The sequence below is a fragment of the Streptomyces sp. NPDC042002 genome, assembly GCF_055588305.1.
The window spans coordinates 6,321-60,802 of sequence record NZ_JBVJCT010000046.1 but is presented as its reverse complement, the minus strand read 5'-3'; the positions used below and the strand labels follow the sequence as shown (position 1 = coordinate 60,802).

At 71.0% G+C, this 54,482-nt stretch carries 50 protein-coding genes and 3 pseudogenes; 29 read left to right on the top strand and 24 right to left on the bottom strand.

All coding sequences use genetic code 11. From position 1 onward, the window contains the following. Positions 1-187: 187 nt before the first annotated feature. From ACZ6KY_RS37585 to ACZ6KY_RS37565, 5 genes and pseudogenes are all read left to right on the top strand, one after another. A complete protein-coding gene (locus ACZ6KY_RS37585) occupies positions 188-1,051 on the top strand; it encodes an oxidoreductase (protein ID WP_469314758.1) in 864 nt (287 codons plus the stop codon). Continuing rightward, on the top strand, positions 1,048-1,455 hold the full coding sequence (locus tag ACZ6KY_RS37580; protein WP_469314757.1) for an OB-fold protein: 408 nt from the start codon (positions 1,048-1,050) through the stop codon (positions 1,453-1,455). The genes ACZ6KY_RS37585 and ACZ6KY_RS37580 overlap by 4 nt, the downstream gene beginning before the upstream one ends. Positions 1,456-1,622: 167 nt before the next feature. After that, positions 1,623-1,727: pseudogene (locus ACZ6KY_RS37575) on the top strand (hypothetical protein); the annotation flags it as partial. Continuing rightward, a complete protein-coding gene (locus ACZ6KY_RS37570) occupies positions 1,694-2,698 on the top strand; it encodes an ISAs1 family transposase (RefSeq protein WP_469314756.1) in 1,005 nt (334 codons plus the stop codon). The pseudogene ACZ6KY_RS37575 and the gene ACZ6KY_RS37570, both read left to right, overlap by 34 nt. Positions 2,699-2,991: 293 nt before the next feature. After that, a complete protein-coding gene (locus ACZ6KY_RS37565) occupies positions 2,992-3,546 on the top strand; it encodes an NAD(P)H-dependent oxidoreductase (protein WP_469314755.1) in 555 nt (184 codons plus the stop codon). Positions 3,547-4,109: 563 nt separating this feature from the next. Here ACZ6KY_RS37565 and ACZ6KY_RS37560 read toward each other — a convergent pair. Beyond that, positions 4,110-4,337 carry a hypothetical protein gene (locus tag ACZ6KY_RS37560; RefSeq protein WP_469314754.1) on the bottom strand — a complete coding sequence of 76 codons (228 nt, stop codon included), beginning with the start codon at positions 4,335-4,337 and terminating at the stop codon, positions 4,110-4,112. Between the two features lie 155 nt (positions 4,338-4,492). On the opposite strand from ACZ6KY_RS37560, the gene ACZ6KY_RS37555 reads away from it, so the two are divergent. Together ACZ6KY_RS37555 and ACZ6KY_RS37550 are read left to right on the top strand one after the other, a co-directional pair. Then, entirely contained in the window at positions 4,493-6,034 is a 1,542-nt protein-coding gene (locus ACZ6KY_RS37555) for an acyl-CoA carboxylase subunit beta (protein WP_469314753.1), read from the top strand. Positions 6,035-6,054: 20 nt separating this feature from the next. Beyond that, complete coding sequence (locus ACZ6KY_RS37550; RefSeq protein WP_469314752.1) at positions 6,055-6,255, top strand: acyl-CoA carboxylase epsilon subunit; 201 nt, start codon at positions 6,055-6,057, stop codon at positions 6,253-6,255. 26 nt (positions 6,256-6,281) lie between these two features. On the opposite strand, the gene ACZ6KY_RS37545 is transcribed toward ACZ6KY_RS37550, so the two are convergent. From ACZ6KY_RS37545 to ACZ6KY_RS37535, 3 genes are all read right to left on the bottom strand, one after another. Beyond that, on the bottom strand, positions 6,282-6,473 hold the full coding sequence (locus tag ACZ6KY_RS37545) for a hypothetical protein (protein ID WP_469314751.1): 192 nt from the start codon (positions 6,471-6,473) through the stop codon (positions 6,282-6,284). Between the two features lie 98 nt (positions 6,474-6,571). After that, on the bottom strand, positions 6,572-6,835 hold the full coding sequence (locus ACZ6KY_RS37540) for an integrase core domain-containing protein (protein ID WP_469314750.1): 264 nt from the start codon (positions 6,833-6,835) through the stop codon (positions 6,572-6,574). 335 nt (positions 6,836-7,170) lie between these two features. Then, positions 7,171-7,980, bottom strand: a complete 810-nt coding sequence (locus ACZ6KY_RS37535) for a COG4705 family protein (RefSeq protein WP_469314749.1) — start codon at positions 7,978-7,980, stop codon at positions 7,171-7,173. 441 nt (positions 7,981-8,421) lie between these two features. Between ACZ6KY_RS37535 and ACZ6KY_RS37530 the strand changes: the two are divergent. Together ACZ6KY_RS37530 and ACZ6KY_RS37525 are read left to right on the top strand one after the other, a co-directional pair. After that, positions 8,422-8,514: pseudogene (locus ACZ6KY_RS37530) on the top strand (ABC transporter permease); the annotation flags it as partial. Between the two features lie 502 nt (positions 8,515-9,016). Continuing rightward, on the top strand, positions 9,017-9,715 hold the full coding sequence (locus ACZ6KY_RS37525; protein ID WP_469314748.1) for a hypothetical protein: 699 nt from the start codon (positions 9,017-9,019) through the stop codon (positions 9,713-9,715). A gap of 161 nt (positions 9,716-9,876) precedes the next feature. Here ACZ6KY_RS37525 and ACZ6KY_RS37520 read toward each other — a convergent pair whose 3' ends face one another. The 6 genes from ACZ6KY_RS37520 to rhaI all read right to left on the bottom strand — a co-directional run bounded on the left by ACZ6KY_RS37520 (position 9,877) and on the right by rhaI (position 17,790). Continuing rightward, on the bottom strand, positions 9,877-10,527 hold the full coding sequence (locus tag ACZ6KY_RS37520) for a LutC/YkgG family protein (RefSeq protein ID WP_469314747.1): 651 nt from the start codon (positions 10,525-10,527) through the stop codon (positions 9,877-9,879). Beyond that, the gene (locus ACZ6KY_RS37515) at positions 10,524-12,002 is read right to left on the bottom strand and encodes a LutB/LldF family L-lactate oxidation iron-sulfur protein (RefSeq protein WP_469314746.1); all 1,479 of its coding nucleotides are present in this window, start codon (positions 12,000-12,002) and stop codon (positions 10,524-10,526) included. Before ACZ6KY_RS37515 ends, ACZ6KY_RS37520 begins: the two co-directional genes overlap by 4 nt. Continuing rightward, positions 11,999-12,826: a (Fe-S)-binding protein gene (locus tag ACZ6KY_RS37510; protein WP_469314745.1), complete on the bottom strand. Its 828-nt coding sequence runs from the start codon at positions 12,824-12,826 to the stop codon at positions 11,999-12,001. The genes ACZ6KY_RS37515 and ACZ6KY_RS37510 overlap by 4 nt, the downstream gene beginning before the upstream one ends. Before the next feature lie 94 nt (positions 12,827-12,920). Beyond that, positions 12,921-14,396, bottom strand: a complete 1,476-nt coding sequence (locus tag ACZ6KY_RS37505; RefSeq protein ID WP_469314744.1) for a rhamnulokinase — start codon at positions 14,394-14,396, stop codon at positions 12,921-12,923. Between the two features lie 5 nt (positions 14,397-14,401). Further along, complete coding sequence (locus tag ACZ6KY_RS37500; RefSeq protein WP_469314743.1) at positions 14,402-16,441, bottom strand: bifunctional aldolase/short-chain dehydrogenase; 2,040 nt, start codon at positions 16,439-16,441, stop codon at positions 14,402-14,404. A 188-nt stretch (positions 16,442-16,629) separates the two neighbouring features. Next, positions 16,630-17,790, bottom strand: a complete 1,161-nt coding sequence (rhaI, locus tag ACZ6KY_RS37495; RefSeq protein ID WP_469314742.1) for an L-rhamnose isomerase — start codon at positions 17,788-17,790, stop codon at positions 16,630-16,632. A 414-nt stretch (positions 17,791-18,204) separates the two neighbouring features. Between rhaI and ACZ6KY_RS37490 the strand changes: the two genes are divergently transcribed. The 10 genes from ACZ6KY_RS37490 to sigJ all read left to right on the top strand — a co-directional run bounded on the left by ACZ6KY_RS37490 (position 18,205) and on the right by sigJ (position 29,213). Next, positions 18,205-19,722 carry a sugar ABC transporter ATP-binding protein gene (locus ACZ6KY_RS37490; protein ID WP_469314741.1) on the top strand — a complete coding sequence of 506 codons (1,518 nt, stop codon included), beginning with the start codon at positions 18,205-18,207 and terminating at the stop codon, positions 19,720-19,722. A gap of 55 nt (positions 19,723-19,777) precedes the next feature. Then, a complete protein-coding gene (locus tag ACZ6KY_RS37485; RefSeq protein WP_469314740.1) occupies positions 19,778-20,818 on the top strand; it encodes an ABC transporter permease in 1,041 nt (346 codons plus the stop codon). Beyond that, positions 20,811-21,803, top strand: coding sequence for an ABC transporter permease (locus tag ACZ6KY_RS37480; protein WP_469314739.1), 993 nt, complete (start codon positions 20,811-20,813; stop codon positions 21,801-21,803). The genes ACZ6KY_RS37485 and ACZ6KY_RS37480 overlap by 8 nt, the downstream gene beginning before the upstream one ends. A gap of 37 nt (positions 21,804-21,840) precedes the next feature. Continuing rightward, entirely contained in the window at positions 21,841-22,929 is a 1,089-nt protein-coding gene (rhaS, locus tag ACZ6KY_RS37475; protein WP_469314738.1) for a rhamnose ABC transporter substrate-binding protein, read from the top strand. A 54-nt stretch (positions 22,930-22,983) separates the two neighbouring features. After that, positions 22,984-23,307, top strand: a complete 324-nt coding sequence (locus ACZ6KY_RS37470; RefSeq protein WP_469314737.1) for an L-rhamnose mutarotase — start codon at positions 22,984-22,986, stop codon at positions 23,305-23,307. Positions 23,308-23,377: 70 nt separating this feature from the next. Then, positions 23,378-24,802: a BNR repeat-containing protein gene (locus tag ACZ6KY_RS37465; RefSeq protein WP_469314736.1), complete on the top strand. Its 1,425-nt coding sequence runs from the start codon at positions 23,378-23,380 to the stop codon at positions 24,800-24,802. Positions 24,803-24,878: 76 nt separating this feature from the next. Then, on the top strand, positions 24,879-25,904 hold the full coding sequence (locus ACZ6KY_RS37460; RefSeq protein ID WP_469314735.1) for a LacI family DNA-binding transcriptional regulator: 1,026 nt from the start codon (positions 24,879-24,881) through the stop codon (positions 25,902-25,904). Between the two features lie 134 nt (positions 25,905-26,038). Then, positions 26,039-27,340, top strand: a complete 1,302-nt coding sequence (locus ACZ6KY_RS37455; protein ID WP_469314759.1) for an alpha/beta fold hydrolase — start codon at positions 26,039-26,041, stop codon at positions 27,338-27,340. A gap of 83 nt (positions 27,341-27,423) precedes the next feature. After that, a complete protein-coding gene (locus tag ACZ6KY_RS37450) occupies positions 27,424-28,257 on the top strand; it encodes an enoyl-CoA hydratase/isomerase family protein (RefSeq protein ID WP_469314734.1) in 834 nt (277 codons plus the stop codon). A gap of 50 nt (positions 28,258-28,307) precedes the next feature. Beyond that, complete coding sequence (gene sigJ / locus ACZ6KY_RS37445) at positions 28,308-29,213, top strand: RNA polymerase sigma factor SigJ (protein ID WP_469314733.1); 906 nt, start codon at positions 28,308-28,310, stop codon at positions 29,211-29,213. 3 nt (positions 29,214-29,216) lie between these two features. Here the strand turns inward: sigJ and ACZ6KY_RS37440 are convergent, their stop codons facing one another. Further along, positions 29,217-30,146, bottom strand: a complete 930-nt coding sequence (locus ACZ6KY_RS37440) for an SDR family oxidoreductase (RefSeq protein ID WP_469314732.1) — start codon at positions 30,144-30,146, stop codon at positions 29,217-29,219. 129 nt (positions 30,147-30,275) lie between these two features. On the opposite strand from ACZ6KY_RS37440, the gene ACZ6KY_RS37435 reads away from it, so the two are divergent. Continuing rightward, on the top strand, positions 30,276-31,118 hold the full coding sequence (locus ACZ6KY_RS37435; RefSeq protein ID WP_469314731.1) for a pentapeptide repeat-containing protein: 843 nt from the start codon (positions 30,276-30,278) through the stop codon (positions 31,116-31,118). A gap of 169 nt (positions 31,119-31,287) precedes the next feature. Here the strand turns inward: ACZ6KY_RS37435 and ACZ6KY_RS37430 are convergent, their stop codons facing one another. After that, positions 31,288-32,769: a cytochrome P450 gene (locus ACZ6KY_RS37430; RefSeq protein WP_469314730.1), complete on the bottom strand. Its 1,482-nt coding sequence runs from the start codon at positions 32,767-32,769 to the stop codon at positions 31,288-31,290. A 108-nt stretch (positions 32,770-32,877) separates the two neighbouring features. Between ACZ6KY_RS37430 and ACZ6KY_RS37425 the strand changes: the two genes are divergently transcribed. Both ACZ6KY_RS37425 and ACZ6KY_RS37420 read left to right on the top strand, forming a co-directional pair. Beyond that, positions 32,878-33,486: a TetR/AcrR family transcriptional regulator gene (locus ACZ6KY_RS37425; RefSeq protein WP_469314729.1), complete on the top strand. Its 609-nt coding sequence runs from the start codon at positions 32,878-32,880 to the stop codon at positions 33,484-33,486. Positions 33,487-33,679: 193 nt separating this feature from the next. Then, complete coding sequence (locus tag ACZ6KY_RS37420) at positions 33,680-34,405, top strand: DUF2470 domain-containing protein (protein ID WP_469314728.1); 726 nt, start codon at positions 33,680-33,682, stop codon at positions 34,403-34,405. Here ACZ6KY_RS37420 and ACZ6KY_RS37415 read toward each other — a convergent pair. The 3 genes from ACZ6KY_RS37415 to ACZ6KY_RS37405 form a co-directional block, all read right to left on the bottom strand. Continuing rightward, positions 34,373-35,620: a lactonase family protein gene (locus ACZ6KY_RS37415; protein WP_469314727.1), complete on the bottom strand. Its 1,248-nt coding sequence runs from the start codon at positions 35,618-35,620 to the stop codon at positions 34,373-34,375. The genes ACZ6KY_RS37420 and ACZ6KY_RS37415 overlap by 33 nt on opposite strands. Before the next feature lie 110 nt (positions 35,621-35,730). Further along, positions 35,731-36,792: a hypothetical protein gene (locus ACZ6KY_RS37410; RefSeq protein ID WP_469314726.1), complete on the bottom strand. Its 1,062-nt coding sequence runs from the start codon at positions 36,790-36,792 to the stop codon at positions 35,731-35,733. A gap of 107 nt (positions 36,793-36,899) precedes the next feature. Continuing rightward, the gene (locus tag ACZ6KY_RS37405; RefSeq protein WP_469314725.1) at positions 36,900-38,168 is read right to left on the bottom strand and encodes an FUSC family protein; all 1,269 of its coding nucleotides are present in this window, start codon (positions 38,166-38,168) and stop codon (positions 36,900-36,902) included. 119 nt (positions 38,169-38,287) lie between these two features. Here ACZ6KY_RS37405 and ACZ6KY_RS37400 point away from each other — a divergent pair, with 119 nt between their 5' ends. Beyond that, positions 38,288-38,884: a TIGR03086 family metal-binding protein gene (locus ACZ6KY_RS37400; protein WP_469314724.1), complete on the top strand. Its 597-nt coding sequence runs from the start codon at positions 38,288-38,290 to the stop codon at positions 38,882-38,884. A gap of 185 nt (positions 38,885-39,069) precedes the next feature. Here ACZ6KY_RS37400 and ACZ6KY_RS37395 read toward each other — a convergent pair whose 3' ends face one another. Further along, a complete protein-coding gene (locus ACZ6KY_RS37395; protein ID WP_469314723.1) occupies positions 39,070-39,564 on the bottom strand; it encodes an FBP domain-containing protein in 495 nt (164 codons plus the stop codon). A gap of 91 nt (positions 39,565-39,655) precedes the next feature. Between ACZ6KY_RS37395 and ACZ6KY_RS37390 the strand changes: the two genes are divergently transcribed. Beyond that, the gene (locus ACZ6KY_RS37390) at positions 39,656-40,564 is read left to right on the top strand and encodes a DUF3626 domain-containing protein (protein WP_469314722.1); all 909 of its coding nucleotides are present in this window, start codon (positions 39,656-39,658) and stop codon (positions 40,562-40,564) included. Positions 40,565-40,705: 141 nt separating this feature from the next. Continuing rightward, positions 40,706-41,662 carry a phosphotransferase family protein gene (locus ACZ6KY_RS37385; RefSeq protein WP_469314721.1) on the top strand — a complete coding sequence of 319 codons (957 nt, stop codon included), beginning with the start codon at positions 40,706-40,708 and terminating at the stop codon, positions 41,660-41,662. Between the two features lie 88 nt (positions 41,663-41,750). Here ACZ6KY_RS37385 and ACZ6KY_RS37380 read toward each other — a convergent pair whose 3' ends face one another. The 4 genes from ACZ6KY_RS37380 to ACZ6KY_RS37365 are packed head-to-tail and all read right to left on the bottom strand — an operon-like array spanning position 41,751 to position 46,369. After that, a complete protein-coding gene (locus tag ACZ6KY_RS37380) occupies positions 41,751-43,109 on the bottom strand; it encodes a GH1 family beta-glucosidase (protein ID WP_469314720.1) in 1,359 nt (452 codons plus the stop codon). Between the two features lie 35 nt (positions 43,110-43,144). Then, on the bottom strand, positions 43,145-44,047 hold the full coding sequence (locus ACZ6KY_RS37375) for a carbohydrate ABC transporter permease (protein WP_469314719.1): 903 nt from the start codon (positions 44,045-44,047) through the stop codon (positions 43,145-43,147). Continuing rightward, entirely contained in the window at positions 44,040-45,041 is a 1,002-nt protein-coding gene (locus ACZ6KY_RS37370) for a carbohydrate ABC transporter permease (protein WP_469314718.1), read from the bottom strand. The genes ACZ6KY_RS37375 and ACZ6KY_RS37370 overlap by 8 nt, the downstream gene beginning before the upstream one ends. A 14-nt stretch (positions 45,042-45,055) precedes the next feature. After that, entirely contained in the window at positions 45,056-46,369 is a 1,314-nt protein-coding gene (locus ACZ6KY_RS37365) for an ABC transporter substrate-binding protein (RefSeq protein WP_469314717.1), read from the bottom strand. Positions 46,370-46,537: 168 nt separating this feature from the next. Between ACZ6KY_RS37365 and ACZ6KY_RS37360 the strand changes: the two genes are divergently transcribed. Beyond that, positions 46,538-47,860 (top strand): ROK family transcriptional regulator, encoded by a 1,323-nt coding sequence (locus tag ACZ6KY_RS37360; RefSeq protein ID WP_469314716.1) that lies wholly within the window; start codon positions 46,538-46,540, stop codon positions 47,858-47,860. Positions 47,861-48,032: 172 nt separating this feature from the next. Further along, the gene (locus ACZ6KY_RS37355; RefSeq protein ID WP_469314715.1) at positions 48,033-48,866 is read left to right on the top strand and encodes an alpha/beta fold hydrolase; all 834 of its coding nucleotides are present in this window, start codon (positions 48,033-48,035) and stop codon (positions 48,864-48,866) included. 64 nt (positions 48,867-48,930) lie between these two features. Here ACZ6KY_RS37355 and ACZ6KY_RS37350 read toward each other — a convergent pair whose 3' ends face one another. Both ACZ6KY_RS37350 and ACZ6KY_RS37345 read right to left on the bottom strand, forming a co-directional pair. Next, positions 48,931-49,890: an SDR family NAD(P)-dependent oxidoreductase gene (locus ACZ6KY_RS37350; RefSeq protein WP_469314714.1), complete on the bottom strand. Its 960-nt coding sequence runs from the start codon at positions 49,888-49,890 to the stop codon at positions 48,931-48,933. Positions 49,891-50,259: 369 nt separating this feature from the next. Continuing rightward, a pseudogene (locus ACZ6KY_RS37345) lies at positions 50,260-51,278 on the bottom strand (PHP domain-containing protein). Positions 51,279-51,523: 245 nt separating this feature from the next. On the opposite strand from ACZ6KY_RS37345, the gene ACZ6KY_RS37340 reads away from it, so the two are divergent. Beyond that, complete coding sequence (locus ACZ6KY_RS37340; protein WP_469314713.1) at positions 51,524-51,760, top strand: hypothetical protein; 237 nt, start codon at positions 51,524-51,526, stop codon at positions 51,758-51,760. 209 nt (positions 51,761-51,969) lie between these two features. Here ACZ6KY_RS37340 and ACZ6KY_RS37335 read toward each other — a convergent pair whose 3' ends face one another. Beyond that, positions 51,970-53,178: an FAD-dependent oxidoreductase gene (locus ACZ6KY_RS37335; RefSeq protein WP_469314712.1), complete on the bottom strand. Its 1,209-nt coding sequence runs from the start codon at positions 53,176-53,178 to the stop codon at positions 51,970-51,972. After that, a complete protein-coding gene (locus ACZ6KY_RS37330; protein WP_469314711.1) occupies positions 53,165-53,635 on the bottom strand; it encodes a hypothetical protein in 471 nt (156 codons plus the stop codon). The genes ACZ6KY_RS37335 and ACZ6KY_RS37330 overlap by 14 nt, the downstream gene beginning before the upstream one ends. A gap of 99 nt (positions 53,636-53,734) precedes the next feature. On the opposite strand from ACZ6KY_RS37330, the gene ACZ6KY_RS37325 reads away from it, so the two are divergent. Then, a complete protein-coding gene (locus ACZ6KY_RS37325) occupies positions 53,735-54,343 on the top strand; it encodes a PadR family transcriptional regulator (RefSeq protein ID WP_469314710.1) in 609 nt (202 codons plus the stop codon). Positions 54,344-54,482 lie beyond the last annotated feature (139 nt).

Genomic DNA, 54,482 nt, shown 5'->3' with positions numbered 1-54,482 from the left:
CCCCCCCCCCCCCCCCCCCCCCCCCCCCCCCCCCCCCCCCCCCCCCCCCCCCCCCCCCCCCCCCCCCCCCCCCCCCCCCCCCCCCCCCCCCCCGCGTCCCTGCCCCCGCCGCACATATGGAAGCTTGCCCAATGGACGCGCCGAGCGGTCCGCAACGATGCCGCGAACAGACCCGAGAGGCCTTCGGATGAGTATCCCCGCCCCGCAGACGTTAACCCTCGCCGACGACCTGAGCATCACTCGAATGGGATACGGCGCGATGCAGCTGACCGGTCCCGGTGTCTTCGGGCCGCCCAGGGATCGCACTCGGGCGATCGCCGTGCTGCGCGCAGCGGTCGAGCTCGGCATCACCCACATCGACACCAGCGACTTCTACGGGCCGACTGTCGTCAACAAACTGATCAAGGAGGCCCTGCACCCCTACCCGGCCGGTCTGCACATCGTCACCAAGGTCGGCGTCCGCCGCAGCGCCACCGGCGGCTGGATCACCTCCCTGGACCCCGCCGACCTCAAGGCCCAGGTCCACGAGAATCTCCGGCACCTCGGCCTGGAGACCCTGGACGTGGTCAACCTGCGCACGGCCGCATTCGACGGTGACGGGTCCTCCGTCGCCGAACCGTTCGGCGCCTTGGCCGGCCTGCGTGAGCAGGGCCTGATCCGTCACCTCGGCCTCAGCGGGATCACCGACGCCCAGCTCACCCAGGCCCAGGCCATCGCCCCCGTGGTCACCGTGCAGAACCAGTACAACCTGGTCGACCGCGCCGACGACGACCTCGTCGATCGCTGCGCCGCGGAGAACATCGCCTACGCCGCGTTCTTCCCCCTTGGCGGCGGATTCCACCCACTGCGGTCACGGGTCCTGCGCGAAGTCGCCCGCCGCCTCGGCGCCTCCGAGCAGCAGGTGGCGCTCGCCTGGCTGCTGCGGCGCTCGCCGTCGACGGTGCTGATCCCCGGAACCTCCTCCGTCGCTCACCTGCGGGAGAACATCGCCGCGGCTGACCTGCAACTGCCCGACGAGGCGATCGCCGAACTCAACACCATCGGGCAGTGACCCTGTGGGCACTGGTTGACGACAACTCGAATAAGACCAGCAGGATCACGCGACACCAGAGAAGGTGGCAACCAATGAAAATTCGAGACCTCCACAACGAATTCACCGCGGACCGCGCCGCAGCAGAGCGTGCCTACTATGGGAAATTCCTCACTCTTGAGGGAATCTCAATCCGAACGGGCGAAAGCCAATATGGTACGCCGGTGGTGGAAGTATCAGATTCCCCCGGAGGTCCCCACCTCGCCATCTTCGTGCTGCCGTTTGACCACCGAATCAAGGAATCATTCCGGCTTGTGCGAAGCGTCCCCCTGGGCGTTACCGTCACCATCAAGGGAGAATGCCGGGTCTTCAGCGAGGACGGGACAGTGCTGGTCATCAAGGAGTGCGAACTCCTCACCCCGTGAGGTACTGCGGGCCATTTCCCAGAGCGGCAAACGACCGGCACACGTGAGGTCGATCCAAGCCTGATCTTCAGCCTGCGCGGCATGCACTGTCTCGCCTGGCAGGGCTCCGGCGAAGTCGGCCGGCGTCCGCTTCGTGACGGTCTGTCGGGCAGGGTGGGTCGGGAAGCGTGTGGTGCCGGACCCGCGTGATCCGCGCGGGGGTGCGCCACCCGCTGGCCGTCGTCCTCGCCCTGGCCGCGTGCGCGGTCCTGGCCGGGGCCACCTCCCTGCCGGCGGTAGGCGAGTGGATCGCCGACGCGCCCGCCCACGTGCTCGCCCGGCTCGGCGTCCGCCCCGATCCGTGCTCCCCGCCCGGCAACGGCCCTCCGAGTCCGCGGTGCGGCGGCTGCCGGCCCGGATCGACGGCGACGCCCTCGACGCGGCGGTCGGGCGCCGGCTCGCGGACCGCCGCCCCCGTACGGCCGGGCCGCGCGCTGGCCGTGGACGGCAAGAGCCTGCGGGGCGCCGCGAAGGCCAGCGGCCGGAGAGCCACCTGCTCGCCGCCCTGGACCATGCCACCGGCCTGGTCCTGGCCCAGCTCGATGTCGGCGACAAGACCAGCGAGATCACCCGCTTCCAGCCGCTGCTGGACACGGTCGCCGACCTCGCCGGGGTCGTGGTGACCGCCGACGCCCTGCACACCCAGCGCGAGCACGCCGCCTACCTGCTGGGACGCCAGGCCCACTACATCGTCATCGTCAAGGGCGACATGAAGAAGCTCCGCAGGCAGCTCAAGTCCCTTCCCTGGAAGGACATCCCGCTCCAGGGCCGGGTCCGGGGCACAGGCCACGGCCGCGCGGAGATCCGCCGGATCAAGGTGGCCACCGTGAACAACCCGCTGTTCCCCGGGGCCCGGCAGGCCATCCAGATCAAGCGGTGGCGCACCGACCGCAAGACCGTCAAGACCACGATCACCACCGGCTACGCGGTCACCAGCCTGACGGCCGAACAGGCCACACCCGCCCAGCTCGCCAAACTCATCAAGGGGCACTGGCAGGTCGAAGCCCCGCACCACGTCCGCGACACCACCTTCGCCGAGGACGCCTCCCAGTTGCGGACCGGCAACGCGTCCCGCGCCATGGCCGGTTGCCGCAACCTCTCCATCGGCGGGCTCAAGCTCGCCGGGGCCGTCGACATCGCCGCCGGCCTCCGCCGCAACGCCCGCAACCCACACCGACCCCTCGCACTCCTCGGCCTCGGATGATCACGAACCGGACGCATCCCGACTACGCCGAAGCCCTGGGGCGTTGGGGTGCGCGTGAATATCCACCACCTGGACGGTCGCCGGTGGAACGAGTCCGTCAATATTGCGTGATAAACACTGCTCGGATCACCGACTGCCTTTACTTACAGAGACACAGCCGCTCGTTCCGAAACGATCGCCCTTTCGAAGCGCTCGAGAAGAACGCATGACCGCGGACACGGCCGACCCGCTCGCCAGCATTGCCAGTGAGGACGCACACGGGTTCGCGTCCTATACGAGAAATGGAACAGTCAGTGACCACCAATCGCACCCTCGTCATTGTCGCCCACCCGAACCTCGCGGAATCCCGTGGCAACGCCACCTGGCTCGCCGGGATCAAGGACTTGGACAACGTCACCGTCCACGACCTCTACGAGACCTACCCCGATTTCAAGATCGATGCCGCACGCGAGCAGCAGCTGCTGCGCGAGCACGACACCGTCGTTCTCCAGTTCCCGGTCTACTGGTACAGCGTAACCCCGCTGCTCAAGGCCTGGTTCGACGCGGTGCTGGTGCACGGTTTCGCCTTCACCTTCGACGGTTCCGCCTCCGCGCTGCAGGACAAGAAGGCCTGGCTGGCCGTCACGGTCGGCAGCACCCAGGAGACCTACGCCGCGGAAGGCCTCGCCCGACGGACCCTCGAGGAGTACCTCGCCCCGGTCGCTCAAACGCTGGAGTTCTGCCAGCTTGACTACCAGGGTTTTCACTCCGTCTACGGCATGATCTTCGACCCGCTGGACGAGGACCTCGTTCTGAACGCCAAGGAATACCGCAGGCTCATCGCGACCAGTGAGACGCCGGTCGGCTGACCTCGATTATTCGTGAATTCTTAGAGTTTTCACGATTAATCACGATGTTCACTCCGGGGCCCAGCCCCTGGCCGCGCGTTCCCGTATGTCACCGCCGCTTCCTTCGCCGAACTCCACGGGAGTTCAGCGAAGGAAGTTCGACTCAGGCTCGGTGAAGCAGTCTTGAAACCCTACGGGCGGCGGCCGAACCAACTCCCCCTGTGCTTGCCGGCATGGGCGGGTCGGGCGTTGTTCGCCGCGCTCCTGGCTCCGATACCTCGAGCCCGGCACGCGGGCCTGCGACTTCCCGCCGACCCCGCGACGATCCTCAAGTGGCACGGTATCGACCCGGCCCCACGGCGTAACGGACCGGGTTCGGCTACGTGATCGAACACGCGAGCAGGCGTATCCACGTCCTCAGTGCCACCATGCATCCGACTCACACGTGGGTGCTCCAGCAGTTCCGGAACCTGTTGATGGACCTGGACGACTCGGCCGACCGGATCGGATTCCTCATCCGGGACCGGGACATTCGTCTGCGCGGCCGGCGCCGGGGCGATGACCCTGATCGGTGGTCACACGGCCTACTCGATCGCTCTGTCCGGCCTGGTGCTGATCGGTGTCGGCTGCTCCTTCGCGGTGCCGTCCGTCGCCGCCGCCGCGCTGGAGGGCATCCCGATGACCCACGCCGGGGTGGCGTCCGGAATTCTCAACACCTGTCGGCAGACCGGCGCGGTACTGGGGGTCTCCCTGCTGGGCACGGTGGTGAGCCGGGACTTCCTGCACTGGCTGCCGCCGGCCTTCGCGATCACGGCCGGGGTGCAGCTCGCGGGTGGCCTCGCTCCCTCGCGGGACGCGGCAAGGTGTCCGCCGCCCGGGCGGAGCCTCCGGGCACGCCGTGCAGCCGGGGCCTGCCTGCGACCAGCGGTTCGGATCAGCGTTCAGATCACAGTGAGGGGGGAATGGGATGTCCGCCGTGGCCGATCTGCTCGCGATTCGTGAGCAGGTGTTGGCGGGGCCGAGTGTGGCGGCGACGGAGGCACAGCACGCGAAGGGGAAGCGGACCGCGCGTGAGCGGATCGGGCTGCTGCTGGACGAGGGTTCGTTCAACGAGGTCGAGCCGCTGCGCCGGCACCGTGCCACCGGTTTCGGCCTGGAGGCGAAGAAGCCCTACACCGACGGCGTGATCACCGGCTGGGGTACCGTCCACGGCCGCACGGTGTTCGTGTACGCGCACGACTTCCGGATCTTCGGCGGCGCGCTGGGCGAGGCCCACGCCCAGAAGATCCACAAGATCATGGACATGGCCATCGCGGCCGGTGCTCCGCTGGTGTCGTTGAACGACGGCGCGGGCGCCCGGATCCAGGAGGGCGTCACCGCGCTGGCCGGTTACGGCGGCATCTTCCAGCGCAATACCCGCGCCTCGGGTGTGATCCCGCAGATTTCCGTGATGCTCGGCCCGTGCGCGGGCGGCGCCGCCTATTCGCCGGCGCTGACCGACTTCGTGTTCATGGTCCGCGAGACCTCGCAGATGTTCATCACCGGCCCGGACGTGGTCAAGGCCGTCACCGGCGAGCAGATCTCCCAGAACGGTCTGGGCGGCGCGGACGTGCACGCCGAGGTCTCCGGTGTGGCGCACTTCGCCTGCGACGACGAGCGGACCTGCCTGGAGGAGGTCCGGTTCCTGTTGTCGATGCTGCCGCAGAACAACCGCGAGACCCCGCCGGTGGAGATGACCGAGGACCCGGCCGACCGCCGCTGCGAGGCGCTGCTGGACCTGGTCCCGGCCGACGGCAACCGCCCCTACGACATGCGTAAGGTGATCGAGGAGCTGGCCGACGAGGGCCAGTCCATGGAGATCCACGAGCGCTGGGCCACCAACGTCATCTGCGCGCTCACCCGCATGGACGGGCAGGTCGTCGGCATCGTCGCCAACCAGCCGCAGTCGCTGGCCGGTGTGCTGAACATCCACGCCTCGGAGAAGGCCGCGCGGTTCGTGCAGCTGTGCGACGCCTTCAACATCCCGCTGGTCACCCTGCTGGACGTGCCCGGCTTCCTGCCGGGCGTGGACCAGGAGCACGGCGGCATCATCCGCCACGGCGCCAAGCTGCTGTACGCGTACTGCAACGCCACCGTGCCGCGGATCTCGCTGGTGCTGCGTAAGGCGTACGGCGGCGCGTACATCGTCATGGACTCGCGCTCGGTCGGCGCGGACCTCGCGTTCGCCTGGCCGACCAACGAGATCGCGGTGATGGGCGCCGAGGGCGCCGCCAACGTCATCTTCCGCCGCGAGATCGACGCCGCGGGCGATCCGGAGGCCAAGCGCGTGGAGATGGTGCAGCAGTACAAGGACGAGCTGATGCACCCCTACTACGCCGCCGAGCGCGGCCTGGTCGATGACGTGATCGACCCCGCCGCCACCCGCGAGGTGCTCATCCGCTCCCTGCGGATGCTCCGCACCAAGCACGCGGACCTGCCCGCCCGCAAGCACGGCAACCCACCCCAGTGAGCGCACCGAAGGGGCAGCAGATGGACCAGGGGGACCTCCGCATCATCCACGGCGATCCCACTCCCGAGGAACTCGCCGCGCTGATCGCGGTTCTGGCGGCCCGCACCGCCGCGCAGCGCGCCGCCACTCCGCGGTTCGCCCATGGCAACCCCCGCCCGCAGGCCCGCTGGCGCCGCCTCGAGCGCGTGGTCGGCTACCGCAGCCCCGTCTCCTGGCGCTGATGCCGCCCGCCTCGGTTCAACGTGGTTCAACCGAACGGCGTCAGCACCATGTTGTAGGCGAAGGCGAAGGCGAAGGCGAAGGCGAAGGCGACGGTCAGGAAGCCGATCGCCCCGAGCGTCGTCACCGTGTACAGGACGCGCCCGGTGCGACCCCACCACTTCCGCCGCCAGGCGGCTGCCGTGGCGACGGCCATCGCGGCCGTCGTCAGCGTCGCCACCGACTTCAGCGCGAGCAGCGTGGTCAGTGAGGCCGAGCCGAGCAGGAACGTGTGCAGGGTCGGGGACTGTCAATCCCCGGATTTCGTAGAGACGTTGGTTATGCGGCCCTGTCTTGTTGATCGGGCCGGGCTCGCGCTTGTTGGATGATCCGTTCGAACTCGACGGGTGGTTGCCCGCCGGCCGCGCTGTGGCGTCGTTTGGTGTCGTAGAAGTCCGCGATCCAGGTGGCGGTCTTCAGTCGCGCCTCGGCGCGGGTGGCGAAACGGTGTCGGTGGACGTATCCGACCTTGAGGACCGAGTGGAACGACTCCGCGGCGGCGTTGTCCAGGGCGGAGCCGACACGGCCCATCGACTGCACCACGCCCCACCTGCCACAAAGCTGCCTGAACGCCGATCCTCGGCGAGCCGTAGGTGCGGCCCGACCGGTCGAAGAAGTACGAGATCCGCTCGGCCGGCAGTGCCCGTCCGACCTCGCGTTCCGTCGGCTCGGACGGTCGGAACTGCCCCTGCTGCCGCTGAAGCCGCGCGGCAGGGTGTGCTGACCGGAACACCCGGTGACGCGACGGAGCCCGGTCGCGCCTCGCGGTGGGTGCTCCGCGAAGTGCGCCGGGCTCGGGTGGCGGTGGAGGAGCGGGAGTGCCCGCGCTCCTGGGCTCGACGTGAACCCAGGGGCGCGGGGCCGTCCCACGCGTTCGGTCAGGCGGTTCCGGCTGTCCCGATCGAGTCGTTCTGGACGTCGCGCCGGGACAGGGCCAGGTAGGCGACGAAGCCGACGATGGCGACGGTCCAGGAAGCGGTGACCGGGCCGAGGCCGAGCGCGAGACCGCCGCGCGCGTGGCTGAGCGCCATCCAGTCGGCGACCGACGCGCCGAGCGGGCGCGTGATGACGTACGCGGTCCAGAAGGCGGCGACAGCGTTCAGGGAACCCCATCGGTGGGCGATGGCCGGGACCGCGATGGCGACGGCGTACAGGACGGCCGAGCCCAGGTAGCCGAGGCCGATGGTGGCGGAGAGGTCTCCGGCCGCGGTGCCGAGCGCGAAGGTGGCGAGCACGGTGGCCCAGTAGAAGACCTCGCGGCGGCGGGTGCGGATGCTGTGGATGGAGAGCGTGCGCTCACTGGCGTACCAGATGGCGAACACGGCGCCGAGCACGACCATGAAGAGCGGTGTGGAGATCGCGTACGGAACACCGAGACCGACATGGAGCACATCCGCGGCCATCGTGCCGAACACGCTGACCATGACGATCGCGGTCCAGTAGATCCAGGCCACATAGCGGCGCACGGCGAACTGGAGCGCAAGCGAGGCCACGAGGGCCAGGCCGCCGAGCCCCACGGCGGGGATGGGCCCGAGCCAGTGGGCCAGGAAGTCGGAGGCCGTCTCGCCCATTCCGGTGGTCAGCACCTTGATCACCCAGAAGTACAACGTGACTTCCGGGACCTTGCTCGCCAGGACGGCGGCAGGGGGGATGCTTCGAGAGTGACGGGTGAGGTGCTCGGTGCTCATGACCCGCACAATGACACGGCCGAAGGGCCCTACCACAGAGGTCTTTGCCATCGCTTGGGAGCTTCTGGAGCAGGACTTGCCGGGGGCCGCGCCGAGCCTGAACACAACCTGAACGGCCCGGCGGAATGCCTGGTCGACGCCATGATCCCGGTGATACGAAGAGAGGTCGCGTGCGGCTCGCCCGTGGCGGGCGCGACTCCGGGGACCCGGTCCGACCCGTACGTGCCGAGGGTGTCCCCCGGAACCGATCCTGGCAACCCTTCGCACCTGCCGGCGCCGGCGGGACGTGAGAGAGGGACGCCGTTCACTCGTCCGGGTAGCCGCCTGAACGGCGGACCCTGCTCCGTACGACGGCCGCCGTCGTACGGGGTGCGAGGGGCGTCCCCCCGTAGGGGCCACCACAACGAGCGGACCCGCTCGCCCGTCCGGTGCGATGGACGCGTGACCACGATCCTCTACACCGTCCCGTCGCTCGCGATGTTCTCGCTGCTCCTGCCCGTCTGCGGGCTGTCGGCGTCGGGGATCGCACGCGGGAGCTGCCCGCCCCCTTTCTGCGCCGCGGGACCTTCCGGGCCCCGCGGGACCGGTTGCCGGTCATCACGTGGTGGACGCCGCGTACGACGCCGACCGAGCCGAACTCCCGCAGTCCGAAAGGGGGTTGGTCACTCGGGTGATGTATCGGTGGCGGTTCGAGTCGGTGGCGACGGCCTGACCGGGGAGTACGAGAGCTCCCACGCCCTGCCCGGGACGTGCCCCCGCCACAACAGTACGGCGTTCCTCCAGCACGGGGAGGAAACCCTTGTCGACGAGGTTGTGGCGCAGGGAGTAGTCGGAAGGTCGGAGGACCCGATGCCGAGGGCCCCCCGACATCTCCACCCCGCACCGCGACCTCCAGTCCAGGCCCGGCATCCGTGCCGGTCCCGTGAGTGGCAGCCGCGCCGTGTGCCGTATGTCCGCGCTGGACGCCGCCAACCGTAGATTCAGCGGCCCGGTTCAACCACCCCGCGGCCTGAACGGCCGGTGAAGACCGAGAGGCATGCAGAACGCGGACTACCTGGTACCGGTCGTCAACCGCTCCCGCGCGGGCGGCCGGTGGATTGTCAGTGCCACGCAGTACGTTGCGGGCATGGGGATCTATCTGGTCAGTGTCGGTGCGCGGGAGTGGTTCGGCGAGGACGAGGACGAGGAGGACGAGGACCAGGTCGGATTCGGCGAGCTCGCGTCCGCGCTGAACGCCGAGTTGCTTCGGCGTGGCCTGCCGCCGTACGCGTCCCTGCCCGAGGAGGCGCCCTTCGTCCGGGGTTCCGGGATGGCGTTCGAGGAGAAGCTGATCCCTCCGATGGACGGCTTGACCGAGCTGTGCCGGGCACATCTGTCACGGGAGGAGACCGAGACGCTGTGCGGCTGGTCGGCGCTCGTGCCGATATCGCTGGACGAGGAGATCTGTCTGCCCGTCGAATCCGGCTACTCGGACGACATGGTGGTCGCCGGCGCTCCCCAGGTGCTCGCCATCGCGGAGCGGCTTGCGCGGATCGTCGACCTGCCGCCGCAGATACCGGCGACGTCCGACAACCTGGATCTGACCACGTGGTTCCGGGACGGGCCGGCGAAGGAGACGGCCGCCGCACGCCCGGGTCCGTGGGCCGACGACCTCGACGCGGCGTTCTACGTGGCGCTGTACCTCCGCGCGGCCCAGTTCGTGCTGCGCCGCGGTTCCCCGGTCGTGTACTCCTGACCCGGCCCGGACACCGCGGCTCCAGGGCGCGCCAGGCACCCTCCCCTGCCACGTTCGAGGTACCCGGCCCGGCGCCACTTCCGAGGCCGTAGCCGCTCAGGTGTCCGGCGCGCGCCCGCGCCCTCGCCTTCTTCCAGCCGATCAGCGTGGGAACCGTCGCGTCATTCTCCGCTCACCAGTACCACCTCCAGGGTGCGCGGACCGTGCACCCCCTCGACGCGGTCCAGCTCGATGTCGCTGGTGGCCGAGGGGCCGGAGATCCAGGTCAGCGGACGCGCCGGATCGAGGCGTTCCATGGCCTGCGGTACGGAGGCCACCACCTGGTCGGGGACCCGGACGACGCAGATGTGGTGGTCCGGGATCAGGGTGATCCGGCGGCGGCCCTGGTCCGGGCCGCCGTCGAGGACGATCGTGCCGGTCTCGGCGACGGCGACGGCGCAGCCGGTCACCACGCTCGCCACCTTGTCGAGCTCACCGGGCGTGCTCACCGCACGGTCGTGGACCCGGGTGGGATCCGCCGCGGACATCCACTCAGGCGGGAGCCCCGGCGGCACCAGCGCGTACTGGGATCCGCGTTCGGCGAGCAGCCGCATGATGACGTACGGCAGCTCCTCCTCGGTGGCGCGGTGCACGATCGCCCGGTAGTCCGCCAGGTTCTCCGCGAGCAGATCCACCGTCTCCGCGACGCTCCGCGCACCGTGCTCACGCAGATAACTCCGGCTGACGGCCTGCTCGTACGGCGTGTTGTCGTCCCGCGGCACGTCCGTGAGGGCCCGTCGCACCCGGCCGAGGATCAGATCCCTGCTGTTCACTTCGTCGTGTCCTTTCCGCCCCGTGTGCGCTGCCACCACTCGCGGAACGACTCCGCCGGAACCGTGGGCAGTTCACGGGTCGCGCTCCAGGCCCTGCCGGGACCCGGCAGGGTCCGCGGGTGGAAGCGGCGGGTCCGGGACGCGAGCCGCTGCCCGGCGCCCAGGGCGCCGGGGTGGCTGAACGCCCATCGGGCCGCCCGCATCGCCGCCCGCTCGGCCGCGTGACCCTTGGCCGGCTTCAGTACGACCGTGTTGCCGTCCCGTGTGGCCCGGCCGCCCTGCGCGATCCGTTCCCGCAGATGGACGAGGACTTCCGGGATGTCGATGGCGACCGGGCAGACCTCGTAGCAGGCGCCGCACAACGAGGAGGCGTACGGCAGGGAGGCGTCGATCTCGCTGGCGGTGCCCCGCAGTTGCGGACTGAGGATCGCGCCGATCGGGCCCGGGTAGACCGAGCCGTAGGCGTGGCCGCCCGCCCGCTCGTACACCGGGCAGACGTTGAGACACGCCGAGCAGCGGATGCAGCGCAGCGCCTGGCGGCCGACCTCGTCGGCGAGCGTGTCGGTGCGGCCGTTGTCGAGCAGGACCAGATGGAACGTCTGGGGGCCGTCCCCGTCCGTGGTGCCCGTCCACATCGAGGTGTACGGGTTCATACGCTCGGCCGTCGAGGAGCGGGGGAGCGTCTGGAGGAACACTTCCAGGTCCCGCCAGCTCGGCACGATCTTCTCGATACCGACGACCGAGATCAGCGTCTCGGGGAGCGTCAGGCACATCCGGCCGTTGCCCTCGGACTCGACGACCACGAGGGTGCCGGTCTCGGCGACCATGAAGTTGGCGCCGGAGATACCGACCTTGGCGCGCAGGAACTTCTCGCGCAGATGCAGACGCGCCGCCTCGGCCAGCTCGGCGGGCGTGTCGGTGAGTCCCTCGGGCGCCGGGCGGCCCCACTCGCCCATCTCGCGGACGAAGATGTCCCTGATCTCGCCGCGGTTGCGGTGGATCGCCGGGACGAGGATGTGCGAGGGCCGGTCCTTGCCCAACTGCACGATGAGTTCGGCGAGATCGGTCTCGTACGCGTGGATGCCCGCGGCCTCCAGGGCCTCGTTGAGCCCGATCTCCTGGGTGGCCATCGACTTGACCTTGACGACCTCGCTCTCGCCGGTCATCTTGACCAGGGCCGTGACGATCCGGTTGGCCTCCTCGGCATCGGCGGCCCAGTGCACGACACCACCGGCCGCGGTCACCGACTCCTCCAACCGCGTCAGATAGCGGTCGAGATGGCGGAGCGTGTGGTCCTTGATCCGTTTGCCCGCCTCGCGCAGCTCCGCCCAGTCGGAGACCTCGGCGACGGCCTTGGCGCGCTTGGCGCGGATGGTGTGGGTGGCGTGCCGCAGATTGCCTCGCAGGGTGGCGTTGTTCACGGCCTCGTGCGCGGCCTTCGGGAAGGCCGGCATACCGACGAACGTTCCGCTCATGCGCTCGGCTCCTTGTCCGTGCCCGCTTCGGCGCCTGCCACAAAGCTCGGTTCCGAGCCGGCCACAAAGCCTGGCTCCGCGCCCGCTTCCGTGCTCGCCAGGATCTCCGCGATGTGCACCGGCCGCATGTCCGTCCTGAGGCGGCCCATCGTGCCGCCGATGTGCATCAGGCACGAGTTGTCCGCGGCGCACAGCACCTCGGCGCCCGTCGACTCGGCGTTGCGCACCTTGTCGGCGCCCATCGCCGCGGAGACATCGGGGTTCTTGACGGCGAACGTGCCGCCGAAGCCGCAGCACTCGTCGGCGCCGGGCAGCTCGCGCAGCTCAAGTCCCTTGACCGCCTGGAGCAGTCGGCGCGGCCGGTCGCCGAGTCCCAGGCCGCGCAGGCCGTGACAGGTGGGGTGATAGGTCACCGTGTGCGGGTAGTACGCCCCGACGTCGGTCACCCCGAGGACGTCGACGAGGAACTCGGTGAGCTCGTACGTCTTCGGCACGACCGGCGCCAGCGTCCTGGCCAGGGTGTCGCCGCGCCCCTCCGCACGGGCCCGCTCACCCATCCGCGGATACAGCTCGCGCACCATCGCCCCGCACGATCCGGACGGCGTGACGATCGCCTCGTACTCCCGGAAGACATCGGAGAAATGCCGGGCGAGCGGCTCGGCCTCATGGCGGTACCCGGTGTTGTAGTGCGCCTGGCCGCAACAGGTCTGCCCCATCGGGAAATCGACGTCGACACCCAGTCTGGTCAGCAGTTTCACGACGGCGCGGCCGGTGTCCGGATACAGCGTGTCGTTGACACAGGTCAGGAACAGGGCGACACGCATCGCGGCTCCTTGGTCTCGGTCATCGGGTGGGTGCAGGGTACGGGGCGGGTGTGCGACGAGGGGGACAGCGCGCGCCCGCCGAACGGGCAGGGTCTCACCGCGTGCCGAGCCTCGCCTCGGCCGCGCGCCACGCCGCCGTGTCGCCCCGCGGCTCGTAGCGGCGGAGCGGCTGGGTGCGCGCCACCAGTGCGCGCATCTCGGCGCGGTCGCCCACCAGGCCGTGCGCCCGCGCCTGGACGAGGACGTTGCCGAGCGCGGCCGCCTCCGCCGGGCCCGCCACCACCGGCAGACCGCAGGCGTCGGAGGTGAGTTGGCACAGCAGCTCGTTGCGGGTGCCGCCGCCGACGATGTGCACGACGTCGACCGGATGGTCCGCGAGGGACTGCGCCCGCTCGATCGCCCGGCGGTGCGCGAGCGCGAGGGAGTCGAGGATGCAACGGGTGATCTCGGCGCGGGACTCGGGCACCGGCTGCCCCGAGTCCCGGCAGGCCTCCGCGATCCGCGACGGCATCCGGCCCGGCGCGAGGAACGCCGCGTCGCCCGCGTCCACGACGGAACGCAGCGGCGTCACCTCGGCGGCGGCCGTGAGGAGTTCACCCAGATCGGGGTGACCCCATTCGCGTACGCACTCCTGGAGCAGCCACAGGCCCATGATGTTGCGCAGATGGCGGACCGTGCCGTCCAGGCCCAGTTCGTTGGTGAAGTTGGCGGCCCGGCTCGCCTCGGTGAGGACGGGAGCGTCCAGTTCCAGGCCCGCAAGCGACCAGGTGCCGGTGCAGATGTACGCGAACCGCTCCCCGGTCGCGGGAACGGCGGCCACCGCCGAGGCGGTGTCGTGCGAACCGACCGTCGTCACCGGCACCGGGCCGGTCGTCCCGGTCTCCTCCAGCACCCGCGGCAGCAGCGTCCCGGCCCGGTCGCCGGGGCGGCGCAGTGGCGCGAACAGTCCGAGGTCGATGCCGAGTCGCTCCGCGAGACCGTACGACCAGTCGCGCGTCCTCGGATCGATCAGCTGGGTGGTGGAGGCGTTGGTGAGTTCGGTGCCCGCCTCGCCCGTGAGCCAGTAGGACAGCAGGTCCGGGATGAGCAACAGCCGCTGGGCGGCGGCGAGTTGGGCTGAGGAACGAGCGGCCGTCAACTGGTAGAGGGTGTTGAAGGGCGCGTACTGCAAGCCCGTCGCCGCGTACAGCTCGGCGGCGGGCACGCTCGCCCACACCTTCTCCGCGACCCCCTCGGTGCGGGCGTCGCGGTAGTGGACCGGATTGCCGAGCAGCGCTCCGTCCGCGTCCAGCAGGCCGTAGTCCACCGCCCAGCTGTCGATGCCGACGGAGTCGACCTGCCCCGCCGCGCGCAGTCCGTCGAGGACTCCCGCGTACAGCGCGAGGATGTCCCAGCGCAGCCCCTCGGGGACCCGGAGCGGCCGGTTCGGGAAGCGGTGCGCCTCGGTCAGGGCGAGTGTGTCCGGGCCGACGCGGCCCACCATGACCCGCCCGCTGGACGCGCCGAGGTCGACCGCCGCGTAGGTGCGCGCGGAGCGGGTGGGCGAGGCGTGGGCGTGCGGGGCGTTCATCGACGTCATCGCAGGAACGCGGCGGCTACGCCGGCGTCGACCGGGACGTGCAGCCCCGTGGTGTGCGTCAGGTCCCCGCCCGTCAGGGCGAACACGGCGTTCGCGACATGCTCCGGGAGCACCTCCCGCTTGAGGATGGTCCGCTGGGCGTAGAACTCGCCCAGCTTCTCCTCCTCGATGCCGTACGTCGCCGCCCGCTGCGCGCCCCAGCCGCCCGCGAAGATCCCCGAACCGCGCACCACGCCGTCGGGGTTCACGCCGTTGACCCGGATGCCGTGCCCGCCCAACTCGGCTGCCAGCAACCGTACTTGGTGCGCCTGGTCGGCCTTGGTCGCGGAGTAGGCGATGTTGTTGGGGCCGGCGAAGACCGCGTTCTTGGACGCGATGTAGACGACGTCGCCGCCCAGTCGCTGCGCGATCATCACCCGGGCCGCCTCGCGCGAGACGAGGAAGGAACCGCGGGCCATGATGTCGTGCTGGAGGTCCCAGTCCTCGGCGGTGGTCTCCAGCAGCGGCTTGGAGATGGAGATGCCCGCGTTGTTGACCACCAGGTCGACCCCGCCGAAGGCCAGCACCGCCGCCTTGAAGGCCTCGGTGATCTGCTCCTCGGAGGTGACGTCCACGCCGACGGCGACGGCCTTGTCGGGACCGCCGAGTTCGGCGGCGACCCGCTCGGCGCCCTCGGCGTTCAGGTCCGCGACCACGACGCACGCGCCCTCGGCCACCAGCCGCTCGGCGATGGCCCTGCCGATCCCGCTGCCCGCGCCGGTCACCAGGGCGACCCGGGTGGCGAGCGGTTCGGGCTTCGGCATCCGCTGGAGCTTGGCCTCCTCAAGAGCCCAGTACTCGATGCGGAACTTCTCCGACTCCTCGATCGGCGCGTACGTCGAGACGGCCTCGGCGCCCCGCATCACGTTGATCGCGTTGACGTAGAACTCGCCCGCCACCCGCGCCGTCTGCTTGTCCTTGCCGAAGGAGAACATGCCGACTCCGGGGACCAGCACGATCGCCGGGTCCGCGCCGCGCATCGCGGGGGAGTCGGGCAGCGCGTGCCGCTCGTAGTAGGCCGCGTACTCCACGCGGTACTCGGCGTGCAGCCCTTCGAGGCGGGCGACCGCTTCGTCGAGGGAGGCGGCCGGCGGCAGGTCGAGGACGAGCGGCCTGACCTTGGTGCGCAGGAAGTGGTCCGGGCACGAGGTGCCGAGCGCCGCGAGCCTTGGATGGTCGGCGCGGGCCAGGAAGTCGAGCACCTCGTCGGAGTCGGTGAAGTGACCGACCTGCGGGCGGTCCTGGGAGGCGATGGCCCGGATGTGCGGCGCGAGCGCGGCGGCCCGCTCGCGGCGGTCCGCCGGGGCGAGTGCCTCGTAGCCCTCGACGACCGGCCCGAACGGCTCCGCCTTCCCGCGGTCGGCGAGGAAGGCCTCGGCGGTGCGGATGATGTGCAGCGAGTTGCGCTCGCACTCCTCGGCGCTCGCGCCCCACGCGGTGATGCCGTGGCCGCCGAGGACACAGCCGATCGCCCCCGGGTTGGCCTCCTTGACCGCCGCGATGTCCAGACCGAGCTGGAATCCGGGCCGGCGCCACGGAACCCACACCACGCTGTCGCCGAAGCACTCGGCGGTCAGCTTCTCCCCGTCGGCCGCGCAGGCGAGCGCGATCCCGGAGTCGGGGTGCAGATGGTCGACGTGCGGGGCGTCGACGAGTCCGTGCATCGCCGTGTCGATCGACGGCGCGGCACCGCCCTTGCCGTGCAGGCAGTAGTCGAACGCGGCGACCATCTCGTCCTCGCGCTCGACGCCCGGGTACACCTCGGTCAGGGCACGGAGCCGGTCGAGCCGCAGCACCGCGAGCCCGGCCTCGGTGAGGGTGCCGAGGTCGCCACCGGACCCCTTCACCCACATCAGCTCCACGTCGCCGCCGGTCACGGGGTCGGTGTCGGTGCCCTTCGCGGAGGTGTTGCCGCCCGCGTAGTTGGTGTTGCGCGGATCGGCGCCGAGCCGGCGCGACCGGGCCAGCAGAGCGGCGGCTTCGGGATGGGGTGCCATGTTCCTGGTCCTTAAGGAGAGTGAGTGCGTGCGCTGGGGAACGAACCCGAGGAGACAGCGCCCCGCCAGGGGCGCGGGGAGCTGCGCGACCGGCCGGCCGCGGCCCGCGACGCACCGTATGGGGCAGACGCGGTACGGGGGTTACGCCCGCGGTACGGGGGGCGAGGGTTACGCCCGCGGTACGGGGGTTACGCGCCCCACCCGGCCTGCTGCCCGCCCACCCGCTCGGCCGCGATCCGGTCCGCGTAACCGGACCGGCGGTACGCGGCCACCGGGTCGGGGTCGAGCCCCAGCTCCGTGCGGACCTCGGCGAGCAACGGACGTACGTCCGTGTTGTACGCGTCCATGACGACCGCGTTGGCGGCGAGGACGTCCCCGCTCCGCTGGGCCTCGGCGAGCGCGGCGCGGTCGACGAGGAGTGCCTTGGCCGTGGCCTCCTGCACGTTCATCACCGAGCGGATGATCGCCGGGATCTTCGCCTCGATGTTGTGGCACTGGTCGAGCATGAAGGCGACGTCCGGGGTGAAGCCGCCGCCGCGGATCACCTCGTACATGATCCGGAAGAGCTGGAAGGGGTCGGCCGCGCCCACCATCAGGTCGTCGTCGGCGTAGAAGCGGGAGTTGAAGTCGAAGGCGCCGAGCTTGTCCTCGCGCAGCAGCGTGGCGACGATGAACTCGATGTTGGTGCCGGGGGCGTGGTGGCCGGTGTCGACCACGACCTGTGCCTTGGGGCCGAGCTTGAGGCAGTGCGCGTACGCCGTTCCCCAGTCGGGGACGTCCGTCGCGTAGAAGGCGGGCTCGAAGAACTTGTACTCCAGCAGCATCCGCTGGTGGTCGCCGAGCCGGGCGTAGACCTGCGCGAGGGCCTCGGCCAGCCGGTCCTGGCGCTCGCGCAGGTCGTCCTGGCCGGGATAGTTCGTCCCGTCGGCGAACCACAGCTTCAGGTCCTTCGAACCCGTCGCGTCCATGATGTCGACGCATTCGAGCAGGTGGTCGACGGCCTTGCGGCGCACCGTCGCGTCCGGGTGGCAGACGGAGCCGAGCCGGTAGTCGTCGTCCTGGAAGGTGTTGGAGTTGATGGCGCCCAGCTTCAGGCCGCGCTCCTCGGCGTGCTTCGCCAGCGCCGCGTAGTCGTCGACCTTGTCCCAGGGGATGTGCAGCGCGACGGTCGGGGCCGCGCCGGTGAACTCGTGCACCTTGGCCGCGTCGTCCAGCTTCTCCTGCGGGGTGCGGGGCACGCCCGGTTGCGCGAACACCTTGAATCGGGTTCCCGAGTTCCCGTACGCCCACGACGGCGTCTCGACGGCCTGGGTCTTGAGCGCGGCCTTCACCGCGGCGAACTCGGTCACTTCGGGACTCCTACGACTTCGAATGGGAACGGCTTCTTCGACGGCTTCCTGAACCGCTTCACGACGGCCGCGCCGGGCACCTCCCGCGGCAACCGCCCACGGGCTTCCCGAAGGACTCCCCGAAGGGCTCCCGCGATCCCGCTCACAGGGCTTCCCGCGGTCCCGTCAACAGGGTCTTCCGAACACAGGGTCTGAAACGATTCAGGAGGTGAAGCTATGAGCCCCTCGGAAGGCTGTCAACCCCTCCGGCGCCGACCGTTTGCCGTGACCCTGTTGTGACACACGGCCGTCTGAGAATTTCGACGCGAACCCATTGACGCGACCTGGGTGACCTGTCTAACGTCCCGGCAATCCAATTGAAACCTTTCACGACGCTGTGGGGGCCGTCCCACCGGCGTCGTCGAGGAGCCCCTCATGACCCACCCGTCCGACACGGGACCGACCCCGGTGCTGGCGCTGAAGGACCTTTCGAAGTCCTTCGGTGCCGTACGCGCCCTGCGGGACGTGTCCCTGGAACTGTTCCCCGGCGAGGTGCACGCGCTCGCCGGAGAGAACGGCGCGGGCAAGTCGACCCTCATCAAGACGCTCGCCGGCGTGCACCGACCGGACGCCGGCCAGGTGTTGCTGGACGGCGAGCCCACCGTCTTCCACGGCCCCGCCGACGCCCGGGACGCGGGCATCGCGGTGATCTACCAGGAGCCCACGCTCTTCCCCGACCTCTCGATCGCCGAGAACATCTTCATGGGCCGCCAGCCCCGGCGGGCGCTCGGCCGCATCGACCACAAGGCGACCCACGCGGCGACCGCCGCCCTGATGAAGCGCCTCGGTGTCGAACTCGACCCCGAACGCCCGGCGCGCGGTCTGTCCATCGCCGACCAGCAGATCGTCGAGATCGCCAAGGCGCTCTCCTTCGACGCCCGCGTCCTGATCATGGACGAGCCGACCGCGGCCCTCACCGGCAGCGAGGTGGCCCGCCTGTTCGGCGTGGTCCGCACCCTGCGCGAGCAGGGCTCGGCGGTGCTGTTCATCTCGCACCGGCTGGAGGAGATCTTCCAGATCTGCGGGCGCGTCACGACCCTGCGCGACGGGGCCCTGATATCCAGCGAGCCGCTGGAGGGCATGACGGAGGACGACCTGGTCCGCCGGATGGTCGGCCGCGACCTCGACGAGCTCTACCCCAAGCAGGACGTCGAGGCCGGCGAAGTCGCCCTGAGCGTGCGCCGGTTGACCCGGGAGGGCGTCTTCACCGATGTCTCCTTCGACGTCCGGCGCGGCGAGATCGTCGGCCTCGCCGGGCTCGTCGGCGCCGGCCGCACGGAGGTCGCCCGGTCCGTGTTCGGCGTGGACCGCTGGGACGCCGGAGAGGTGGAGGTCGACGGCCGGGCGCTGACGAACGGCGCCCCCTCCACCGCCATGGCCGCAGGTCTCGCCCTCGTCCCCGAGGACCGGCGCGCCCAGGGCCTGGTGATGGGCATGTCCATCGAGCGCAACATCGGTCTGACCGGGCTGCGTACGACGGTCAGGGCGGGTCTGATGGACCGCGGGGCCGAGCGCAGCCGCTCCCTCGACTGGGCGGTCAAGCTCCAGGTGAAGTACGCCCGGATCGCCGACACCGTCTCCACGCTCTCCGGCGGCAACCAGCAGAAGGTCGTCCTCGCCAAATGGCTGGCCACCGGCCCCAAGGTGCTGATCGTCGACGAGCCCACGCGAGGCATCGACGTCGGCACCAAGGCCGAAGTGCACCGGCTGCTCAGCGAGTTGGCCGCCGACGGGGTGGCCGTCCTGATGATCTCCTCCGATCTGCCCGAGATCCTCGGCATGGCCGACCGCGTGCTCGTGATGCACGAGGGCCGGCTCACCGCCGAGATCCCACGTTCCGAAGCCACCGAGGAATCCGTGATGGCCGCCGCCACCGGGAGGGCCGCCACATGACAGCCATCGAGAGGGCTGCCCGAATGACCCCGATCACCCCCCGGAGGGCCGCCGCATGACGGTGACCGCGCCCACCCCCGCCCCCGCCACCGAGGTGCCCAGGTCCAGCGGCACCCGGCTGGTGGACCGTGTCTTCAAGATGCGCGAACTCGCCATCCTGGCGGTCTTCCTGGTGATGATCGCCATCACCCAGATGGGCAACAGCGAGTTCCTGTCCGAGCAGGGCATCAAGGACCTGCTGCTGAACGCGACCATCCTCGTGCTGGTCGCCACCGGACAGTCCCTCGTCGTCATCACCCGCAACGTCGACCTGTCGGTCGGCTCGACGCTCGGCATCAGCGCCTTCGCCGCCGGCACCTATATGCAGGGCGGCGGCAACCCCGTCGTCGCGGTGGTCCTCGCGGTGCTGCTCGGCATCGGCTGCGGACTGGTCAACGGCACGCTCGTCAGCCTCGGACAGGTACCGGCGCTCGTCGTCACCCTGGGCACCCTCTACATCATCCGCGGCATGGACTCCATCTGGGTCGGTTCCCGTCAGATCACGGCGGCCGATCTCCCCGGCGGATTCGTCGACTTCGGCTCCGGCGGCCTCTCGGCGGTCCCGTATCTCGCGCTGATCGCCGTGGCCGTCCTGGTGGTCGCCGCGTACTACCTCAAGCACTTCGGCAGTGGCCGCGAGCTGTACGCGCTCGGCTCCAACCCGGAGGCCGCGCGGCTGGCCGGCATCCCGGTCCGCAACCGCATCCTGACCGCCTACCTCGTCTGCGGCGGCCTCGCCGGCCTCGCCGGAGCCCTCTACCTCGCCCGGTTCGGCAACGTCGACTCGGGCACCGGCACCGGCTACGAACTCACCGTCGTCAGCGCGGTCGTGGTCGGCGGCGTCGTCTTCACCGGCGGCTCCGGCAGCGTCTACGGGGCCGCGCTCGGCGCCCTGCTGCTCACCTCCATCAACAGCGTCCTGCCCGCCCTCGGCGTCAGCTCCGTCTGGGTGCTCGCCATCAACGGCGTCCTGCTCATCCTCGCCATCGCGGTCGACCGGATCGTCGCGCTGCGCGTGGCCGCCGCACTGAAGAAGAGGAACGCCCGCCATGGCTGACTCCGCTCTCGCGCGCGCCGTCCGCTGGGACACGGTCGTCGGCGCCCTCCTCATCGTCCTGCTGCTCTTCTCCTTCTCCTTCGTGGACGGCTTCGGCAACGCCCTCAACCTGTCGTTCCTGATCGGCAACACCCTGCCGATCGCGCTGATCGCCCTGCCCATGACCCTGCTCGTGGTGGCCGGCGAGATCGACCTCTCCGTCGCCTCCACGGCCGGGCTCTCCGGGTCGGTGATGGGTGCCCTGTGGAACCAGGGCATGGCGATCGAGACGATCATCCCGCTCTGTCTGGTGCTCGGCGTGGTGTGCGGGCTCGTCAACGGCCTGCTGGTGACCCGGCTCGGACTGCCGTCCCTCGCCGTCACCATCGGCACGCTCGCCGCCTACCGGGGCATCGCGCAGATCGTGCTCGGCTCCGACGCGGTCACCGACTTCCCCACCCAGTACCAGGACTTCGCGGCCGGACGCATCGGGGACACCTTCGTCCCGCAGGCCCTCCCGCTCTTCCTGGTGCTGCTCGCCGTCGCCGTGGTCGTGCTGCACGCCACCCCCTTCGGGCGCTCCGCGTTCGCGATCGGCGCCAACGAGGAGGCCGCCCGGTTCGCCGGCATCCGGGTCAAGCGGCAGAAGCTGCTCCTGTTCGTCGCGACCGGCCTCATGGCCTCCCTGACCGGCGTGTTCTGGGCCCTGCACTACGCCAGCGCCCGCTACGACAACGCCACCGGGCTCGAACTCTCCGTCGTGGCCGCCGTCCTGCTCGGCGGTATCGACTTCGACGGCGGCAAGGGCACGCTCGGCGGCGCGATAGCGGGAGTCTTCCTGCTCGGCTCGCTGCAGAACGTCATGAGCCTCCTCAACGTCTCCGCGCAGTCGCAGATCGTCGTCACCGGCGTTCTGCTGGTCGTCTCCGTGCTCGGCCCCCGGGTCGGGCGCCAGATCTCCGTAGCGAGGGCGGGCCGCAGAGCCGCCTCGACTCCGATCTCGTAACCCCGCTCCGCTCACCCTCGTAAAGGAACCCTCCGCCATGCGCAAGTCTTCGATCCGCCGTACCTGCGCGGCGCTCGCCGCCGTCACCTCCCTCGCCCTGGCCGTCACCGCCTGCGGCGGCACCACCAAGAACGACGTCAAGGACTCGGGCGGCTCCAACGCCGCCGCCGCCGGCGGCAAGGCCGACCCGAACGCGGCCACCAAGAAGGGCCTGACCGTCGGCTTCCTGCCCAAGCAGGTCAACAACCCGTACTTCACCTCCGCCGACAAGGGCGGCGAGAAGGCCCTCGCCGAACTGGGCTCGAAGTACAAGGAGGTCGGCCCCTCCAGCGCCACCGACACCAGCGGCCAGGTGAGTTACGTCAACACGCTCACCCAGCAGCAGGTCGACGCGATGGCGGTCTCCGCGCAGGACCCGGGCGCCCTGTGCACCGCGCTCAAGCAGGCCATGACGAACAAGATCAAGGTCGTCACCTACGACTCCGACACCAAGGCCGACTGCCGCAACGCCTTCGTCTCGCAGGCCAGCGCCGAGGACCTGGGCCGCACCGAGGTGCAACTGCTCGCCAAGCAGATCGACTACAAGGGCGAGATCGCGATCCTGTCCGCCGCGCAGACCGCCACGAACCAGAACACCTGGATCGACTTCATGAAGGCCGAACTGAAGGACCCCAAGTACAAGGACGTCAAGCTGGTCAAGGTCGCCTACGGCAACGACGACGCCCAGCAGTCCTTCCAGCAGACCCAGGGCCTGCTCCAGGAGCACCCCAAGCTCGCCGGGATCATCTCCCCGACCACCGTCGGCATCAAGGCCGCCGCCCAGTACCTGTCCGGCTCCAAGTACAAGGGCAAGGTCAAGCTGACCGGCCTCGGCACCCCCAACGACATGCGCAAGTACGTCAAGAACGGCACCGTCGAGGGCTTCGAGCTGTGGGACCCGGCGAAGCTCGGCGAGCTGGCCGCCCGCACCGCCGTCGCGCTGTCCTCGGGCCAGATCACCGGCAAGGAGGGCGAGACCTTCAAGGCCGGCGACATGGGCTCCTTCACCATCGGCAAGGACGGCGTGATCAGCCTGGGCAAGCCGACCGTCTTCGACGCCAAGAACATCGACCAGTTCGACTTCTGACGCCCTGAGATCTCGTCGGCCGGATCCGCCCGACTCCCAGGCCCTGGAGGGTCATTGACGCACCGTGTGTGCTTTCTGCTGAAGGTCCGTGCGGACCGCCTCGACGAGTACCGCGAGCGGCACGCCGCCGTGTGGCCGGAGATGCTCGACGCGCTCTCGGCCACCGGCTGGCACAACTACTCGCTGTTCCTGCGCGAGGACGGCCTGCTGGTCGGCTACCTGGAGACCGAGGACTTCGCGGCCGCGCGGGCCGCCATGGAGGCCACCGACGTCAATGCCCGCTGGCAGACGGAGATGGCGCCGTTCTTCACCTCGCTGGACGGCGCCAGACCCGACGAGGCCATGAAACTGCTCACCGAGGTGTTCCACCTCGCCTGAACACCCCGCCCGACCTGCCTGAACAGCCTGTCCGACCCGCCCGCCCGCAGCCCGATCGAGGAGCCCGTACATGAGACGACGCACCGTGCTGACGACGGCCCTGCTGGGCGCCGTGGCAGGCCCCGCCATGACCGCCGGGACGGCGCGAGCGGCCGACCCCGGCCCCTCCGTCACCCTGTCCGGCACCACCCAACTCGACTCCCAGGCAATCTACTTCGTCTCCTACGACGGTCTGGTCAACAACAACTCGTTCCAGAAGAACGGCCTGTTGACCTACCGCGGCTACCAGTACGCGGCCTGGTACACCGCCGACCGCAGCGCGGTCGTCGCCCGCCGCGCGCTCGGCGCCACCACCTGGTCCAGGATCACGCTCGGCCACAAGCTCAAGAGCGACGACTCCCACGACGTCATCTCCATGGGCGTCTCCCGGACCGACGGCCGGCTGCACCTGAACATGGACTCGCACAGCGACGGCTTCTTCTACGTCAAGTCGGTGGCCGGGCTGCTCGACAACGCCGCGTCGACGGCCTGGACCTCCGCCGTCCTCGGGGCCGTCCAGACCTCCCTGGACGGTCTCGCGCTCACCACGCAGTTCACCTATCCGCAGTTCGTCGCGACCCCGGACGGCGGCCTCCAGCTCAGCTACCGCGTCGGCGTCTCCGGGAACGGGCGCAACGCCCTTGCCGAGTACGCCGGTTCGTCCTGGACCGCGCTCGGCGAATGGTCCGCCTCCACGGGGACGTACACCAGCGCGCACGGGTCGAGCACGGCACGCAACATGTATCTGCACGGGATCGACTACGACCTGAACGGCCGGCTGCACTCCTTCTTCACCTGGCGCGAGCAGAACGCCGCCGTGATGTGCAACGCCGGCGGCATCACCAACCACGACACCGGCTACGTCTACTCCACCGACCGGGGCCGCAGTTGGCGCAACGACGCGGGCACCGTCGTCGGCACCACCGGAACCTCGGGCACGGTCGCCGTCACCGACACCGGACTCGTCGTCGACTCACTCGACCCCGACCACTCCCTGATGAACCAGGAGAGCCAGGCCACCGACTCCGCGGGCCTGCCGCACGCGATCATCAGCTATGTGCCCGGACGCTTCGGCCAGTGCACCACGAACTACGTCGCCGACCGCACGGCCAACGGCCGCGCCTTCCACCTCCGCAAGGGATCCTCGGGCGGCTGGACCAAGACCGAGATCCCGATCGCCCTGAACTCCAGCCAGCGCACCAAGCTGGTCCTCGACCGGTACGACAACGCCTACGCGATCATGCCGTTCGGGCGGATCGCCGGCGCCTCGAAGTCCTCCGGACACACCGACTGGAAGCTCCTGTTCGACGGCAGCGGCCTGAACGCGTTCGGCGAGGTCGTGATCGACGAGACGCGCGTCCCGCAGGACGGAACGCTGTCCGTGATGTACCAGGAGACGTCCAGCGGAACCACGCCCTCGGCGCTGCGCGTCATCGATTTCCGGCTGCCCTCATGACCACTGTTTCCGGCCCGCTCGCGGGTAATGTGAGGGCCTGCCTGCCGCTTCTCGTTCTCCTGGAGGTTCCCGCCTGATGGCCCAGTCGGTGGGTATCAAGGACGTCGCCCGTGCCGCCGGAGTCTCTGTCGGCACGGTCTCGAACGTGATCAACCGCCCCGACTCGGTGGCCTCCGAGACGAGGGCACGCGTTCTGTCCGCCATCGACCGGCTCGGCTACGTACGCAGCGAGTCGGCACGTCAACTGCGGGCCGGGCGCAGCCGGATCATGGGGCTTCTCGTCCTCGACATGGGCAACCCGTTCTTCGTGGACGTGGCGCGCGGCGCCGAACGCGCGGCGCGGGACGCCGGGCTCGGGGTGATGGTCTGCAACAGCGCGCAGAGCCCGAGCGAGGAGGCCGACTATCTGTCGCTCTTCGCCGAGCAGCGGGTGCGCGGGGTGCTGCTGACGCCCACCGACGCGAGCGGCCGCAACATCGAGGCGTTCCGCCGCAACGGCATCCCCTTCGTGCTGGTCGACCGGGTCGCCGAGGGCACCACCGAGTGCTCGGTCTCGGTCGACGACGTGGCGGGCGGCGCGCTGGCCGTCCGGCATCTCGTGGACGCGGGACACCGCTCGATCGCGTACGTCAGCGGACCGCCCGGCCTCAGCCAGGTCAGGGACCGCCGGACGGGCGCACTCAACGCCCTGGCCGAGGCCGGTCTCGGCCCGGCACATCTGCGCGAGCTGCCCACCGAGCGCCTCGACGTGGCCGCCGGGCGCGACGCCGGCGCCCGGCTCCTGGGCCTCGCCGAGCGGCCCACCGCCGTCTTCTGCGCCAACGACCTGCTCGCCCTCGGCGTCCTTCAGGCCATGTACGCGGCCGGCGTCGGCGTGCCCGACGACCTCGCGATCGTCGGCTACGACGACATCGAGTTCGCCGCCGCCGCGGCCGTCCCGCTCACCTCCGTGCGCCAGCCGGCGGTGACCATGGGCGCTCTCGCCGCGGAGCTGCTGCTGGAGGAGACCGACGCGGAGACCGCGCCCGAGCCGCACGAGCACCGGAGGGTCGTGCTCCAGCCGGAGCTGGTGGTGCGCCACTCCAGCCTGGCGGCGCGCTGAGCAGCGGTTCAGTTCCCGGCCACGGCCTGCTGAGTCACCGTTCAGTTCATTTTCTTGATCCCCGGGCCGCGGAGCCCGGGGAATATGTGCTCAACTGGGACGCAGCCTGGAATCCGTACGTCTCGGGAGCCCTGTTGACCGTCAGCTACCGCCAGCCCGGTGTCGTCCTCACCGACCACCGCTTCACCGTGCCTCTCGACCACGACCATCCGGCGGGCGAGACCATCGAACTGTTCGCCCGCGAGGTCGTCGCGAGCGACAAGGCGCACCAGACCCTGCCCTGGATGGTCTACCTGCAAGGTGGCCCCGGCTTTGGAGCGAATCGTTTCGTCGGCCGTCAGTCCTGGCTCGACCGGGCCCTGATGGACTTCCGCGTCCTGCTCCTCGACCAGCGCGGCACAGGACTCTCGACGCCCGCCAACCGGCAGACGCTCCCGCTGCGCGGCGGCCCCCGCGAGCAGGCCGACCACCTCGCGCTCTTCCGCGCCGACTCCATCGTCCGGGACTGCGAGGCCATCCGGCCCGCGCTCACCGGCGGAGCGTCCTGGACGGTCCTCGGCCAGAGCTTCGGCGGCTTCTGCGCCGTGCGCTACCTGTCCAGCGCTCCCGAAGGGCTGAGCGCCGCCGTCGTCACCGGCGGCCTGCCCTCCCTCGACGGGCACGCGGACGACGTCTACCGCGCCGCGTACCCGCGTATCGAGCGCAAGGTCGCCGCGCACTACGCGCGCTACCCGCAGGACGTCGAGCGCGCCCGCCGGATCGCGGAGTACCTGCTCCAGCACGAGCCGGTGCTGAGCGGCGGCTACCGCCTGACCGCCGAGGCCTTCCAGTCGCTGGGCATCCTGCTGGGCGGCAGCGACGGCAGCCACCGCCTGCACTACCTGCTGGAGGACGCCTTCGTCCGCACCCCGCAGGGCCCGGCCCTCTCCGACGCCTTCCAGGAGGAGGTGCAGGGGCTCCTGTCGTACGCGGGTCACCCCCTGTACGCGCTGGTCCACGAGGCCTGCTACGCCCAGGGCGACCGCCCCACGGCCTGGTCCGCCGAGCGCGTGCGCGCCGAGTTCCCGCAGTTCGACGCGGCCAAGACCCTCGCGGACGACGGACCGCTGCTGTTCACCGGCGAGTCCGTGCACCCCTGGATGTTCGAGACCGACCCGGCACTGCGCCCGCTGCGGGAGACCGCCGAGGAACTGGCCGCCCGCACCGACTGGACGCCGCTGTACGACCCGGCCCGCCTCGCCGCGAACGAGGTACCGGTCGCGGCGGCGGTCTACCACGACGACATGTACGTCGACGCCGAGCACTCCCTGCGCACCGCGCGTGCCGTGCGGGGCCTGCGCACCTGGGTGACCGACGAGTTCGAGCACGACGGGGTACGGGCCGGCGGGCCGCGCGTACTGGACCGGCTGCTGGCGCTCACCCGCGACGACGTCTGAGGCGCCCGCGGCCCCCGCCGTCCGGGCACTTCTGCACCCCCCTCGGTATTCTGACGGTCTGTCAGAAATCTGAGGGGGTACGGATGATCGACACCACGCGTACGGACATCCCGGAGGGCGAGGAGCGGCTGCGCCTCGACGTCGAGGACGGGATCGGCGTCCTCACCCTGTGCCGCCCGGCGAAGCTCAACGCGTGGAGCTGGGAGTCCACCCGCCAACTCGGCCTGATCGCCGACCGGATCCGCTTCGACGCCTCGGTCCGGGTGGTGCTGCTGCGGGCCGAGGGGCGCGCCTTCTGCGCGGGGATCGACGTGAGTGCCCCGGGTGGCGCGATCACCGGCCGCTCGGGAGCCGAGCGCGCCCGCGCGTACTACGAGGGCATCCGCTGGGCCCACGAGCGCTTCGCGGCCTTCGCGCGGCTGCCGCAGCCCGTCGTCGCGGCGGTGCGGGGCTACTGCCTCGGCTTCGGGTTCGAACTGGCGTTGATGGCGGACATCAGGATCGCCTCCCGCGACGCCGTGTTCGCCCTGCCCGAGGCCCAGTTGGGGCTCGCGGTCGACGCCGGCGGGGACTTGCGGATCGCGCGCGAGGCGGGCGCGGGGTGGGCGAAGTTCCTGGCGCTGACCGGGAGGCGGCTGGACGCGACGACGGCCGAACGCCTGCATCTCGTCCAACTCGTCGCGACGGAAGAGGACTTGGACGAGACGGCCCGAGCGGTCGCCGCCGAGATCGCGGCGAACGGGCCGCTCGCCGTGCAGGGTGTGAAGCACGACATCGACGCGTACGCCGACGCCGGTCTCGCCGCGGCCCTGGACCGGACCGCCCTGTCGGCCGCGCTCACCCTGACCTCCGACGACGCGGCGGAGGGGTACGCGGCCAAGAGCGCCCGCCGCGCGCCCCGCTTCGACGGAAGGTGACCGACGTGTTTTGATCGGTCACTGTTCCGTACGACGAGACAGGGGGACCGATGGACGACAGCGGACTTCTCGCGGACCGGTTCGAGGAGCACCGGGGCCGACTGCGCGCGGTGGCCTACCGGATGCTCGGATCGCTCAGCGACGCCGACGACGCCGTCCAGGAGACCTGGCTGAAGCTCGGCCGCACCGACCCGGGCGGGATCAGGAACCTGGGCGGCTGGCTGACCACCGTGGCCGGCCGGGTGTGCCTGGACATGCTGCGCTCCCGCGCCGCGCGCCGCGAGGACCCCCTGGAGCCCTCGGACACCTTCGTCCCCGACCCCGTCGTCAGCCCCCTGGACCGGATCGACCCCGAACAGGAGGTGCTGCTCGCCGACTCGGTCGGGCTCGCCCTCCTCGTGGTCCTGGAGACGCTGGAGCCCGCCGAGCGGCTCGCCTTCGTCCTGCACGACATGTTCGCCGTGCCGTTCGACGACATCGCGCCCATCGTGGGCCGCTCCCCGGCCGCCACCCGTCAGCTCGCCAGCCGGGCGCGCCGCCGCGTCAAGGGAGCGTCCCCCGAGCCCGAGCGGGACGTCACCCGGCAGCGGGAGGTCCTCGACGCCTTCCTCGCGGCCTCGCGCGGCGGGGACTTCGAGGCCCTCGTCGCGGTCCTCGACCCCGATGTCGTGCTGCGCGCCGACGCGGGCCCGAAGGCCGGCGGCGTGGCCGTGTCCCGACTGGTCCGCGGCGCCGAGACGGTGGCCCGGCAGGCGCTCGCCTTCGCGCGGTTCGCGGCGACCTCCCGGTTCGTCCTGGTCAACGGGGAGGTCGGCGTCGTCGCGCTCGTCGACGGCCGGCCGCGGTCGGTCATGGGCGTCACCGTCGTCGACGGCCGGATCGCCGCGATGTACATCCTGGCCGACCCCGAACGGATCGCCCGGCTCGATCTCGCGGGGGCGAGGGCGGGGGAGTGACGGTCAGCCGGTGAAGGGACCGCGCCCCAACTGGTCCCGCACGGGCGTGACGGGCGGGCTGACGAGCTCTCTGCGCTGCCAGTTCGCGCCGTCCACGACCAGGGTGTGGCCGGTGATGAAACGGGCGTAGGGGGATGCCAGGAAGGTGGCGGCCCAGCCCAGTTCGCGGGGCGCGCCGACGCGCAGGGCCGGCTGGCGCCGGTCGTGCGCGCCGCGGGCGCCGCCGACCTGGTCACTCCCGTGGTCCGCGCTGTCGCCGTCGGCCGCGGCCCGTGTCAGGTTGCCGCGGATGTCGTCCGTCATGTCCTCGTGCGGCATCAGCCCCGGCACCAGACCGTTGACCTGGATGCCGTACGGGCCCCACTCGACGGCGAGTGTCCGCACCAGGCTCTCCACACCGGCCTTGGCCGCCGCACTGTGGGCGAACCCGGGGCCGCCCGTCCAGGCGTAGGACGCGCCGACGTCGATGACCGACCCAGGCGTGCCCGCGGCCAGATGCCGCCGTCCGAACTCACGGGTCATCAGAAACGTTCCTGTGAGGGTGATGTCGACCACCGCCTGCCAGGCGTTCGGCGACATGTCCTCCGTGGGGACGGGGAAGTTGGCGGCCGCGTTGTTGACCAGCACATCGGGCAGTGCGCACCCGTCGAACACCTCGGAGATGCGTTTCGGATCCCGGATGTCGCAGACGGCGGACCTCACCCGGGTGCCCAGCTTCGCCAACTCCTCCCGTGCGGGCGCGAGATGGCGTTCACGACGGCTGACGATCAGCAGATCGGCGCCCAGCCGGGCGAACTCCGCGGCTATCGCCCTCCCGAGTCCGGTACCGCCACCGGTGACCAGCACCAGCGAGCCGTCGTACGTCCCGGCCGGCAGGGCGCTCGCGCCCAGCGGGGGAGGAGAGGGGAGGCCGGGGAGCGCTGTGGAATCCATGGCTGACTCGATACCCGGTGCGCCGTCAAACATCCAGACAAGGACCGCGAGGATCACCTCGGGAGAGGGTCCGGGCCGTCAAGTCGGCGCAGTTCAGAGGTGCGTTGGCGGCTCAGTAGGCTGGGGGACATGCGACAGGACGGCAGCGCACATCCGGACCCGCGCCTCGAACCGCGAGCCGACTGCGGTCAGTGCTTCGGGCTGCGCTGTGTGGCCCTGCCCTTCGCCCGCTCGGCCGACTTCGCGATCGACAAGGGCGCGGGCGAGCCCTGCCCGAACCTGGAGAGCGACTTCCGGCGCGGTATTCACACCCGGCTGCGGCGGACCGGCTTCACGGGCTGCACGGTCCACGACTGCTTCGGCGCCGGGCAGCGGGTCTCCCAGGTGACCTTCGGCGGCGTGGACTGGCGTTCGGGGTCGAAGGAGCGCGCCCGGCAGATGTTCGACGTGTTCCCCGTCGTACGCCACCTTCATGAACTGCTCTGGTACGTGAACGAGGCGCTGACACTCCCCGCCGCACGTCCGGTCCACGCCGACGTCCGGCGGCTGCTCGCCACGACGGAACGCCTCGCGGGACAAACCCCCGAGGAACTGGGCGAGTCGGACGTGGGCGCGCACCGGCAGGAGGTCAACGAAGTGCTTCTGCGGACCAGTGCGCTCGTACGGGCCGAGGCCGGCGGCGGGAAGACGGACCGGCGCGGCGCCGATCTGATGGGCGCCCGCCTCAAGGGTGCCGACCTGCGCGGCGCGAGTCTGCGCGGCGCCTGTCTCATCGCCGCGGATCTCACCGGGGCCGATCTGCGCGGCGCCGATCTGATCGGTGCCGACCTCAGGGACGCCGGCCTCACCGACGCCGATCTGACCGGGGCCGTCTTCCTCACCCGGCCGCAGCTCAACGCGGCCCGCGGCAGCCCGGGCACCCGGCTCCCCCGATCGGTCGGCCGCCCGGGCCACTGGACCTCCCAGGGCTGAGGGCGAGCCCGAGCCGGGAGCGGCCGAGCGGTACCTCGCCCGGCCGTGGACTCGCCCCAGGCGGACGGCACGGCCTGTGCGCGGGACGGGACCATGGTCTGTGCCCGGGGGCTGGGGGTCTGGCCTGTGCACGGGAACACGGCCCGTGCCCGGCCCCGGGAGCCTGGCCTCACCCGGCCGCGCGGACCAGCGGCTCCGTCTGCCCAGGCGCCACAGGCGTACGCCGTTCGAGGTGCAGGCGCAGGCCCTCCGGCATCAGGGTCAGCCGCTCGGCCACCCGCAGCCGGTAGCCGGGCTCGGGCCGCAGGTCGTAGCGGCGCAGCAGCAGCCCGAGGACCAGTGTCGCCTCGTGCAGCGCGAACTGGCGGCCGATGCACGCGCGCGCCCCGGTGCCGAACGGCTTGAAGGTGTGCGCGGCCCGGGCCCGTACCGCCTTCGCGTCGAAGCGGTCCGGGTCGAACTCCTCCGCGTCGGCGCCCCACACCTGCGGGTCGCGGTGGAGCATCGCGGTGAGGACCAGCGCCCAGGCCCCCTGCCGCATCGGGTGGACACCGCCGAGCAGGGTGTCGTGCCGGGCCTCGCGCGCGAACGCCGGTGCCGTCGGCCACAGGCGCAGCGACTCGTCGAGGACCCGGCGGACGTAGCGGAGTTTGGCGACCTGTTCGTAGCCCGGCCGCTCCGTGCCGCCCCAGACGCGGTCGACCTCGGCACGGGCGCGGGCGGCGACCTCCGGATGCCGGGCGAGGTAGTGCAGGGCGAAGGAGAGGGCGCCCGAGGTGGTCTCGTGGCCGGCGATCAGGAAGGTGATGACCTGGCGGCGGATGTTCTCGGGGGTCAGCCGCTCCCCGGTCTCGGGGTGCGCCGTCTGGAGCATGCGGTCGAGCAGATCGCCCTCGCCTCCGGCGGCCCGGCGGGAGGCGACCACCGCGTCGACCGTGCGATTGAGGTAGGCCATGTCCGCCGCGTTGCGCCGGGAGGCGGTCCGCAGGAGGAGCGGGGCCAGCGGGACCGGGACGACGTTGAGACGCTGCGCGTAGGTCAGCGTGCCCACCATCGCGTTCACGAAGGGGTGCGGCCGGGAGCGCTCGAAGGAGGCGAAGTCATGGCCGAAGCCGGTCCTGGCGATCGTCTCCAGGGTCAGCTTCGTCATGTCGCCGGGCACGTCCACCGCGCGGCCCGCGGCCTGCTCGCGGTCCCAGCGGTCCGTCAGCCGCTCGGTCACGGCCAGCATCATCGGGTGGTAGCCCTCCATGGCCTCGCGGCTGAAGCCGGGGGCGAGGACGTCGTGCGCCAACTGCCAGTTGGGCTCGTGGTTGTACGCGGTGAACAGCCCGTCCCCGGCGACCGGACGGAGATTGGCGACCCCCAGGCCCACGTGCTTCGCGAACCGCGACTCGTCGGCCAGTTCGGCGGCGAGATCCGCGCCCCAGACGAAGACGATCTCGTTGCGGAAGGCCCTGCGCCGGAAGATCGGCCCGAGCTGCCGTCCGAACCTCATGGAGTCCTGCAACGGCGAGCGGACGTTGGCGCCGAGCACATCGCCGACCAGCGGCACGCGACGTGGCGGGTGCGGAATGCGGTGCAGCTCCGGCCAGCCCAGTTCCGCGCTGCGGAACCCCTTGGGCAGCGCGGCCTCCTTCGTCTCCGCCATGACGCCATCTCCCTTGTGTCTCAGGCAGGTTGAAGTTGTTGTACGCGAGTTCAATAACGGCATTCAGTCTGGTCCTCTTGTTGAACCGACGTCAAGTAAGGTGCGGGGATGACGGGGAGACAGGGGGAGCGCGCACGCAGGCGGCTCAGTACCGAGGAGCGCCGGGAGCAACTGCTCTCGGTCGGCGCCCGCCTGTTCTCGGAGAGCCCGTACGACGACGTGTGGATCGAGCAGGTCGCCGAGATCGCCGGAGTCTCGCGCGGACTGCTGTACCACTACTTCCCGACCAAGCGGGACTTCTTCGCGGCCGTGGTCGAGCGGGAGAGCGGGCGGATGCTGCGGATGACCGCGGCCGTGCCCGGCGTTCCGGTGCGCGAGCAGCTCGGCGCTGGACTGGACACCTTCCTCGGGTACGTGGAGGAGCACGCGCACGGGTTCCGCGCCTTCCATCGCGCCGACGCGGCCGGTGACCAGGCCGTGCGCCGGGTCTACCAGCAGGCGCTGGCCGCGCAGGAACTCCAGATCCTTCAGGCTCTGGCGGCGGATCCCGAGCTCGGCCGGGCGTCCGAGGACCGTCTCGAACTCCGTATCGCCGTCCGCGGGTGGCTGGCCTTCACCACGGCCGTGTGTCTGGAGTGGCTGCGGGGTGCGGACCTGACCCGCGACCAGGTACGGGATCTGTGCGCGCGGGCGCTGCTCGGCGCGATCACGCCCTGAGGTCCGCTCTGCCGGGTGGCCGCGATTGCCTGTCCGGCGGGCGGGAATCCACGGTCGGTGGGCGTGAATTCACGGTCGGGCCGCTCGTGCGGCGGGCGTGAACCGACGGTCGGACTCCTCGTCCGGCGAGGCGTGGTTGGCGTACACCTCGATCTTCGATAGGTTAGGCAAGCCTTACCTAAGGAGGAAGCTGATGGGTGACCGTCACACCTGGACGGCCGCGCCCGGCGCGGCGGAGCACGCCCGCTCGGTGCTCGCCGCGGCCTGGTCCTGCGCGGTGACCGCGGAGGGCGGCCGGGAGGAGTTCGTCGGCGCGCACACCGTCGCCGCCGACGGCCGGGTGCTCCTGCGGGTGCCGGAGGACAGCGCGCTGCTCGCCGCCGCCATCTGCTCGCCGCGCGGAGAACCGTCCGCCGTCCTGGAGTTCGCCGACGTCGCGCCCGTTCCCGTACGGAACCGGATCCGGGCCCGGCTCTGGCTCGCCGGCTGGTTCGTCCCCGAGGACGGGCATCTGTCGTTCCGCCCGACCCGCGCGGTGCTGCGCAGGCCCGACGGGACCGTGGTGGTCGGCCTGGACGAACTGGCCGACGCCCAGCCCGACCCGCTCGCCCTCGCCGAGGCCCAGCTGCTCACCCATCTCGCCGACGCCCACCCGGACGCCGTCGACCGGCTCACCCGCCTCGTCGAACCGGACAGTCTGCACGGCGCGGTGCGCGTCCAGCCCCTCGCCGTCGACCGGCACGGACTCACCCTGCGCATCGAGCGGGCGCGCGGCAACGGTGACGTACGTCTGCCGTTCCACGCACCCGCCGACGACGTCTCGCAACTCACGGAGCGCATGCACGTGTTGCTCACGCAGGCGAGCGTCGCCGCCTGCCCCCGCCCCCTACAGCGGCAGCGCACAGACCGCGACGGGTGAGGCGAACGGCTCGCCCGCGCGCCGGAGTTCACCGCTCTCGTCGTCGACCTGGAAGACGGTGACCGTGCTCGACCGCTGGTTCGCCGCGAACAGCAGCCGTCCGTCCGGGGAGAAGGCGATGTCGCGCGGGAAGTCGCCGCCGACCGGCACCGTGTCCAGCAGTCGCAGCCGGGCGCCGTCCGCCTCGATCGCGTACCGCGTCAGGCTGTTGTGGCCCCGGTTCGCGAGAAAGGCGTACGAGCCGTTCGACGTCACCAGGAACTCCGCCGGGTAACTCGTGCCGCTTCCGGTGCCCGTGGACTGCGGTTCGCCCACCGTGAGGCGACCGGCCGCCGGGTCGTAGCCGCAGACCGTCACCGTGTTGTCGGCCTCGTTGGCGAGATAGGCGTACCGGCCGCCGGGGTGGAACGTGAGATGACGCGGGCCCGCGCCCGGTTTCGTCCCTGCCCGGGACACCTCGGTGAGCGTGCCCCTCGTCTCGTCGAGGCGGTAGGTGTAGACCGTGTCGGTGCCCAGGTCGACGGCGAGCAGATGCCCGCCGTCCGGGCTGGTGATGAACTGGTGGGCGTGCGGGCCCTGTTGGCCGGGGCCGGGGGCCGGGCTGGTGTGCGTGACCAGATCGGCGCGCTCGCCGAGCGCGCCGGACGCGTCGATGGGATGCACCGCGACACTCCCCGAGGTGTAGTTCGCGCTCAGCAGCCAGCGCCCGCTCGGATGCACGGACAGATGGCAGGGGCCCGCGCCGCCCGTGGAGCGGCTGCCGAGCACCTCGGTCCCCGGGAGCCGTACGGCCGTCACCGCGCCCGCGTTCCGCTCGTCGACGGCGTACAGCGTGCGGCCGTCCGGATGCGCCGCCAGGAAGGACGGGTTGTCGACGCCCGTCACGACACCGCCGCCGGTGACCGCGCCGGTCGTCGCGTCGTACGCGGCGAGACCGATCCCCTTCCCGGCGCCGTCGCCCGACGTGTACGTGCCGAGGAACAGCGGGCGGGGGCCGGAGCGGGGCGCCGGTGACGGGGGCGCCGATGGACTCGCAGAGGAGGCGGGGCCGGCCGGCGGCGCCTTCGGGAGCGGCGTCGCCACGTCGGGGTCCGCCCGGGGAGCGGCCGGTGCCGGGACCGTCGTGATCGCGGCGGCCCCCGCCAGCGCGCCGACGAAGCGGCGCCTGGTCCAGCCGCCGCGCGCGCCGCGCGACGGCTCCGCACCACTGCTCATGCCTGCACCTCGGGGTGTCGGTTGCCTCGGCTGTGACAGCCACCTTGGCGTGCGGCACCCCGGAAGTGCAAGAACGGCAATACGCGTTGCGCCGCATGCGACGCCGGGTGCTACCAGTCGCCGTCCTCGACCGGCTTGCCCGGTGCGTCGCCGAGCGGTTTCACCTGCTGGGGTGAGGGCTGCTGCCAGGGCTCGTGGTCGTCGCCCAGCCAGTCGCCGACCGGCCGCACCGACCCCAGTTCGTCCGTGGGGGCCAGATCGGCGGCGTCCTGGTCGTAGTAGTCGAACCAGGGCAGCCCCGCGCGGGTGTACGCGGCACGGTCCACCGGGGACGGCGGCGGCGCCTCGCCGGTGATGCGGCGCCACTCCGGAGGCGTCACGAGATGGACGAACACACGCCCGGCCGGCTCCTTGGCCCAGGCCTTCAGCGGCCGGTCGTCCCGGTAGACCTCCTGGCGCATCGAACCGCCCACGCCCAGACCCATCGCCGGGGCGCTGCGCGCACGGACCGGTGCGGCTCCGGCGGCGGTGGGCGCGGCACCGGGTGCGGGCGGCGCGGCCATCATCGGCAGGGCGCCGCCGTACGCGCCCGTCGCCTGCGGCATCCGCAGCCGCTCCTCCGCCCGGCGGCGCTCCGCCTCGCGCCACGCCGCCAGCTCCCCGGCGTTCAGCGGGAACGACTGGAGCTGGACGCCGCCCCAGACCTCCTCCCCGGTGACCTGGCCCTCGACCGTCGCCCCCAGACCGAGCGGCACGGCCACGAACTGGCGGACCGTGCCCTTGCCGGAATTGATCCCGTCCAACCAGGGCTGTCGGGGCAGAACGACGTAGTTCTGCGGATCGCGGGCGAGCCGGGAGCTCCACGGCTTGCCCGAGACGGCACACACCTTGCCCACACCGACCTGCAACGCGGCCGGTTCCGCCGTCCCGGCGAAACTCAGCCACATGGCCTCGCGCAGATACACCGGCAGCATCACACCGCCACGGGCCCGCCACTCGGCGGGCACCCGGTCCCCGTAGTCCTCGACGCGCCGGACGGGGAACTCGCCGAGCCCCGGCGGCAAGGCGTGCGTGCCCGTCTCGGGCAGGCGCAGGGTCCGGATGAACCGCACCTGCACCCCGCCCGGCAACCGCAGCGCGTTCCCGTCGATCCGTACGGTGTCCTCGGTCATCCGCCCGCCCCCTCGTCGTCCTGCTGTCGGCTCATAGGTCCTGCTGTCCGCGACGCCGTGCGGCCGGCCGCTCCACCACGTCGTGCCACTGCCTCGTACGGAACTCGTCACTTGGAACGAGAACGACCGGGAGCCGTGGAACGGTTCCGGTTCCGGCGCAGTCGGCGCGGCACGCGCAGCCGGCGCCGCAGCCGAGTGAGGCGCGGCCGGCGCTCGCGTTCCTCGGCGGCGGCGCGGTCCAGCTCCTCCAGGAGCCGGCGGGTCCGGTGCTCGGTGTCGAGCTCGTCGATGATGCGGGTGACCTCGGTCAGGACGGAGCCGTGCAGCTGCCACTGCCTCGCGTCGCGCTGGACCTCGTCGAGGAACAGCTGAGCCAGTTTGTCGCGGGTGGTGGCGGCCGTGCCGAGTTCCGCGCTGAGCCGCTCCTCGGCGGACTCGGCGCTCTGGGTGACGTCCGTGGTGACCAGGACCGCGAAGCTGACGATCGCGTCGGCGATCTCGGACAGCAGTTCCTCCAGGACGGCTCCCGCCTGCGCTTCGAACAGTGGCTGGGGCTCCCGCTCCTTGGCCAGGTCGGTGAGGCTGCGCGCGAGGACCCGCAGGACCACCGTACAGATCTCCAGGGTGTCCAGGCCGGTGCGCAGCACGACCCGGTGCAGCAGTCCCTCGCGCACCCTCGGGTTGAGCTTCAGGCTGTCCTCGGCCTGCCGCAGCGCCGCGTCCACCCCGGAGATGTCGTGGTCGAGCCGACGGGCTTCGTGCAGCCGCTCGGCGGCCACGTGGAAGGGGGTGCGCCCGGCGGCCTGCTCGCCGATCCGCAGCATCAACTGCCGCATCCGGCGTGCCAGATCCTCGATGGACTCACCGGCCACACCCACCCACACGGGTGGCGCGAGCACGAGGTTGCAGGCGAGGCCCACGACCGCTCCGATCAGCGTCTCCAGCACGCGGGCCCACGCGGTGTCGCCCACCCGGGTGACGCCGAGCACCAGCATGGCGCTGATCGCCACCTCGGGCACGAACTCGGAGACCCGGACCAGATGTCCCACCGCCAGCGAGGCGAGGATGATCAGACCAAGGCTCCACCAGGTCAGGCCCACCAGGCTGCTGAAGACGATGGCGATGACGACGCCCGCCACCACGGAGTTCACCCGGCGGACGGCGGTGGTGATCGTCGAGTAGAGGGTGACCTGCACGACCAGCAGCGCGGTCAGGGGCGCGGTGAGCGGCGCGGGCTCGGGACTGAGATGGATGGCCACCACGTACGCGATCGTCGCGGCGGCCGTCGAACGAAGTGTCTGGACGACCACCGGCTCCCGGCGTCGCTCCACGATCTTCGCGACGGATGCCGTCCATTCACCACGTGCCTCTTGCATCCTTGTGGCCTTCCCGCTTAACAGGGGTACCGAACGTCCTGATTGAGGACCGTATCTGTCCGCAAGGGGTCCTAGATTGAAGGCATCGGCTGGGTCGGACCGCATCAGGAGGAACCGGAATGGGCGACGTCGAGGGCATCGAACTGCTGACGCGGGCGCACGGGCGGCTGCGCGACGTGGTCGCGGGTGTACGGGAGGACGCGTGGGGAGCGCCGACGCCGTGCGACGAGTGGACGGCGCGCCAGGTACTCAACCACGCGCGGCTCGATCAGCAGGCGTACGGCGCGGCGGTCACCGGCACCGGGTGGCCCGACGCGGATCCCTTCCACCCCGTGGACGGTCTGGAGGCCGATGCCGCGGCGGCGCTCGAGAAGGTCCTCGCCGGCGTCGCCGACGTCTACGCGGGGCTGCCCGCCGACGCCGAGGAGGTGGCGACGCCGCTCGGACCGCTGCCGTTCCGGGTGGCAGCCGCCGCGGCCGCCATGGACGCGGCCGTGCACGCCTGGGACATCGCCGTGGCGACCGGCCAGGCGTCCCCCCTCGACGACGATCTGGCCGAGGGCGTCCGGCTCGCGGCGGACCGGCTGGCCGATCACCTCCGCACGTCGTTCGGGGTGTTCGCCGCAGCGCGCGAGGTGCCGGAGGGCGCCGGCCGGGCCGAGGCGCTGCTCGCCTTCCTGGGCCGCGACCCGCTCTGGACCCCTGCCGGTTCCTGACCCGCCGCCGGCGCCGGGCCCGCGGCACAGGTCCGCCGGGAGAGTCGTGAGGCCCGCCGGCGGTCCTGGCACGGACACCGGCGCGGGAGCGGCCGGTGTCCGTCGTACGGCCCGGCGGTCCTGACGCGGACACCGGGCGCCGGAGCAGCGGTGGGCGTCGGAGCGGCATCGGTCGGGCCGCCGGTTCAGTCGTGCAGCTTCGCCAGGAAGACGGACAGATTGCCGACCGTCCGGGCGATCTGCTGCTCCGTCGTGAGGGTCTCCTCGAAGCGGCCTCCCGACGGGAGGGCCTTCTTCCCCCGGACGTAGAGGGAACAGGCGAGGTCGGCGCAGATGTAGACGCCGACCGAATTGCCCTCCCGGCCCGCCGCACCCGCCTTGCGGGCCGTCATCAGCGAGACCCCGCCACTTGGGTGCGTGGTCAGGCACAGCGAGCACATGCTGCGGTGCGGAAGCCCGCGCCGGGAGGACGGCAGACGCAGGGTGATGCCGACGACGCCCGCTTCCCGTTCGGTGACGAGATAGCCGCGGTCGGGCGCACCGGGATCCCGCCAGCCCAGGAAGTCCAGCTCGTCCCAAGGGCGTTGGTCGAGATCACGAGGCGTCGCGAGCCGCCTGGCCTCGCCCCGGGAGCAGTTGAGAAATGAGGTGCGGATGTCCTGCTCGGTGAGTGATCTCATGGGAGTCCTCCTGGGTGCCGGGTGTCCACGATCCAAAACCTAGGAGCACTAGGTTTTGGCCGAAGATACCTAGTTCCATGAGGGGGAACCAATGGATTTCGGGGACGGTCCGAGGTCGAGGAACCGGGACACGCCGCAGGAACGGGCCTTGCGCCACGTCGCGGCCCGTTCCTGCGGCCCCGCACTGGATCCCGCGCTGCGGCTGACCCTGAACTTCCATCCGGACCGGCTCGTGCGCGGGATTCCGATCCTGGAGGCAATGGCCCGGGACGGCGTGTACCGCTCGCAGTTCGTCACGGGCACGAGCAACGGCGGGCTGACCGCGCACCCCGGCGGAGACCGGTGGCGCTGGGAGAGCCGGATCTTCGGCGGGGCCTACGACACCGCGCCCGCCGACGAGCGCCCGGTCTACGGCGGGCTCGACTTCCGCCGCCAACAGGTCGGAGCGGCACCCCGGTTCGGCTCCTCGCACTTCCGGCTGACCGGCGCGACACTCTTCCGCGCCACCTTCTGCTATCCCGACAGCGCGGCCGAACCGTCCGCGTTCGGCGTCGCGGCAGGGATGTCCCTCATCGAGGCCGCCGAGGCGGATGACCGGGACGCCCTCGACGACTACATCGAGGCACAGGTACACGGACGGGTCGTCCCGGCCAGGGACGTGGAGGCCCTTGTCCTCGACCCCTCCTACCGGGGCACGCCCGTCGAGACCGCGGCGCGCCTCCTGCCCTGCCCGGTCACCTGGCACCCCGGATACCGGCTCACCGTCGAGGAGTTGCGCCTCCACCCCGAGTTCCGCGGCCCCGAATACGTCGAACTGGGCGCCCGCATCGCCGAGGACGGCCACCTCGACCCACGAATCATCGGCGACGCCGCCCGCACCGGCCGCTACGACCTCCAGGGCCTGAAGAAGGTCTGGCACTGTCTCGCCCGCTTCGGCGCGCCGGAGGCCGGTACGGCGGCGAGAGACCGGGCCCCGGGTGTCAGGGCTCCCAACGCGTAGGCACGGGCGACCAGTCGGGCAGGAGAGACGCGCCTCGGCGCTCGATCGGGCGCCGAGGGGATGACATCGCGAACCGACTGCGGCCCCTCGGGCCCACCTGGCAGAGTGGAAATGCTGGGCAGGGCGACCGAGGGGGCTGGTGTGGACAGTTGGGAGCGGGCTCGGAGGGCGCTCGCCGGGGCGGGGCTGTCGCCCGGGAGTCTCGTGGACCGGCGGGTTCTGACCGGCGGCACGTACAACGCGGTCGAGGAGCTCCGGCTCAGCGACGGAACCCGCTACGTCCTGAAGGTCCCTCCCCCGGACACTGTCCCCGCCCTGGCGTACGAGCGGCAACTCCTGCTCTCCGAGGCGGAGTTCTACCATCAGGCGGCCGGCGTCGGCGTACCGGCGCCTCGGACGGTCGGGGGTCCCGGCGACGGGCACCTATTGATGACGTACTGTCCGGGCGAACCCTGGGGAGACCTGCCCGACGGCGAACGCGGGCCACTGAGAGCGGAGTTGGGCCGGATGGTGGCCCGGCTGCACACGGTGTCCGGCCCCGGCTTCGGCTACCCCTCCGGCGCGCTCGGCCCGCTCGCCTCCGACTGGCGGACCGCCTTCACCGGAATGTACGACGCCGTCCTGGACGACGCGCGCCGCTACCGGGCCTGGCTGCCCCGCCCCGTGGACGAGGTGGCCCGCGTGGCGCGGACCGCCTTCGGCGCGCTGGACGAGGTCGCGGTCCCCCGCCTCGTCCACTTCGACCTGTGGCGGGGGAACATCATGGTCGAGCGTACCGGGGCCGGTCCCCGGATCAGTGGTCTGATCGACGGCGAGCGCATGCTCTGGGGCGACCCGCTCGCCGACTTCGTCTCCCTGGCCCTGCTCGGCGACATCCGGCGGGACAAGGATTTCCTGACGGGCTATCAAGAAGCCGGCGGGCTCGTCGAGTTCGATGAGCCCGCTCGCCGCCGCTTCGCTCTCTACCGCAGCTATCTCTACCTGATCATGCTCGTCGAGACCGTGCCCCGCGCACCCGGCGACGAACGTGTCGCGTGGGTGCGCGAGGTGGTGGCCCCTCAACTGACGGCCGCTCTCGACGAGATCGCCGGAACGTGACGGCCCCGCTGACAAGATCGGCCAGTGACGGCCCCTGAGCCGCGAGCAGGCCGGGGGCAGGCCCGAGCCGCGCCCCGCGATGATGCCGTCAGGCCGCGTTGCGCGCGCCTCCGCGGTGCTCGCGGACTATCTCCGCGTAGCGGTGGCCGCTGCCCTTGATCGTCCGCTTCTGTGTCTTGTAGTCGACGTGCACCAGCCCGAACCGCTTGTCGTAGCCGTACGCCCACTCGAAGTTGTCCAGCAGCGACCAGGCGAAGTAGCCGGCCAGCGGGACGCCCTTGCGGGCCGCCGAGGCGCAGGCCGCCAGGTGCTGTTCGAGATACGCGAGGCGCTCCGGGTCGTCGACGGTGCCGTCGGGGCGTACGACGTCGGGATAGGCGGAGCCGTTCTCCGTGACGTACAGCTTGCGGGCGCCGTAGTCGTTCGTCAGGCGGAGCAGCAGACGCTCGATGCCGGCGGCCTCGACCTCCCAGTCCATGCCGGTGACGGGCACGCCCGGCCGGCTGACCGTGCGCACGTGCGGGGCCGGACCGGTGGGGTCGTCGACCACGCTGGACGGGAAGTAGTAGTTGAGCCCCAGCCAGTCCAGCGGCGCGGCCATCGTCTCCAGGTCACCGGCGACCTCGGGGAGTTCGACCCCGTAGACCTCCAGCATGTCGGCGGGGAAACCGCGGCCGTGCACCGGGTCGAGCCACCAGCGGTTGGTGTGCCCGTCCAGCCGCTTCGCCGCCGCGACGTCCTCGGGACGGTCGGTGTGCGGCTCGATGCTGGACAGGTTGTTCACGATGCCGATCTGGGCACCGGGCGCCGCGGCGCGGATCGCCTGGGTGGCCAGACCGTGGCCGAGCAGGAGATGGTACGAGGTGCGGACCGCGGCCGTGAGGTCGGTCAGGCCCGGGGCCATCCGCCCCTCCAGATGACCGATCCAGGCCGAGCACAGCGGCTCGTTGAGGGTGGTCCAGTGCTGGACACGGTCACCCAGCCGCTCCGCCACGACCGACGCGTAGGCGGCGAAGTGGTGCGCCGTGTCACGGGCCGGCCAGCCGCCCCGGTCCTGGAGCACCTGCGGCAGGTCCCAGTGGTAGAGCGTGACCGAGGGCGTGATGCCGGCCTCCAGCAGACCGTCGATCAACTCGTCGTAGAAGGCGAGCCCCTTCGCGTTGACCGGGCCGTCGCCACCCGGCATCACCCGCGGCCAGGCGATGGACAACCGGTAGGCGTTGGTGCCGAGTTGGCGCATGATTCCGATGTCCTCGCGCCAGCGGTGGTAGTGATCGCAGGCGGCGTCGCCGTCGTCGCCGTTGTCGATCTTGCCGGGGGTGTGCGAGAAGGTGTCCCAGATGGAGGGGGAGCGGCCGTCCTCGGTGACGGCTCCCTCGATCTGGTAGGCCGACGTGGCCGTTCCCCACAGGAAGTCCTCGGGGAGGGCGGCAAGGTCGATGGTCACTGAAGTCCCTTCGTCATCAATGGGGTTGGCGTGGCTCACTTGACGGCTCCCGCTGTGAGACCGGCGACGAGATAGCGCTGGAGCAGCAGGAATCCGGCCACCACGGGGACGCTGACGACCAGCGAGGCGGCCATGATCTGGTTCCAGTACACGTCGTTGAGCGTGGAGTAGCCCTGTAGCCCCACGGCGAGTGTGCGGGTGGCGTCGTTGGTCATCACCGACGCGAACAGCACTTCGCCCCAGGCGGTCATGAAGGCGTAGACGGCGACCGCGACGATGCCGGGGATCGCGGCCGGGACGACGACACGGAAGAGCGCGCCGAGCGGCCCGCAGCCGTCCACCAGGGCCGCCTCGTCGAGATCGCGCGGCACCGAGTCGAAGTACCCGATCAGCATCCAGATCGAGAACGGCAGCGAGAAGGTGAGATACGTGAGGATCAGACCGCCGCGCGAGCCGAACAGCGCGATCCCGGTGGCGTTGCCGATATTGACGTAGATCAGGAAGAGCGGCAGCAGGAAGAGGATCCCGGGGAACATCTGGGTGGACAGCACGGTGACCGTGAAGACGCGCTTGCCGCGGAAGTTGTAGCGGCTGACGGCGTAGGCCGAGAAGACGGCGATCACGACCGAGCAGACCGTGGCCGCGCCCGCCACGATCAGCGAGTTCACGAAGTACCGCGCCAGGGGCACTGTCGACCAGATGTCGACGTACGGCCGCAGCGTCAGGCCGCTCGGTATCCAGCGGAACTTCCCCGAGACGTCCGCGAGCGGCTTCAGCGAGCTGGAGACCATGACGTAGACGGGCACCAGGACGAAGCCGGAGAGCAGGGTGAGGAAGATCCGCCGGGACCACAGGAAGGACCGCGGCGGAGCCATCGGCGAACGGGGTGTGGCCGACCGGGCGGTGGCCGAGCGGGTGGTGGTGGAGATGCTAGACATCGGCCGTCTTCCTTCCCCGGGAGGTCAGCAGCAGGTAGACGCCGGTCACGACCAGCAGGAAGAGCAGCAGCAGGACGGACATCGCCGAGCCGGTGCCGAAGTTCCAGGTGACGAAGGACGCCTGGTAGATGTGGACCGAGATGAGGTCCGCCGCGTCCGGGGCGGTCTTGCCGAACAGGACGAACGGCGTGTTGAAGTCGTTGAACGTCCACAGGAACAGCACCAGCACCAGCACCTGGTTGACCGGCCGCAGCGACGGCAGCGTGATGCGGCGCAGCTGCTGCCACAGGCCGGCGCCGTCGAGGGCGGCGGCCTCGTAGAGCTCGCCCGGGATGTTCTGCAGGCCCGCCATGACGATCAGGAAGGCGAACGGCCAGCCCTTCCACACGGACACGGTGAGCAGGGCGTAGAAGCTGTTGTCGCCGATCAGCCAGAAGGACGGCTTGTCGGTGAGGTGCAGCTGGTCGTGCAGGACATGGTTCACCAGGCCGTTGTCGTGCTGGAACATGAACACCCAGGTGATCACGGCCGCGTACACGGGAAGCGCGTACGGCACCAGGAACAGGGCCCGCAGCACACCCCGCCCCACGAAGTTGTCCTGCATGTAGATCGCGGCCGCCGTGCCGATCAGCCAGCACAGGCCGACCGAGAGCAGGGTGAACGTGATGGTGACGAAGAAGGAGTGCAGCAGCGCTTGGCCGACGGGCTCGTCGAAGTGCACCGACACCGAGTAGTTGTCGAAGCCGGCCCAGGGCGCCGTGCCCCAGTCGCGGATGTAGAACTGCGTGAGCTCCTTGAAGCTCATCACGATGCCGATCACCATCGGCACCAGGTGGACGAGGAGTTCGAGCACCAGCGCCGGCAGGAGCAGCAGGTAGGGGAGTCCGATGCGCTTGATCCGCCCGGTGCGGCGCGGGCCGCGCGCCGCACCGGGGGAGCTCTCGCGCACCGTCCGCTCGCCGGATTCGGCGGAGGCGGCGGTCGTGGTGGTCATGGGGGTGTCCGCACTCACTTCTTCGGCATCTGCTGCTGGGCCTTCTCGAGCGCCGCCTTGACCGACGCGGTGGTCACCGCGCGGCCGCCGGCGGCGTCGGCGAACAGGCCCTTGATGGCCGTACCGACCGCGGTCTCGAACTGGGACTCGTCGGCGACCTGCGGCAGCGCGGCGGCACTCTTGGCCAGGGTGTCCTTGAGGACCGCGTTCGAGGGGGAGTTGAACGCGGTGTCCGTCTGGGCGGTCTTGACCGGCGGGATCGAGGTGTACGCCCCGTTGAGGATCTTCTGCTCGGCGTCACTGGTCAGGAACTTCACGAACTTCGTGGCGCCGTCGAGGTTCTTGGTGTTCTTGAACACCGCGAGGTTGATGCCCGCGACCATCGAGTTGACGTTCGTTCCCGTCCCCGGGGTGCCGGACTGCACGGGCACCGGCGCGATGCCGTACGCGTCGTCGCTCATGCCCTGCGACTTGAGGTTGGCGGCCGCGGACTGCCACAGCAGCATCGCGTTCTTGCCCTTGGCGAAGTCGCTCACGGACTGGTTCTGCGCGTACTCGGCGTTGCCCGGGGCGATGATCTTGTCCTTCGCCATCAGGTCGACGTACTGCTTGACCGCGGAGACGACCCCGTCGCTGGTGAAGTCGGCCGTGCCGTCGGCGGTGAAGAAGTCGGCGCCGTGCTGCTTGGCGAAGACGAAGGCGTGGTGGATGTTCTCCGAGGCGTTCGAACCCTCCGCGCCGAGGCCCCACTTGCCGCCCTTGGAGAGCTTCTTGCCGTCGGCGACCAACTCGTCCCAGGTGGCCGGCGGGCCCGCGATGCCGGCGTCGGCGAACGACTTCTTGTTGTAGTAGAGCGCGTACGCCATCGAGTACAGCGGCACCGCGGCGGGGTCCTTGCCCTCGGCGCCCGTGGAGCCGAGCGCGGAGTCGACGAAGCGGTCCTTGCCGCCGATCTTGGCGAAGTTCTTCGCGTCCCACGGCAGCAGCGCGCCGGTGGCCTGCAGGGAGGCGCTCCAGGTGTTGCCTATGTTGAGGACGTCGGGGCCCTGACCGGAGGTGGTCGCGGTGAGGATGCGGTTCAGCAGGTCGGACCAGGGGACGACCTCCAGCTTCACCTTGATGCCGGTGTCCTTCTCGAACTTGGCGAGCTCGGGGGCGAGGACCTTCTTGTCGATCTCGATGCTGGCGCCCTGGTTGGACGCCCAGTACGTGAGCGTCTTCGGCGAGGCGTTGGACCCGCCGCTCGACGAGCCGCCGCCACAGGCGGTCGCGGCGGTCAGCAGAGAGATGGTGACCGCACCTGCGGCCGCGGCTCGGATTCTGCGCATGGCTGCTTATGTCCCTTTCCCGGAGGGAGACATGAAGGGCGTCCGTGTTCACTTCCCGAACGATCCTCATGGCTTAATTTAGGACGTGAGTTAAGACCCGGAAGAAAGTCGCGTCAAGGGATCGCGCAGGGGTATCTTGCAGGTCGGGCAGGCCGGAAGGGACATCACATGGCGGGGCGCAACGGGCGGACAGTGCGTGACCTGCGGCGGGGCAATCGCACCGCCGTACTACAACGGTTGTATTTCGACGGGCCGATGAGCCGTTACGAGCTCGGTCCCGCGACCGGGCTGAGTTCCGGATCCATCAGCAACGTGGTCGCCGAACTCGTCGCCGACGGCCTCGTCGAGGAGGCCGGCAGTGTCGACTCCGACGGCGGCCGTCCCCGGACCCTGCTGCGTGTCGTGCCCGGCAGCGGCCACATGATCGGCGTCGACGTCGGCGAAACCCGGGTCCGCATCGAGCTGTTCGACCTGACCCTCACCGAACTCGCCCGCGCCGAACGGCCGTTGGAGCGCCAGGGATACGAGGCCGACCGTCCGCTGCGGCGCCAGGAGTACGACGTCGACGTCATCGTCGGCCACATCCGCGACGGCATCGCCGAGGTCCTCGCCGAGGCGGACATCGCCCCCGGGCAGCTCCTCGGCGTCGGCATCGGGGTGCCCGGCATCGTCGCCCGCACCCCCGAGCGCGGCGCGGTCGTGCACGGCCAGACCATCGGCTGGGACGCCGTCCCGCTGGAGTCCCTGCTCCGCTCCGCCTGCGAACTCCCCGACACCGTGCCGTACTTCGCGGACAACGGCGCCCGCACCCTCGGCCAGGCCGAGATGTGGTTCGGCGCCGGACGCGGCGCCCGCAACGCGGTGGTCGTCCTCTTCGGCTCCGGCGTCGGCGCCTGTCTCGTCACCGAGGAGGTGGAGAACGGGCGCTCCGTCGAATGGGGGCATCTGACCGTCCGGGTCAGGGGCCGCCGCTGCCGCTGCGGCGCCCTCGGCTGCCTGGAGGCGTACGCGGGCGCGGAGGCGCTCCTTGAGCGCTGGCGCGAGGAGGGCGGGCGTCCTCCGGAGGGCACCGACGAGGAGACCGCGCTCACCGCGATGCTCGCGGCCGCCTATCCGCCGGAGGGCACCGAGCCGGACCTCATCGCGCTCGCCGTCCTGGAGGAGACCGCCGAGTACCTGGGCGCGGGCCTCTCCGACCTGATCAACCTCTTCCAGCCCGAGCGCATCCTCATCGGCGGCTGGGCCGGCCTCCAGCTCGGCTCCCGCTTCCTGCCCGCCGTCCGCCGGTACGCCTCCTCGTACGCCCTGCGCTATCCCGCCCAGCGGGTCACCATCGACCTCGGCCGCCTCGGCCCCGACGCCGTCACGGTCGGCGCCGCGATCCTGCCGCTGGCCGACTTCTTCGCGCGCGGCGGCCGACGCGAGGAACCGGCGCCGACGGGCCCGTCACCCGCCTGGCGCACGGCCCTGGAGGAACGGGCGCCGCACTGACCCTCTCGAACTACCGGGCGCGTACCGGACGCCGCCTCGCGCTTTCGCATGACGTCCGAGGCGCATGACCTCTGAGGCACATGACCTCTGAGGTAATCGACGCCGTCACGGCCTCCCGGAACCATGAAGGGCACAGCGACCCGCCCGTCGCACCGGATCTCGGGAGGACCCCATGCCGTATTTCGCGAGCCCCGTCGACGCCGCCCGGCTGCACTTCGTCGACTACGGCCCCGTCACCGGCCAGGTGGTCGTGTTCGTCAACAGCTCCTACTTCGGCACCGAGATGTGGGAGTACCAGATGCTGCCGCTCGCCGAGGCCGGCTACCGGTGCGTCGGGTTCGACCGGCGCGGGCACGGCCGGTCCGACGACGTCTGGGGAGGCTTCGGCCTCGACAGCCTCGCCGACGACGTGGACGGGCTGCTCCGGCACCTCGATCTGTGGGAGGTGACCCTGGTCGGCCACTCCATCGGGACCGCCGAGATCGTCCGCTGCCTGACCCGGCACGGGGCCGAGCGGGTGTCGAGGATCGCGCTCGTCGCCGGTATGGCACCGGGCCCCGTACGGTCCGCGGACCATCGCGAAGGCGTCGACCCCGCACTCGTCGATGCGGGCAACAGGGCGTTCCGCCACGACCGGGCCGCGTTCTTCGAGGACGGCGCCCGCGCGTTCTTCGCCCTCGACCTCCCCGGCAACGACCTCTCCGAGGCGTACGTACGCTCCATGATCGACCGCTGCCAGGGCGCGACCGCGCGCGCCGGAACGGCCCTCGGCGACCTCGTCGTCACCCTGAACGTCGCGCCCGAGCTGACCAAGATCGGCCTGCCCGCACTGGTGGTGCACGGCACGCACGACGCGTCCGCGCCGCTGGACCTGACCGGCCGCCGGGCGGCGGAGCTGCTGCCCGACAGCACGTTCAAGGTCTACGAGAACGCGGGCCACGGCCTGTTCGCCACGCATCGCGACCAACTCACCGCGGATCTCCGGGAGTTCATGTCAGGCTCCTGATGCTCTGATGCCCCGATGCCTCTGATCGAGCCGGCGCAGCTGATGCGTCCGCCGCCCGCGCGGCTCACCCGAAGGCGTTGACCCCGGTCAGTTCCGCCGACAGTTCCCACAGTCGGGCGGCCTGCTCGGGGTCGGTCGCGTAGTCGCGTACGCCGGTCCAGGTGCCTTCCGCCGGAGTGGGCTCGGCGATGTCGCAGTCCTCGCAGTACACCCCGCCCATGCCGGCCAGCTGCGGCGAGGTCGCGGCCCACACCTGGGTGGCCGCACCCTGCTCGGGCGTCTTGAAGCCTTCGGGGTTCAGCGGCGTGCCGTTCTCGTCGATCCAGCCGCGGTCGACCATCTCCTGCTTGGGCAGATGGCGTTGGAGCGGGGTGAGGATGCCGCCGGGGTGCAGTGAGAAGGCCCGTACGCCCGAGTCCCGGCCGCGCCGGTCGAGTTCCACGGCGAACAGCACGTTCGCCGTCTTGGCCTGCCCGTAGGCCTCCCACTTGTCGTAGCCGGTCCGCCAGTGGACGTCGTCCCAGCGGATGCCGGAGTGGTGGTGGCCGGCGGAGGACACGGACACGACCCGCGCGCCGCCCGCCTCGATCGCCGGCCAGAGACGGTTGACCAGCGCGAAGTGACCGAGGTGATTGGTCGCGAACTGGGCCTCCCAGCCGGGGCCGACCCGGGTCTCCGGGCAGGCCATGATGCCGGCGCTGTCGATGACGATGTCGATGACCCGGCCCGAGGCGAGGAACCGATCGGCGAAGGCGCGCACGCTCTCCAGGTCGCCGAGGTCGAGTTCGTCGGTCTCGGCGCCGTCGATGTCCGCCAGCGCCTCGCGCGCGGTCGCCGGGCGCCGTGCGGGGACCACGACCCGGGCACCCGCCTTGGCCAGCGCCCGGGTCGTCTCCAGGCCGAGGCCCGAGTAGCCGCCCGTGACGATCGCGAGCTTGCCGGAGAGGTCGATTCCGTCGAGGACGTCGTCGGCGGTGCTCCGGGCGCCGAATCCCGAACCGATCTTGTGCTGTGCAGTACTCATGCCTCGCACGCTACGAATTGGAGCGGACTCGAAGTCAAGCGGACACGGCCGCAGCGGCGAAAGGCCGGCCGAGGAGCCGACCCGGCCCGGTCCCGTCCGCTTCGGCTCCCCTCGGCACGGCACGGCACGGTTCGCTTCGGGCAAGGAAAAGACCCCGACCGGACGGGGGAATCGCGGTCGGGGTCGACTGTGGTGGGCACCGATGGCGGTCGCCTCTCGGCGAAACGCTCCACAGGGCTTCAGCCGGACGATCGTCCCTGTGGGCAAAGGTGAGGCCCGGGGACACTGTCCCATCCGCACCCACGGTTTGTTCAACGGGTAACTACCTGTGGGTGTTCCCCGTAAGGACGCCGTCGGCGGTGACGTGCGTCACGGCGTCTGCCGGGTTCCGGCCCAGGTGAGCAGTTCGTCCAGGGGCCACGTGGTGATCACGCGCTCCGCGGGCACCCCGCACTCCTCGGCCCGCGCGCAGCCGTAGATCTGCCAGTCCAGTTGTCCGGGGGCGTGCGCGTCGGTGTCCAGGGAGAACAGGACGCCCGCGTCGACCGCCCCGCGCAGCAGCCGGCGCGGCGGGTCGAGGCGCTCAGGGCGGCTGTTGATCTCGACAGCCGTGCCGGTCTCCGCGCAGGCCGCGAAGACCGCGTCCGCGTCGAACTCGGACTCGGGCCGGCTGCGCTCCCCGATCAGCCGCCCGGTGCAGTGCCCGAGCACGTCCGAGAGCGGATTGCGTACGGCGGCCACCATCCGGCGGGTCATCGGCCGCGCGTCCATGCGCAGCTTGGAGTGGACGGACACGACCACCACGTCCAGCTGTTCCAGCAACTCCGGCTCCTGGTCGAGCGATCCGTCGTCGAGGATGTCGCACTCGATGCCGGTGAGCAGCCGGAAGGGGACCCGGCGTTCGTTGAGGTCGGCGACGACCGCGAGTTGTTCGCGCAGCCGCTCCGGTGACAGGCCGTTCGCCACGGTCAGTCGAGGCGAGTGGTCGGTGAGCACCGCCCACGCGTGGCCGAGCCGTGCCGCCGTACGCCCCATCTCCTCGATCGGGCTGCCGCCTCCGACCAGTCGGAGTGCAGATGGCAGTCCCCGCGCAGCAGCTCCCGCAGGCCCTCGCCGCCCTCGGTGAGCGGCCCCGCGGCCTCCCGCTCCACCTTCTCCAGGTAGCCCGGCACCTCACCGGCCAGCGCCTCCCGCACCACCTGTGCGGTCTTCGGGCCGATGCCCTTGATCGACTCCAGTGTCCCGGTCGTAGCGCGCTCACGGACCTCGTCGGCGGGCAGCCCGGCGAGCAGGGTCCGCGCGGTACGGAAGGCCCGGACGCGATAGGTGGGAGCCAGGCTGCGCTCCAGCAGGAACGCGATCCGGTCCAGGGCCTCGACGGGGTCCATCGGCACTCCTCCCTGCGGTCGCGTCGGCCGCCGTACGCTCTGTCCAGCGTTGCCCAGCCGCGGCCGGACCGCACGGCGGATGTCGGGCGCGGCGACGGTGCCGGGTCCCCGGGCGGGCCGGACGGCCCCTCACCCGGCTGGGCGAACGCCCGGATTTCCGCTGTTCCGCGGCGCGCCGGGCGGCCGGCTCCCGGCGCGCCGCCGCTGACCAGCGGGAACAGCGGGTGCCGCTTTACGCTCTAGCTATGACCGAAAGCGCGAGCCCCCACATCGCCAACCCACGGATCATGGTGCTCGGGGTGCAGCCGGGCACGCCGCCGTTCCGGATCATGGAGATCGACGGTGAGATGGTCGGCGAGGCGAAGGCGATCACGGACGTACTGGAGTACGCGGCGGCATACGGCATCACGGTCCACGATCTCGACGACCCCGACGTGGTCCGCTGGGTGGGCGGGGACAAACTCACCTGGCATCCGCGCTGACGCCGCCGTTCCCGGGCCGATGCCCGCCCTCGCCCCACGGGTTCGCCCTGACCCGGGAGACCCCGGGACGGATGCCGGGCCCAGGGCTCAGCGTCCGTGCCGGGCACGCCAAGGGCCCGGACCCCACCCGGCGGGAGCCGGGCGCGGTGCAGGACCTGTGCGCGGGCACCAGCCCGTTCCCGGCGTCGCGGCCGGGGGCGGGCCGGAGTTCACGTGAGCGGGGCTGTCTTCGCGTCCCAGTCGATGTGGTGGTCGAACTGCCAGGCCATCTTCTCCGGGTTGACCAGCTTCATGGCCGCCGGCATCACGAGGTCGCGCAGTACGCGGCCGACCGGGCCGGCGGTCTTGTCGCTGTTCGTGCGGGCGCCGAGCCTGATGATGCGTTCGACGCGGGGGCGGCGCAGTCGTTCGTACGCCGTGAAGGCCTGCTCGTAGGGCAGGTCCCGCAGGCAGCGCGCGAGTTGGACGGCGCTCTCGGCGGCGATGGAGGCGCCCTGCCCGGAGCTGGACGAGGCGGCGTGGGCCGCGTCGCCGATCAGGGTCATGCGCCCGCGGGTCCAGGTCGCGACCCCCTGCATGTTCTCCATCGGGCCTGTGATGAGGAGTTGGCCGGCGTCGGTGCGGCTGATCATCTCCAGGGCCGGGGTGCGGTCGTCGGCGAAGGCGGTCCGCAGGGTGCGTGTCCAGGCCTCCGCGCCGATCGCCTGGGCCTCGGCGACCGTCATCGGGTCGTGGTGGGGCAGGTTCACGAACCACACCGCCGAGGAGTCGTCGAAGACCTGGTAGCCGAAGAACGCGCGCTTGCCGAAGCACATGTACATGACGCCGTTGGTGGAGGGCATCCCTGACCGGTGCATCCGCGCTCCGAAGCAGACCAGGCCCGCGTAGTTCGGCTGTGGTGCGGCCGGGTCGATCAGGGAGCGGACCGTGGAGCGGATGCCGTCGGCGCCGACGAGGATGTCGGCGCTCGCCCGCGTACCGTCCGCGAAGTGCGCGGTGACGCCGGAGCCGGTGTCCGTCGTGCTGGTCAGCCGCTTGCCGTGGTGGACGGGGACCGAGCGGCGCTCCGCCTCGTCGTAGATCGCGCGGTAGAGGTCGGCACGCCAGACGAACTGCAGGGCCGGGAGGCGTGAGGGCGGGGCGAACCGTGCGAGGGGTTTGCCCGTCCAGCTCCGCAGCCCCATGGCGGTGACCGGTGTGCCGATCGCGCGGACGAGGTCGCCCGCGCCGATCGCGTCGAGGGCGTCCTGGCCGTTCGGAGCGATGGTCATGCCGCCTCCGACCCCGTCTGCCGTGGAGTCGTGCGCCTCGTGGACGGCGGCCTCGATTCCCGCCTTGCGGAGGGCCATCGCGGCGATCGGGCCCGCGATACCGCCGCCGATGACGAGCGCGGTGCGGACCTGGTCAGTGGTGGCCATGACTCGTGCCCCCGCCCGGGTGGTCGATCGTGGTCGCGCCGCCGGTCTTGTGGGCGTGCCGCACATCCTGGACGTACGCGCGGGAGAACATCGCCGACAGGATCGCGACGCCGCCGCGGTGGATGCGGATCTCACTGTTCGCCGCCGATCCGGACAGGTGGATACGGCGGCCGGCCGTCCTGGCGCCGGTGGACGAGGGCCGGGCGCCCTTGATCTTGCCGCGGGCGGTCCACCTCAGGTTCCAGTGGTCGACGGTGGCGTCGTCGTCGACGAGCAGTTTGACCATGGCCCGGTCCATGTCGAGGTGGATCTCGACGTCGTCGGGGAGGGCTGGGGAACGCAGGTCGAGGACGGCGGCGCCATGGCGGGCCCGGACCTCGAAGCGGCCGGCCTCGGTCCAGTCGCCCAGGTGCTTGACGAGGTCGTGGTCGGAGTGGATGCGCTCGGTGAGGGACATCTCGGTGGTTCCTCTCGGGGCGTGTCGGGCTGACCACTCGATAGTTGCACTGAAACTAGTATCTCGTCAACTAGTGATTCTGGGGCTAAAATCGCGTCCATGACCCCCTCCGCTCCCCGCAGCTCCCCCCTCGCCCTGACCGTCCTGGCCCTGCTGCACTACAAGCCGCTGCACCCGTACGGCATCCAGCGGCTGGTCAAGGACTGGGGCAAGGAGCAGGTCGTCAACGTCCGGCAGCGTGCGAGCCTCTATCGCACGATCGAGCGACTCAACGGCGACGGCCTGATCGCGGTCCGCGAGACCGGGCGTGACCAGCAGTACCCCGAGCGGACCGTGTACGAAGTCACCGACGCGGGGCGCGAGACCGCGCGTGCCTGGCTGGAGGAGATGCTCTCCGTGCCCAGGCAGGAGTTCCCGGAGTTCCCGGCCGCTCTGTCGAACCTGCTGCTGCTCACTTCGCGGGACATGGGGGACGTACTCGCGCGGCGGGCCGGCGCCCTCGCGGAGAAGCTCGCGGGACTGGAATCGGCCATGGCCGCGGAGGCGGATCAGGGGCTGCCGCGTATCACCCGCCTGGAGACCGAGTACCTGCGGGCCGTGACGGCCGCGGAGCTGGAGTGGGTGCGCGCGGTGGTCGAGGACCTGCGAGCCGGCAGGCTCTCGTGGTCGAAGGAGCAGCTCGACGCCCTCGCGGCGGGGTCGGTGTGACCGTGAGGCCGCCCCGGCGTGTCACAGGGCGGCCTCACGGTGGTGGGGTCCGCGGCTCCCCAGTGGGCCCGGAGCCAGGTTTTCCCCCGGGGGAGCCCACCACACCTTCCTCTCTCTTTTTTCCTCCTCGCTTGGTCTT

Coding starts and splice junctions, on each gene's coding strand:
- ACZ6KY_RS37585 (WP_469314758.1), top strand. CDS start 188: ATGAGTATCCCCGCCCCGCAGACGTTAACCCTCGCCGACGACCTGAGC.
- ACZ6KY_RS37555 (WP_469314753.1), top strand. CDS start 4,493: ATGTCCGCCGTGGCCGATCTGCTCGCGATTCGTGAGCAGGTGTTGGCG.
- ACZ6KY_RS37550 (WP_469314752.1), top strand. CDS start 6,055: ATGGACCAGGGGGACCTCCGCATCATCCACGGCGATCCCACTCCCGAG.
- ACZ6KY_RS37535 (WP_469314749.1), bottom strand. CDS start 7,980: ATGAGCACCGAGCACCTCACCCGTCACTCTCGAAGCATCCCCCCTGCC.
- ACZ6KY_RS37525 (WP_469314748.1), top strand. CDS start 9,017: ATGCAGAACGCGGACTACCTGGTACCGGTCGTCAACCGCTCCCGCGCG.
- ACZ6KY_RS37515 (WP_469314746.1), bottom strand. CDS start 12,002: ATGAGCGGAACGTTCGTCGGTATGCCGGCCTTCCCGAAGGCCGCGCAC.
- ACZ6KY_RS37510 (WP_469314745.1), bottom strand. CDS start 12,826: ATGCGTGTCGCCCTGTTCCTGACCTGTGTCAACGACACGCTGTATCCG.
- ACZ6KY_RS37505 (WP_469314744.1), bottom strand. CDS start 14,396: ATGAACGCCCCGCACGCCCACGCCTCGCCCACCCGCTCCGCGCGCACC.
- ACZ6KY_RS37500 (WP_469314743.1), bottom strand. CDS start 16,441: ATGGCACCCCATCCCGAAGCCGCCGCTCTGCTGGCCCGGTCGCGCCGG.
- ACZ6KY_RS37490 (WP_469314741.1), top strand. CDS start 18,205: ATGACCCACCCGTCCGACACGGGACCGACCCCGGTGCTGGCGCTGAAG.
- ACZ6KY_RS37485 (WP_469314740.1), top strand. CDS start 19,778: ATGACGGTGACCGCGCCCACCCCCGCCCCCGCCACCGAGGTGCCCAGG.
- ACZ6KY_RS37480 (WP_469314739.1), top strand. CDS start 20,811: ATGGCTGACTCCGCTCTCGCGCGCGCCGTCCGCTGGGACACGGTCGTC.
- rhaS (WP_469314738.1), top strand. CDS start 21,841: ATGCGCAAGTCTTCGATCCGCCGTACCTGCGCGGCGCTCGCCGCCGTC.
- ACZ6KY_RS37465 (WP_469314736.1), top strand. CDS start 23,378: ATGAGACGACGCACCGTGCTGACGACGGCCCTGCTGGGCGCCGTGGCA.
- ACZ6KY_RS37460 (WP_469314735.1), top strand. CDS start 24,879: ATGGCCCAGTCGGTGGGTATCAAGGACGTCGCCCGTGCCGCCGGAGTC.
- ACZ6KY_RS37450 (WP_469314734.1), top strand. CDS start 27,424: ATGATCGACACCACGCGTACGGACATCCCGGAGGGCGAGGAGCGGCTG.
- sigJ (WP_469314733.1), top strand. CDS start 28,308: ATGGACGACAGCGGACTTCTCGCGGACCGGTTCGAGGAGCACCGGGGC.
- ACZ6KY_RS37440 (WP_469314732.1), bottom strand. CDS start 30,146: ATGGATTCCACAGCGCTCCCCGGCCTCCCCTCTCCTCCCCCGCTGGGC.
- ACZ6KY_RS37435 (WP_469314731.1), top strand. CDS start 30,276: ATGCGACAGGACGGCAGCGCACATCCGGACCCGCGCCTCGAACCGCGA.
- ACZ6KY_RS37430 (WP_469314730.1), bottom strand. CDS start 32,769: ATGGCGGAGACGAAGGAGGCCGCGCTGCCCAAGGGGTTCCGCAGCGCG.
- ACZ6KY_RS37425 (WP_469314729.1), top strand. CDS start 32,878: ATGACGGGGAGACAGGGGGAGCGCGCACGCAGGCGGCTCAGTACCGAG.
- ACZ6KY_RS37420 (WP_469314728.1), top strand. CDS start 33,680: ATGGGTGACCGTCACACCTGGACGGCCGCGCCCGGCGCGGCGGAGCAC.
- ACZ6KY_RS37415 (WP_469314727.1), bottom strand. CDS start 35,620: ATGAGCAGTGGTGCGGAGCCGTCGCGCGGCGCGCGCGGCGGCTGGACC.
- ACZ6KY_RS37410 (WP_469314726.1), bottom strand. CDS start 36,792: ATGACCGAGGACACCGTACGGATCGACGGGAACGCGCTGCGGTTGCCG.
- ACZ6KY_RS37405 (WP_469314725.1), bottom strand. CDS start 38,168: ATGCAAGAGGCACGTGGTGAATGGACGGCATCCGTCGCGAAGATCGTG.
- ACZ6KY_RS37400 (WP_469314724.1), top strand. CDS start 38,288: ATGGGCGACGTCGAGGGCATCGAACTGCTGACGCGGGCGCACGGGCGG.
- ACZ6KY_RS37395 (WP_469314723.1), bottom strand. CDS start 39,564: ATGAGATCACTCACCGAGCAGGACATCCGCACCTCATTTCTCAACTGC.
- ACZ6KY_RS37390 (WP_469314722.1), top strand. CDS start 39,656: ATGGATTTCGGGGACGGTCCGAGGTCGAGGAACCGGGACACGCCGCAG.
- ACZ6KY_RS37375 (WP_469314719.1), bottom strand. CDS start 44,047: ATGTCTAGCATCTCCACCACCACCCGCTCGGCCACCGCCCGGTCGGCC.
- ACZ6KY_RS37370 (WP_469314718.1), bottom strand. CDS start 45,041: ATGACCACCACGACCGCCGCCTCCGCCGAATCCGGCGAGCGGACGGTG.
- ACZ6KY_RS37365 (WP_469314717.1), bottom strand. CDS start 46,369: ATGCGCAGAATCCGAGCCGCGGCCGCAGGTGCGGTCACCATCTCTCTG.
- ACZ6KY_RS37360 (WP_469314716.1), top strand. CDS start 46,538: ATGGCGGGGCGCAACGGGCGGACAGTGCGTGACCTGCGGCGGGGCAAT.
- ACZ6KY_RS37355 (WP_469314715.1), top strand. CDS start 48,033: ATGCCGTATTTCGCGAGCCCCGTCGACGCCGCCCGGCTGCACTTCGTC.
- ACZ6KY_RS37350 (WP_469314714.1), bottom strand. CDS start 49,890: ATGAGTACTGCACAGCACAAGATCGGTTCGGGATTCGGCGCCCGGAGC.
- ACZ6KY_RS37340 (WP_469314713.1), top strand. CDS start 51,524: ATGACCGAAAGCGCGAGCCCCCACATCGCCAACCCACGGATCATGGTG.
- ACZ6KY_RS37335 (WP_469314712.1), bottom strand. CDS start 53,178: ATGGCCACCACTGACCAGGTCCGCACCGCGCTCGTCATCGGCGGCGGT.
- ACZ6KY_RS37330 (WP_469314711.1), bottom strand. CDS start 53,635: ATGTCCCTCACCGAGCGCATCCACTCCGACCACGACCTCGTCAAGCAC.
- ACZ6KY_RS37325 (WP_469314710.1), top strand. CDS start 53,735: ATGACCCCCTCCGCTCCCCGCAGCTCCCCCCTCGCCCTGACCGTCCTG.